Consider the following 57,671-nt stretch of genomic DNA (forward strand, 5'->3'; position numbering starts at 1 on the left):
CACCGCCACGATCCAGCGGGTACGCACTGACCCCGGCACGCGCGCTCTCCCGTCACTCGATCGGACCATTCCCGGTCACGGATCATGCGAGCCTAACGCCCGTAAAACCACTACGGAGGCCGTCGGGAGTAGGAAATTCACCGGGACTTCAGCGGCACGCTCCCGAAAAGGGGAGGATTCAGACGTTTTACTGTGCCTGTTGTGTCTTTTTGGTCCGATAAGTCGGGGTTACGCAAGTGGGTGCCGGTCTGCGGGAGCGTCAGCAGGCTCGGCAGCGGTGTGCCCTGCGATTCCCAGCGTGACCGTGGCCTTCGTGCGGCTTTCCCCGCGCGGTTTCGGTGTTGACGCCTGCGCCTTTCACTCATTCCCGGGTGAAAGGCGCAGGCGCGGGAAAGTCCGCGGTAGGGCTCGGATTCGCGGACGACCTGTTCGGAACCACTCGCTTTCCGTCCAAGCCATCGACGAGCCTTTCCCGTTCTCGAAGGAAACAACTGCCGGGGCGTTTACGGGAAGCGGATCACGGCGATGCCGGCCAGCACGAAGAACACCAGGATCACCAGGGTGCTCGTCTGCCCGCCGGACGAGCGGGTCACGACCTGGTCGACCGTGCCCGTCAGCCGCACTCCGCATTCGGCGACCACCGTGTGCGGGCCGGCCTCGATCCGGGTGAACTGGACCGGTGCGGTGAAGGCGCCGGTGCTGTCGGTGTAGGCGGAGCCGACCTCGGCGCCGTCGGCCATCAGCGTCACCATCCGGCCGGGCTCGCAGCCCCTCCCGGACGCCGACAGCTCGTCGCCCGGCTGGACGCTCGGACGGTCGAGCACCAGCTCGCCCGGCTTCGGCACGGTGCTGGTCGTCGTCGGGGCGCCGGGCGTGGTGGGGGTGGTCGACGTCGGCGGCGTGCTGGTGGTCGTGGGTGGGGTGGTGGTCGTCGTCGACGGCGGGGTCGTGGTCGGGGTCCCGGGCTTCGAGGGCTTGGTCGTCACGGGCGGCGGCGTGACCGGTGTCGTGGTCGGCGGTGGCGGCGGGGTCGTGGTCGTCGTGCCGGTCACGGTGAACCGGCTGCCCGCGCTCAGCGGCCCGCCGGTGCGGGCGTTGGTGCACGTGCCGGTGACGGGGTAGGTGCCGGGCTGCGCGCCGCCGGGCACCTTGGCCGCGACCGTGCCGCTCGTGGTCTGCAGGGTGGCCGGGGTCGACCACATCGGCGTGCCGTTCCAGGAAAAGGTGACCGCGCCTTTGCAGGGGTAGAAACTCCAGGAAATGGTGAACGAGCTTCCGGCCGGTCCGCTCGACGGTTTCAAACCAACCGAAGAAGTGTATTGTGCGTTGGCGTTGGACGCGAACACGACCAGGAGCAACGCTCCGGTCACCGCGCCGAAAAACAACCGAACCACGTAACGCATCGGAACGTCCTCCCCAGGTGTGTGCTCGCTGTAGCATCCCGGACCAACTGGATTACGCAAGTAGGGGATGCCCAATGGGACGTGTCATCGCGGCGGGGGTTGCGTTGGGTTTGTGCGCGGTGCTGCTCGGCGCACCGGCCGCCTCGGCGGAGTCGGGTTCGCTCGGACTGCAGGTGTCGATCGACGATCGGCCGATCGCGGACGCCACCGTGCCGATCGACCCGGCGAGCCAGGTCAAGCTCGAGGTCGTGGCCACCAACACCGGCAACGCGCCGGTGAAGGTCCGCAGCGTGCGGGTGTCCGGCGTCGCCCTCGCGCTCACCTTCTTCGCCTACGACACGACAGCGCCGTTCGAGGTGCCGGCGCGCGGCAGCGCGACGCGGACGTTCGTGCTCGACCTCGGCGATCTGTCCGGGCAGGCGACGGGGCTGCTGCCGTCGTCGGTCGAGCTGCTCGACGCCGGGCGTGTGACGCTCGGCGAGGCGACCACGGTCGCCGACGTCCGGGGCTCGTTCTGGTCGGTCTACGGCGTCTTCGGCCTGGCGATGCTCGTGCTCACGATCCTGGCCTGGCTGACGGCGCTGCTCGCGCTGGCCCGCCACCGCCTGGCCGCCAACCGCTGGCGCCGTGGCCTGCGGTTCCTGCCCGCCGGGTTCGGCACCGGTCTGGTCGCGGTGATCACGCTGTCCGTGCTGCGGCTGGTCCCGCCGGAACCGGCGATCGAGATCCCGGTGGTGCTCGGCGCCGCGGCGATCGCGTTCCTGCTCGGCTACCTGACGCCCAACCCGGTGAAGCCGGCCCCCGAGCCCGAGTACGAGACCGTCGGCGACCAGACCGTCCGGATGCGCGTGCCCGCGACCCGGGACCTCGGCCGATGAGCGCACCGGCGGACCTGATCGCCGCGCTCCCGCAGTACGACATCGGCGCCGAGATCGGCGAAGGCGGCATGGGTGTCGTGTTCGCCGGGACGCACCGGACGCTGGGCCGCAGCGTCGCGATCAAGCAGCTGCCCTGGGACGTGCTCAACCACGCCGCGAGCAGCGAGCTGTTCGACCGTGAGGCCCGCGTGCTGGCCAGCCTGGACCACCCGCACATCGTGCCGGTGTACGACTACGTCCGCACCGGTCGCGAGCACCTGCTGGTGATGGAACGGCTCGACGGCGGCACCGTGCACAGCCGGTTCCACGGCGGTGGCGTCAGCGGCGAGCAGGCGTGCGCGATCGGCCTGGCGATGCTCGCCGGGCTGCACGCGGCGCACCGGGCGGGCGTGCTGCACCTCGACGTCAAGCCGCGGAACCTGCTCTTCAGCACGCAGGGCGTCATGAAAGTGGCCGACTTCGGGATCGCGCGCGTCATCAGCGAAGGCGCCACGCTCGTCACGCACGGCGGCGAGATCCTCGGCACCCCGGCCTACATCGCGCCGGAGCAGGCGATGGGCAACGCGCTGAGCCCGGCGGCCGACGTCTACGCGGCCGGCACGGTGCTCTACGAACTGCTGTCCCGGCAGCTGCCGTTCGACAACACGCGCGGCGCGATCAGCATGATGCGCCAGCACATGTTCACCGACCCGCGGCCGATCGCGGGGGTGCCGATGCCCATCGCGGGCGTGATCATGCGCAGCCTCGCGCGCGAACCCGAGTCGCGTTACCGGGAGGCTGAGGCGTTCGCGGCCGACCTGGCCGGCGCCGCCACCGCCGTCTACGGCCCGGGCTGGCTCGAACGCGCCGGCGTGCCGGTGCTGCACCTGACGCCGCGGGTGATCTCCGGGCTCAACTCGCCGACCGCGCCGGCCCCGCCGGTCGACGCCCGGACGCGGCCGGTCCAGCGGCCCGCGCCGGACCCGACGTTGTCCGCCACGCGCATTCCGCAGCAGCAGCCCGTGCCCGAAGAAGCGACGCCGTCGTCGGCGGCGACGCTGTGGTTCCGGCTCGCCGCGGCCGCCGCGCTCATCGCGCTGGTCGTGCTCGCCCTGCTCACCCCGGAACGGCTGCCGCACCAGGCGTCGCCCACGCTGAAACTGGGGGACGCGCCCGTGTCGGCGCCGGTCGAGGTGGACCTGAGCAAGCCGCTGACGGTGACCGGCCCCGGCAACCCCGGCCGGATCGCGCTCGACCTGACCGCCGCCGGGATCCCGCTCGGTTCCGCCGAGACGACGGCGAAGGCCGCCGGCAACGGCTTCACCGCCCAGCTCGAGCTGCCGGGCCTGGCGCGGTGGATCGTCGGCGGCGCGGTCACCGCGACCATCCAGACCGGGACCGTCACCCAGACGTTCACCCTGCTCACCTCGCAGCACCCGCTGGCCAGCGCCATGGGCGCGGGCAGCCTCATCCTGGCGCTGTTCGCGCTCGCCTACCTGGAGTCGGTGCTGCGGAACATCCGCAACGGCCACCGCGGGCGGGGCGCGCTGGTCGCCGGGCCGGTGCTCGGCGTGCTGTTCGGCGCCGCGGTGTGGCTGTGCGTGTCGGTGCTGCGCGTGCACGAACCGGCTGCGGGCTTCGGCGCCGGGTGCGCGGTGGCGGGCGCCGTCGCGGCCGGGTTCGTCGTCGCGGCGGCCCGGCGCAAGTCCACTGTGGTTAGTCGATCATCCGGACGGTGACGTTCGGGCTGTAGGTCTTGCGCCGGCTCCACCCGAGCTCGGCGCACAGGCTCAGCTGGATCGAGCGGTCGGCGGGCGCCCAGTAGCCGGTGCGGACGAAGTAGCCCTCCATCGTGCTGAGCGCGCCGAGGCTCTTGCGCGCCGAGCACATCTCCCAGCCCCACTGGCGCCCGGACTTCTCGACGCCGTTGCGGCGCACGGACAGGCGCGGGTTGCCGACCGCGCGGATGTCGGCGTCGCCCTGGGCGACGTAGACGACGCCGTCGATCTTGTAGAACCGGTTGTTGTCGAGCAGGGTCACCTGGCCGGAGAGGGTGACTTCGACCCGGCCGCCGTCGTCGCCGGTGAGTGTCCAATCGAGACAGTATTCCTGGAGTGGGAGTTCCAGCGACTGGGTCATGGTGCCTTTCCCCTGTTCTGGCCGTGGCGTCCCTTCCAGAAGATAGGGAATTTCCGGACGCCGGGAAGAGGTGGGGAAGATCTTCACCCGAAGCGGTTCCGGGCCGTCGAATGCCGTGCCACGCATGGGTTTTCAGGCGAGTGGGTGACGGTGGACACGGGACGTGAGAACCGGTCCCACCTCGGAGTGGTGTCGCCCCGCCGCCGGGGTGCCCGGTGCGGACGGTCACCGGCGAAGTCACGGTCCGGAGTCGAAGGTAAAGGAACCATTACCTTCGGCCGGGCGTTGTCAGGGCATGAGCGAGCCCACCGTCATCGAGCTCGGCCCGCGTGACCTGCTCGTCGTCGCCGGGCTGCCCGGCGCGGGCAAGACCACCATGCTCCGCCACGCGGCCGAGGGGCTGCCGGTGCTCGACTCCGACCAGGTCCGGGCGCGGCTGGCGACGGTGCTGCCGGACGCGGTGCCCTACCGCTGGTACCGGCCGCTCGTGCACGCGGGGCACCGGCTGCGGATCGTCGGGCGGGCCCTCTCCGTCGACGGGCCGCTCGTCGTCCACGAGCCCTCGACGCGGGCGTCGACCCGCGCGCTGCTCGCCCTGGTCGGGAGGCTGACCGGACGCTCGATGCGGCTGCTGTTCGTCGACGCCACCGCCGAGCAGGCCCTGGCGGGCCAGCGCAGCCGGGGCCGGATGGTGCGGCCGCGCTCGTTCGACCGGCACGTCCGCCGCACCGGGAAGTGGCGGGCGGAGCTGCTCGCCGATCGGGTGCCGCCCGGCTGGCGCAGCGTCCAGGTGGTCGACCGGGCCGGCGCGAAGCGCACCCGCCTGGTGGCCCGGCTGTTGGTCGCCTGCTGACGAGTTGGTCTGGACATTTCACTCAGTGGTCTAGACAATATGGTTCTCCGCGGTGCTACCGCGTCCCCACTGGAGGACCCGATGAGGCGTTCCAGATTCTCCGCAGCACTCGCCGCCCTCGCGCTGGCGCTCTCCGGCCTGGTGGCCGGCGGAGGCACCGCCGACGCGGTCAACCTGCTCACCAACCCCGGTTTCGAGGCCGGCTCGCTGTCGGGCTGGACGTGCTCGGGTGGCACGGCCGTGGCGACGCCGGTGCACTCCGGCGGCTACGCGCTGGCCGCCACCCCGGCCGGCTCCGACTACGCCCAGTGCGCGCAGACGGTGTCCGTACTGCCGAACACGACCTACACCGTGTCCGCGTGGGTCCGCGGCAACCCGGTCTACCTCGGCATCACCGGCGGCGCGTCGACCTGGTCGGGCAACGCGGGCGCCTACAACCAGCTTTCGCTGTCGTTCACCACGACCGCGGGCCAGACGTCGGCCCAGCTCTACCTGCACGGCTGGTACGGCGCGGGCACCTACTACGCCGACGACGTCGTCCTCGACGGTCCCGGCGGCAGCACTCCGGGCACGCCGGGAGCACCCGGGACGCCGTCCGTCGGCGCCGTCACGACCTCCTCGATCGCCCTGAGCTGGGGCGCGAGCGCGGGCACCGTCACCGGCTACCGCATCTACGAAGGCAGCACGCTCCGTACGACCGTCACCGGAACGAGTGCCACCCTCACGGGGCTGACGGCCTGCTCGACGCACAGCTACACCGTCGCCGCGTACAACACCGCCGGCGAGTCGCCGCGCACCGCCGCGGCCACCGGCAGCACCACCGGCTGCGTCGACACGGGGCTGCCCAAGCACTCCCTGATCGGCTACCTGCACGCGAGCTTCGCGAACGGCTCCGGGTACGTCCGGATGGCCGACGTCCCCGCGGCCTGGGACATCATCGACCTGTCCTTCGGTGAGCCGACGTCGGTGACCTCCGGCGACATCCGCTTCAACCGCTGCTCGGTCGCGGAGTGCCCGAACGTCGAGAGCGACGCCGACTTCATCGCCGCGATCCGCGCGAAGCAGGCGCAGGGCAAGAAGGTCCTGATCTCCATCGGCGGCCAGAACGGCCAGGTCCAGCTGACCACGACCGCCGCGCGCGACACCTTCGTCAGCTCCGTCTCGGCGATCATCGACAAGTACGGCCTCAACGGCCTCGACGTCGACTTCGAAGGCCACTCGCTCTCGCTCAACGCCGGCGACACGGACTTCCACAACCCGACGACGCCGTCGATCGTCAACCTGATCTCCGCGCTGAAGTCGCTGAAAGCCAAGTACGGCGCGGGTTTCGTGCTGACGATGGCGCCGGAGACGTTCTTCGTCCAGGTCGGCTACCAGTTCTACGGCGGCTCGGGCGGCGGTGACGCGCGGACCGGCGCGTACCTGCCGGTGATCAACGCGCTGCGCGACTCGCTGACCGTGCTGCACGTCCAGGACTACAACTCCGGCCCGGTGATGGGCCTGGACAACCAGTACCACAACATGGGCGCCGCGGACTTCCCGATCGCGATGGGCGACATGCTCAAGGCCGGTTTCAGCGTGGCGAACACCGGCCAGTTCTTCCCGGGGCTGCGGCCGGACCAGATCGCGGTCGGGCTGCCGGCGGCGGTCAGCGCCGGCAACGGCTACCTCGCGCCGTCCGTCGTCCAGACGGCGGTGACCTGCCTGGCCAAGGGCACCGGCTGCGGTTCTTACACGCTGCGCGGCGGCGCGTCGCCGGCGTTGCGCGGGCTGATGACGTGGTCGATCAACTGGGACAAGTACTACAACTGGGAGTTCCAGAACAGCCACGAGCCGTTCCTGAACGCCCTGCCGTGACGCGTCGCGGTGTGCCCCGCCTCCGGGTGGGGCACACTGCCTGACGTGGTGAGACCGGCCCACGGCGAGTCCGTGATTTCGCGCGTCGTCCGCGTCTTCGAGACGTTCGGGCCGGACACGCCGGCGCTGCGCGTGTCCGACGTCGCGCGGCGCGCGGGCCTGCACGTCGCGACGGCGTCGCGGCTGATCGACGAGCTCGTCGGGCACGGCTGGCTACGGCGTGACCCCGACCGGCAGGTCCGGGTTGGTGTCCGGTTGTGGGAGCTGGCGTCGCGCGCGTCGCCGACGCTAGGGCTGCGCGAAGCGGCGCTGCCGTTCATGGAGGATCTGCACGCCGTCGTCGGGCACCACACCCAGCTCGCCGTGCTGGAGGACCGCGAGGTGCTGTTCGTCGAGCGGCTTTCGGCGCCCGGCGCGGTCGTCAACGTGACGCGGGTGGCCGGCCGGCTGCCGCTGCACGCGTCGTCGTCCGGGCTCGTGCTGCTCGCCCACGCCCCCGCCGAGCTGCGGGAAGAGGTGCTGGCCGGGCCGCTTCCGGCGTACCGCCGCACCACGCTCACCGAGCCCGCGCGGCTGCGGCGGTTCCTCGCCGACGTCCGGCGCGACGGCTATGCGTACTGCGCGGGCTTCATCGACGAGGAGACGACCGGCATCGCCGTGCCGCTGCGGGGGCCGGCCGGCGACGTCGTCGCGGCGCTGTCGGTGATCGTGCCCACCGGCCGGAACGCCCGGATGCAGATCCCGGCCCTGCTCGCCGCGGCGCGCGGTATTTCGCGGACAATCTCTCAATGAATGAGAATGCCCTGGTGTGACGCGCGCTCTCGGCGTCATCCTCGGGGTTCAGCCGTCGAAAGGACGTTCCGCGTGCGCACCCAGGTCGCCATCGTCGGCGCCGGCCCGGCCGGGCTGCTGCTGTCCCACCTGCTCGGCCTCGAGGGCATCGACTCGGTGCTGCTCGAACGGCAGACCGCGGAGTACGTCCAGGCGCGCATCCGCGCGGGCATCCTCGAAGCCGGCACGGTCGAGCTGCTCCGGAACACCGGCTTAGGCGACCGGCTCGACGCCGAGGGCATGGAGCACCGCGGGATCCACCTCCAGTGGCCGGGTAACCGGCACCACCTGGACTTCGTCGACCTCACCGGCCGGTCGGTGACGGTCTACGGCCAGACCGAGGTGACCAAGGACCTGATGGCGGCGCGGGAAAAGGCCGGGCGGCCGGCGTTCTACTCCGTCTCCGACGTCGAGCTGCACGACGTCACCGGCGCGCCGTCGGTGTCCTTTGTGGATGGTGACGGGCGCGCGCAGCGGATCGACGCGGACGTCGTCGTCGGCTGCGACGGTTTTCACGGGCCCAGCCGGGAGTTCATGCCGCAGCAGAAGGTCTGGGAGCGGACGTACCCGTTCGCGTGGCTGGGGGTGCTGGCCGACGTCGCGCCGTCGACCGACGAGCTGATCTACGCGTGGCACCCGGACGGGTTCGCCATGCACAGCATGCGCTCGCCGCACGTCAGCCGGTTCTACCTGCAGGTGACGCCGGACGAGGACATCGCGCGGTGGAGCGACGACCGGATCTGGACGGCGCTGTCGGAACGGCTGGGCGTCCCGGGCTGGACGTTGCGGACGGGACCGATCACGGAGAAGAGCGTGCTGCCGATGCGCAGCTTCGTGACGACCCCGATGCGGCACGGAAACCTTTACCTGGCCGGGGATGCGGCCCACATCGTCCCGCCGACGGGCGCCAAGGGCCTGAACCTCGCGGTGGCCGACGTCGCGCTGCTTTCCACGGCACTCACGGCTTCGTTCCGGGGCGACGGCAGTCTCGTCGACGCCTACTCGGAGACGGCGTTGCAACGGGTCTGGCGTTGCACGCACTTCTCGTGGTGGATGACGTCGATGCTGCACCGTCACGGCGACGACTTCGACGCGCAGCTCCAGCTGTCCCAGCTCCAGCGCACGGTGACGTCGGAAGCCGCGGCCACCGAGCTGGCCAACAACTACGCGGGCCTGCCGCTCTAGCTCTCTGCCGCAGCCGGTCGTGAGTGTTTAGGGCGGTTCTAACCGCCCTAACCACTCACGACAAGCCGCGGCAGACCACGCACTCTTGACTTCAGGCCTGTCCCTCGCGCACCATACGCCGGTAGTAATTCGTATTACTCCGGCAGTGTGGCGAGATGCGGGAAGGCTCATGAGGGAACTGGACACGGAGATTCTGGTGGTCGGCGGCGGGCTCGGCGGGGTCGCCGCCGCGCTGGCGGCGGCCAAGGCCGGACGGCGCGTGGTGCTCACCGAGGCGACCGACTGGCTCGGCGGGCAGCTGACCGCGCAGGCCGTGCCGCCCGACGAGAACCCGTGGATCGAACGGTTCGGGTCCACCCGCACCTACCGTGAGCTGCGCGAAGGCATCCGCGGCTACTACCGGCGCCACTACCCGCTGCGGGCCGAGGCCGCCGCCCTGGCCGAGCTGAACCCCGGCGCCGGGAAGGTGAGCAAGCTCTGCCACGAACCGCGCGTCGCGCTCGCCGTCGTCGAGAGCCTGCTCGCGCCGCACCGCAGCGCCGGGCGGATCCGCGTGCTCCTCGAACACCGGCCGGTCGACGCCGTGACCAGCGGCGATCGCGTCGACGCTGTCACCCTCGAAGGCCGCGACGGGGAGCGCGTCACCGTGAAAGCGCGGTACGTCCTCGACGCCACCGAGGACGGCGACCTCCTGCCGCTCACCGGCACCGAGCACGTCACCGGGGCCGAAGCGCAATCCGAGCACGACGAACCCCACGCCCCGGCGGACGCCGATCCCGCCAACCTGCAGGGGATCACCTACTGCTTCGCCGTTTCGCACCACGAGGGCGAGCACCACGTCATCGACCGCCCCGGGATGTACGGCTTCTGGCGCGACTACCAGCCCGACTTCTGGCCCGGCCCGCTGCTCGGCTTCGTCGCCCCCGACCCCCGGACGCTCGAGCCCGTGAAACGCACCTTCGTGCCGAACCCGGCCGGCGACCCCCTCGCCGTCAGCGCCGACCAGAGCGCCGACGCGGGGGACAAGGAACTCTGGGCGTTCCGGCGCATCCTCGCCCGCGGCCTGCACGCCGACGGCGCCTTCGACTCCGACATCACCCTGGTCAACTGGCCGCTCAACGACTACTGGCTCAAGCCCGCGCTCACCATCCCTGGACACGCGGACGAGACCGTCGTCAAGGAAGCGCACCACGAAGCCAAGCAGCTGAGCCTGTCCGTCCTGTACTGGCTGCAGACCGAAGCGCCCCGCGCGGACGGTGGCACCGGCTTCCCCGGCCTCAAGCTGCGTCACGACGTCACCGGCACCGACGACGGCCTCGCGAAGTCCGCGTACGTCCGGGAGGCGCGGCGCATCAAGGCCGTCACCACCGTCACCGAGCACGACGTCTCGGCGGAGATCCTCGGCGTCGACGGCCGGGTGCGGCGCGCGGACGCCGTCGGGGTCGGGAGCTACCGGATCGACCTGCACCCGTCGACCGGCGGGGACAACTACGTCGACGTCGCGAGCGTGCCGTACGAGATCCCGCTCGGTGCGCTGGTGCCCGTCCGGGTGCGCAACCTGCTGCCCGCGGGCAAGAACGCCGGCACCACGCACATCACCAACGGCTGCTTCCGGCTGCACCCGGTCGAGTGGAACATCGGCGAGGTCGCCGGGCTGCTCGCCGCGTTCGCCGTCCGCGAGGGCGTCGAGCCGCGGGCCGTGCAGGCCGACGGCCGGCTCTTCGAGGAGTTCGCGCGCGAGCTGGACGCCGCCGGGGTGGAGCGCCGGTGGCCGGAAGTGCGGGGGTACTGAAAGTGCCGCCTGTACTGTGCCGATTGTCCGCGGCAGTCGCGCTGGAGGGAGTCATCGATGACGGCGGGTTCGGGCCGGGTCACGCAGGCCCAGGTGGCACGCCTGGCCGGCGTCTCGCAGGCCGTCGTCTCGATGGTCCTGAACGGCTCCGACAGCCTGCGCATCACCCCCGAGACCCGCGAACGCGTGCAGCAGGTGCTCCGCGAGACCGGGTACACCGTGGACATCATGGGCCGGCGGCTGCGCGGCAAGTCCAACCAGATCCTCGGCGTGTTCACCTACGAGTCGGTGTTCCCGTCCGGCGTGGCCGACTTCTACCGGCCGTTCCTGCTCGGCATCGAGGAGGAGGCCGAGGCGCAGGGCTTCGACCTGCTGCTGTTCACCAGCGGTGGCCGCCGCGACGGGCGCCGCCGCATCTACGACCAGGGCACGAACCGGCTGCGCATCGCCGACGGCTCGGTCCTGCTCGGCCGGCACAACGACCCGCAGGAGCTCGCGCAGCTCGTCGAGGAGCAGTTCCCGTTCGTGTTCGTCGGCCGCCGCGAGTCGCCGACCGGGCCGATCAGCTACGTCGGCGCCGACTACGTCGCGGCCACCCGTGAGGTGCACGAGTGGCTGTGGCAGCTCGGGCACCGCAAGATCGGCCTGCTGAGCGTCACCGAGGAGAACGAGCCGACGCTCGACCGGCGCACCGGCTACGACGCCGCGGCGCGCAAGCACCGCCGGCCGCCGCTGGTGTTCCTCGCCGACGACCCGGCGCTCGCGCTGCGGCAGGCGCTCGACGAGGGCGTCACCGCGCTGCTCGTCGAGAGCTCGGCGATGGCCGACGGCATCCTGGCGTGCGCGCACGACCTCGGCCTGGCCGTGCCCGACGACCTTTCCCTCGTCGTGCTGGGCGACGCCGACCCGTCGCAGCAGCCGGCGGCGCACGCGGTGCCGAGCACGGCCACGGACTGGTCGATGTTCCGCATCCCGCGGCACGAGATGGGCGCGCACGCGGTGCGCGTCCTGGTCGAGCTGCTCGCGGACCCGAAGCCCCGGCAGCTGCTGCTGCCGTGCACGTTCCACGAGGGTGCCACCGCGGCGGCACCCTCCACAGTGCACACTCAGAACTAGGCGCACTGGCTGTTGACAGCCTACGAACGAGACGTTTACCGTCGCTGCTAATTCGAATAACCAGGAGGCATTGTGGCCTACCCGAGAACCCGGCTGCTCATCGCCGCGGCGTTGTCCGCCGTCGCACTGGCTTCGACCGCCTGCTCGGGCGGCGCCGGCGACGACACGAACGTCGCTCTGCGCATGACGGTCTGGACGACGGACAAGAACCAGCTCGCCCTCTTCGACTCCATCGCCGCCGAGTACCGCAAGGCCCACCCCGAGGTCGCGTCGGTGAAGTTCGACGTCGTCCCGGGCGACACGAGCGCGTACTCGGCCGCGCTGACGACGCAGATGTCCGGCGGCAACCCGCCCGACCTCGCGTGGATCCTCGAGCGCGACGCCCCGGACTTCGTCCAGTCCGGCGCGCTCACCGACCTGAAGCCGACGCTGACCGCGACCGCGGGGTACAACGTCGGCGAGCTCGTCCCGTCCGCCACGAAACTGTGGACCAAGGACGACAGCCTCTTCGCCTACCCGTTCTCGACGTCGCCGTTCGGCATGTTCTACAACAAGAACCTGCTCACCCAGGCCGGGATCACCGAGACGCCGGACCAGCTGCTCGCGAGTGGCAAGTGGACCTGGGACGCCGCCAAGCAGATCGCCACCCAGGTCGCCGCGCGCGACACCGGCAAGGCCGGCCTGGTCGTGCGCGAGTTCGAGTACAAGCAGTGGGTGCTGCTCGCCTCGGTCTGGCGCGGCTTCGGCGCCGACGCCTGGGGTCCGGACGGCAAGACCTGCGGGTTCGCGACGCCGGAGATGACGTCCGCGATGACCTTCCTGCACCAGGCGATCTTCACCGACAAGGCGCTGCCCGGCCCGGGCACGACGGCGGACTTCTTCGCCGGTGAAGCGGGCCTGACCATCGCGCAGATCAGCCGCGCCGGGCTGCTGAAGGCCAAGCCGTTCGACTGGGGCATCGTCCCGCTGCCGGCCGGGCCGAAGGCGAACGCGCAGGTCATCGGCCAGGCCGGGATCGGCGTGCCGGTGAAGGGCAAGCACGCCAAGGCCGCGGCGGACTTCCTGGCGTTCTTCACCGACCCGGCCAACTCGGCGAAGCTCGGGCAGTACTTCCCGCCGGCGCGCGACAGCCTGATCAACGCGGCCACCCTGGCGAAGGCGAACCCGTTGTTCAGCCAGGAACAGCTGCAGAACGTCGTGGTGAACGGGATCAAGAACGGTGCGGTGCTGCCGTCGCACACCGGCAGCGCGCGGATCGCGTCACTCGTCCAGTCCGCGTTGGACCCGATGTGGAAGCCGGACGCGAACGTGCCCGCCGCGCTGGCCGGGGTGTGCCAAGCCATCGACCCGGTGCTGAGCCGGTGACTCTCACGTCGAAGAAGCGCGAAGAGCTCGCGGGGTGGATCTTCATCGCCCCGCAGGCTCTCGGCTTCCTCGCCTTTGTCGTGGCGCCGCTGGCCGCCGTGGTCTGGTACAGCTTCCAGGACGTCAACCTGCTGGCCGGGACGTCGTCGTTCGCCGGGGCGGACAACTACGCGAAGCTCTTCGACGACCCGACCGCGCCCAAGGTCGCCCGCGCGACGGCGATCTTCTGCGTCGGCCTGGTCGTGCTGAACCTCGCACTGGCGCTCTCGCTCGCGTTGCTGCTCAACCTGAAGCTGCGCGGCACCACGGTGTTCCGGACGATCTTCTTCTCGCCGGTGGTCATCACGCTCGTGGCGTGGACGATCGTGTGGAACTTCCTGCTGCAGGACAACGGCGGGATCAACTCGCTGCTGCAGACGATCGGGGTCGACGGGCCGAACTGGCTGCGTGGCAACGGCAGCGCGATGGTGTCGGTGATCGTGGTGCAGGTTTTGAAGAACGTCGGGCTCAACATGGTCCTGTTCCTGGCCGCACTGCAGGGGATCCCGGCGTCCATCATGGAGGCGTCCCAACTGGACGGTGCCGGGCCGTGGCGCCGGTTCCGCTCGGTGATCCTGCCGATGATCAGCCCGACCACGCTGCTCACCGCGATCATCACGGTCGCCGGCGCGCTGCAGGTGTTCGCGCAGATCCAGGTGCTGACCCTCGGCGGGCCCGCGGACAGCACCAACGTCCTCGTCTTCTACTTCTACCAGCAGGCCTTCGCCAACCACGACCTCGGCTACGGCGCCGCGCTCGCCGTCGTGCTGTTCCTGGTGATCCTGGTGCTGACGCTGCTGCAGTGGCGGATGCGGAGGCGGTGGGTGTTCCATGAGTCGTAGGGCGAAGATCACCTGCTACGTGGTGATGGTCGTGCTGGCGGTGCCGTTCGTCTTCCCCACCTGGTGGATGATCACGGCGTCGCTGCTGCCGGCCAACGAAGTGCTCGCGTACCCGCCGAAGCTCTTCCCGAAGCAGCCGCAGTGGGAGAACTACAAGGCCGCGTTCACCGACTTCCCGTTGGCGCAGCAGTACTTCAACAGCCTGTACATCGCGGTGCTGGTCACGCTGGGCACGATGTTCTTCTCCTCGCTGGCCGGCTACGCGTTCGCGCGCATCCGGTTCCGCGGTGAGAAGTTCTTCGGGCTGATCCTCGTCGGGCTGATGGTGCCGAGCGAGGTCACGATCATCCCGCTGTTCCGGCTGGTCGACGACCTCGGGCTGACGAACACGCACTGGCCGCTGATCATCGTGCCGATCTTCGGTGCGCCCAGCGTGCTCGCGACGTTCGTGATGCGGCAGTTCTTCATCACGATCCCGGGCGAGCTGGAGGAGGCGGGCCGGCTCGACGGCCTATCGCGCTTCGGGCTCTACCGGCGTGTCGCCATGCCGATCGCGAAGCCCGCGCTGGCGGCCGTCGCGATCTTCACGTTCCTCAACACGTGGAACTTCTTCCTGGAACCGCTGGTCTACCTGACCGACAAGGACATGTACACGCTGCCGGTGGCGCTGACGCAGTACGTCGACGTCTACGGCGGGCACCTCTGGAACGTCCAGCTCGCCGCCGCGACCACGACGGTCGTGCCGGTGCTGCTCGTGTTCATCGTCGCGCAGCGTCAGTTCGTCGAAGGCCTCGCCCAGAGCGGCCTCAAGGGTTAGCTTTCGGCAGCCGGACGGTGAACGTCGACCCGGCGTCCACTTCGGACTCGACGTCGATGGTGCCGTCGTGGGCCTGCACGAGGTGGCGCACGATGGCGAGGCCGAGCCCGCTGCCGCCGGTCTGGCGGCTGCGGGACTTCTCGGCCCGCCAGAACCGGTCGAACACGTGCGGCCGGTCCTCGGCGGCGATGCCGGTGCCGGTGTCCGCGACCGCGAGCACCACTTCGTCCACAGTGGACGAGACGTGGATCGTGACGCGGCCGCCGGGCGGGGTGTGCCGGATGGCGTTGGTCACCAGGTTGCCGGCGACCTGGCGCAGGCGCACCGGGTCGGCCGTCAGCCGGGCTTCGCCGGCGGCCTCGACGCTCAGCGTGACGCCGGCCGCGGCGGCCCGGTCGGCGTGCGCGGCCGCGACCTGAGCGGCCAGCTCGGCCGCGTCCACGGCCTCCGGGAACAGCCGCAGGTGCCCGGCGTCGGCCGCGGCCAGGTCCTGCAGGTCCTCGACGATGTGCTGCAGCAGCACGGTTTCCTCGAGCAGCGACGCGGACAGCGCGTGGTCGAACGGCAGGTGCCCGTCTTCGGCGGCCTCCAGCCGGCCGCGGATGACGTTCAGCGGGTTGCGCAGCTCGTGCGCGATGTCGCTGACCATCGCCTTGCGCTGCTCCTCGATGCGCTCGCGGCGTGCGGTGAGGTCGTTGAACGCGGTCGCGAGGTAGCCCACCTCGTCGCGGGACTTCACCGGCGCCGGCCGGTCCTGCTCCGCCGCCTCGGTCAGCGCCCGCAGCGGCCGGGACAGCCGCGTCGAGACCAGCACGGTGACCGCCACGGCCAGCGCCAGCACCCCGCCGGTCACCGCGAGGATCCGCGTCAGGTTCTCCCGCGACAGCGTGAACGTCGGCAGCGGCGAGTCGCCGGGCCCGAGCGTGAACAGCAGCGCGGGCGGCGCGACGTACGGGGCGAGCTGCGCCCGCCGGGCCGTGTCGACGCAGGTCTGGGTGGGGCCCTGGTCGGGGGCGCCGAGCGCCTCGAAGTCGAGGCTGAGCTTCACCTGTTCCCCGCCTTGGTGGGCGAGGCAGGCGTTCACGGCGTCGTCGAGACTGCCGAGCGCGGCCTGCTCGGTCGGCGTGGGCGCCGTGAGCTCGTAGATCCCGCACTTGGCCGCGAAGTAGCGGACGGTGACGGCGTCGGGTGAGCTGATCTGCGGCCGGCCGCTCGGCGACTGCCGCACGTCGCTGCGCAGGCCCATGTCGCCCAGGCAGGCGACGACCTTCTCGGCCATGGCGGCGACGTCGTCCCGTTCGCGGGGCGGCAGCCGGAACGGCCCGACCGCGCGCGGGTCGATGCCGCTGGTCCCGGCGCCCGGCAGCAGCACCGGGTCGACGTGCAGCGGGTCCACCGACGCGCTCGCCTTCACCGGCAGCGTGACCGGCGCGCCGCCGGAGTCGGCGAGCACCCGCCGGTCGATCGTGGTCACGACGATCCGGCGGCCGGTCTCCCCGGCCAGCGCCCGCAGTTTCGGGGCGGCCTGGTCCCAGGTGTGGTTCGCCGCGGCGAAACCGAGCAGCTCGGTGTAGATCGTCGCGTCGTCGGAGAGGGCCTGGCCCTGCTCCTGCTGGATCGCGCGGGTGGTGGTCTGCACGGCGAGCCACGCCGTCGCGGCGATCGAGCCGAGCGCGATGAGCAGCGAGACGGCCGACAGCCGCAGGACCAGGCTGCGGCGCCGCGGGAAGCGGCGCCGGCGACCTTCAGTCGCCATTCTCGGCGGCCAGCTTGTAACCGACGCCGAACACCGTCAGCAGGTACTGCGGCTTCGCCGGGTCCGGCTCGAGCTTCTTGCGCAGGTTGAGCACGTGGACGTCGATGATCCGGGTGCTGACGAACCGGTCGTCGCCGCGGGTCAGCTCCAGCAGCTGCCGCCGGGTGAACACCCGGCCCGGCTGCTTGATCAGCGTCTCCAGCAGCAGGAACTCACCCGGCGTCGTCTCCACCGGCCGGCCGGCGACCGACACCTCGTGCCGCACCGGGTCGAGCCGCAGCCCGCCCGCGCGCAACGTCGTGTCGGGCGGTTCGCGCCGGGCGGCGGTCCGCCGCAGCAGCGTGCGGACGCGCGCCATCAGCTCGCGCGGGCTGTACGGCTTGGTCAGGTAATCGTCGGCGCCGAGGTCCAGGCCGAGCAGCAGGTCGTCCTCGGTGGCCCGGGCGGTGAGCATCAGCACGGCGACGTCGGACTCGCCGCGCAGGATCCGGCAGACGTCCAGGCCGTCGACCTTGGGCATCATCACGTCGAGGACGAGCAGGTCGGGACGGTCGCGGCGGGCCTCGTCGAGAGCGGCCCGGCCGTCCGGGGCCAGCACGACGGTGTGGCCTTCGCTCTCGAGGTAGAGCCGGAGGACTTCGGCCTGCTTCTCGTCGTCCTCGGCGACCAGTACACGTGCGCACACGGCGTAGACAGTAGGCGTCCTGACACGGTGAGGACCCGATCCTGACCGGATCTTCATACCTCGGGGGAACGGGTCAAGTCTTTGTCAAAGTGTTGACCGCGCCCCCGGCGGCACGCAAAGGTCGGATGTCCAGGGCAGTTTTGTCTGAGCGGCCGCGGGAGGCATCGGTGCGAGTCAGATTCATGGCGGCGATCGTCGCGACGGCGGTGATCGGGATTCCGGCTGTCGCTTCGGCGACGCCGACAACGATGTCACCAGGAACTCCGCTGGTCAGCGACCCGTCGGTGTACGTCGACCCGCTGATCGGGACGGGTAGCGGCGGCAGTTCGGTGGGGGAGATCAACAACTTCCCCGGCCCGGCGACGCCGTTCGGGATGATGCAGTTCTCGCCGGACACCCAAGGCGCGTACGCCGGCTACCAGTACCACAGTGATCAGATCCGAGGTTTCAGCCTCGACCACGCCTCGGTCGGCTGCAACGCGTTCGGCGACGTGCCGATCCTGCCGATCACCGGCGACGTCGGCAGCGCGCCCTGGGACCGCACGGAGCACTTCACCCACGACGACGAGAAGGCCGAGCCGGGCTACTACGCCGTGACGCTCGCCGACTCGAAGGTCCGGGCCGAGCTGACCGCGACCACGCGCACCGGGCTCGCCGCGTTCACCTTCCCGGCCGGCGCGAACGCGCAGGTGCTCGTCAAGGGCGGCGCCAGCCTCGCCGGGAACTCGCACGCCGACCTGAAGATCACCGGCGACCGCGAGGTCAGCGGCTCGGCCACCACCGGCAACTTCTGCGGCAAGCCGAACAAGTACACGGTCTACTACGACATCACCTTCGACCAGCCGTTCACCGCGCACGGCACCTGGGACGGCTCGAGCGTCAAGCCGGACACCGACAGCGTCGACTCGCCGAAGGCGGGCGCGTACCTGACCTTCGGTGCCCAGAGTCTGGTGCACGCCAAGGTGTCGATGTCCTACGTGGGCGTCGACGGCGCGAAGGCCAACGCGGCCGCGGAAGTCCCGGGCTTCGACTTCGCCGCCGTCCGCAAGGCCACGAGGGACAAGTGGACGCAGGCGCTGGGCAAGATCCGGGTGGCGGGTCGCGATGCGGCTCAGCTCAAGACGTTCTACACCTTCCTGTACCACTCGCTGATGCACCCGAACACGTTCGACGACGCCGACGGGCGCTACATCGGCTTCGACGACCAGATCCGGACGTTGCCGAAGGGGCGGCACCAGTACGCGAACTTCTCCGACTGGGACACCTACCGCTCGCTCGCGCCGCTGCAGGCGATGCTGTTCCCGAAGGAAGCCAGCGACATGGCGCAGTCGCTGACCAACGACGCCGTGCAGGGCGGCTGGTGGCCGCGCTGGCCGATGGCGAACGACTACACCGGCCAGATGACCGGCGACAGCTCGGTCGCGCTGATCTCCAACCTCTACGCGTTCGGCGCGCGGGACTTCGACGTCAAGACGGCGCTGAAGTACCTGGTCAAGGGCGCGACGTCGGTCGACGACACGCCTGGCGCGTACCAGGAACGCAAGGGCATCGCGGACTACGTCGCCCGCGGGTACATGCCGAACAACGACGCCTCGCGCGGCGACCACGCCCGCGTCGGCGCGTCGATCACCCTGGAGTGGGCGATCGACGACTTCGCCATCGCGCAGTTCGCGCAGGGCATCGGCGACCGGGACGTCGCGCGCGAGTTCACCCAGCGCGGCCAGAACTGGCAGAACATCTTCAACCCGCTCACCGGCTACCTGCAGCCGCGCGGGCAGGACGGCCGCTTCCCGGACGGCCCGGCCTACGTCCCGCCGCCGCCCGGCAAGTTCGGTCAGGACGGCTTCGACGAGGGCAACGCCGCGCAGTACACCTGGCTGGTCCCGCAGGACCCGGCCGGCCTGGTGACGGCGATGGGCGGGCCGGCCGCGGTTTCACAGCGGCTGGACACCTTCTTCCAGAAGCTCAACGTCGGCCCGAACGAGCCGAACATGTGGGCCGGCAACGAACCCGACTTCGGCGTGCCGTGGCTGTACAACCACGTCGGGCAGCCGTGGAAGACGCAGCAGGTGGTCCGCGAGATCGCCACGACGCTGTTCAGCGCGACGCCGGACGGCGAACCGGGCAACGACGACCTCGGCGCGCAGTCGTCGTGGTACGTCTGGGCCGCGCTCGGCATCTACCCGGCCACGCCGGGCACGCCGGACCTGGTCGTGCACAGCCCGCTGTTCGAGCGCGCGGTGCTGTCCCTCCCGAATGGACGGACGATCGACATCCGCGCACCGAAGGCGTCTTCGGGCACCCCGTACGTCCACGACCTGTCGTTGAACGGCCGCGACTGGGACCGCACGTACCTGCCCGCGAACACGGTCCGCGACGGCGCCCGGCTGGACTTCTCCCTGCAGTCCACTCCGGACAAGCGGTGGGCGGCGAACTCGGCGCCACCGTCCTACCAGGACAACGAGAAGCCGTTCCTGGCGTCGGCGACCAACCAGGTCGTCGTCGAACCGGGCAGCACGGGCGAGGCCACGGTCAGTGCGCAACGGCTCGGCGGGCACGACCGCACGCTGGACGTCACGACGAAGGCGCCGGCCGGCCTGAAGGTCGCGGGGCCGCGGCAGCTCCGGCTCGACGACCGGACCGGCGGCGGCACCGCGAAGCTGACGGTTTCGGTGGCCGCCGGGACACCCGAGGGTTACTACCAGGTCCCGGTGACCGTCCGGGGCGGCTCGACGTCGGTGCCCGGCTCGGTGATCGTGCTGGTCGCGCCGAAGGGCGGGCTCACGGCCGCGTATTCGAACGTCGGCATCTCGGACGACGGCGACGTCGGCTCGGCGGACATCGACGGCGCCGGGAACAGCCTGTCCCGGGAGGCGCTGGCCGCGGCGGGCCTGGTCGGCGGCAAGACGTCGCAGGCCGTGGGCACGTCGTTCGTGTGGCCGGCCGCGCCGGCCGGACGTCCGGACAACGTCGTCCCGGCCGGGCAGACGGTCCGGCTGTCGGGGACGCGGCTGTCGTTCATCGGCACGGCGTCGAACGGCGACCACCAGGCCAAGGCCACGGTCACCTTCACCGACGGCACCACCGGGCAGGCCGACCTGTCCTTCGGTGACTGGGTGTTCCCGGGCGGCGGCACCGATCCGGTGTTCGGCAACACGCTCGTCGCGCGCGCCGACCACCGCAACCAGCCGGGCGGCCCGGGCGGCGGCGCGTCGGTCTACGCGACGGCGCCGTTCGACGCCCCGGCGGGCAAGCAGATCGCGTCGGTCACGCTGCCGACCGACGCGAACCTGCACGTCTTCGCCATCGGCCTCGGCTAACCGGTCGTGAGTGTTTAGGGCGGTTCTAACCGCCCTGAACACTCACGACCCCCAGCGCCAGCGGAAGGCGTAGGCGTCCAGGGCCGTGGCGAGCGGCGCCGAGGGCGGCGCGGCGATGACCACCACGGGTTCGTCGCGGTCCAGCTCGACTGTCACCTTGGCGTCGAGGTCCAGGGCGGCGACCTCGGCCTCGGCCACCCGGCGCAGGGTGTCCTGGCGCAGGGCCGGTTTGTACTGCTTGCCCACTGCCGTCAGCGGGATCTCCGGGACGACGTGGACGGCCTTCGGGACGGCCGCGCGCTCGGGGACCCGCGTGGCCGCCCACTCCAGCAACTCGGCGGAGGGTGTCGGGGCGTGCAGGGTTACGTAGACCACCGGGACCTCGCCCGAGTGCCGGTCGGGGCGTCCGATGGCGGCCGCGGCCGACACCGCCGGGTGCGTCAGCAGCGCCTCCTCGATCGTCGCGGGGTCGATGTTGTGGCCGCCGCGGATGATCAGGTCCTTCGCGCGGCCGGCCAGCCGGATGAACCCCTCGGCGTCGACGCTGCCCAGGTCACCCGTGTCGAGCCAGCCGTCGACGACCTTGCCCGCCGGGTCCGGCTCGCCGTCGCGCAGGTAGCCGGGGAAGACGTTCGGGCCGCGGATCACGAGCACGCCCGTCTCGCCGGGGAGCAGGTCGGTCCAGCCGTCGCCGTCGATCCGGACGGCCTTGACCTCCTGGTACGGCATCCGCTGCCCGACCGTGCCGGGCCGCGACACTCCGGGGCTGTGACATTCCAAGAAACCGCGGGCGGACGCGCAGGTGCCCTCGGTCAGGCCGTAGCCCTCGACCAGTTCGGTGCCGGTGCGCTCGCGCCACTGCCGTCGTACCGCCGCGGGCAGCGGCGCCGCGCCGACGATCGGGAACGTGAGACTGGAGATGTCCGCGTCGACCGGCAGGTGCGCGAGCACGGCGTAGACCGTCGGCACCGCGGACATCGCGCCGATCCGGTAGCGCTCGACGATCCGCCAGAACACCGGGTACAGCGCCGGGTCGCGGTAACCGAGCGGGCCCGCCCAGACGACGTGCTGGCCCTTGAACAGCGGCGCCAGCCCGGTCACGAGCAGCGCGTTGACGTGGAACAGGGGGAGCGCGGCGAGCAGCACGAGGTCGTCGTCGCCGGTCGACGCGGCGAGCGTCCAGGCCATGGCGACCTCGCCGGCCTGGGTGTGCACGGCGATCTTCGGCGTGCCGGTGGAACCGCCGGTGTGGAAGTAGCCCGCGAAGTCTGTACCCCGAGGCGGCTCGGCGTGCAGCCGGACCGGATCGGCGGCGTCGGCGCGTGCCGCCAGCTCCGTGAGCGAGAGGACCGGGCGGCCGACGTCCAGGTCCGGGTCGGCCGCGATGACCAGGCGCGCGCCGGACGTCTCGAGCAGCTCCCGCACCTGGTGCGGCGCGAGGCCGGGGTTGACCGGCGCGGCGATGCCGACGGCCTGGGCCGCCAGCGTCGCCGCAAAGACGTCGCCGCTGTTGGGCGCGAGCAGCGCGACCGCGTCCCGCCGGGTGACGCCCAGGTCGGTGAGCACGTTCGCGATCCGGTGGACGCGCGCGAGCAGGTCGCCGTACGTCCAGGTCTCCGCGTGCTCCCACGCCTCACCCGACGGCAGGAGCGTCAGCGCCGGACGCTCGGCGAACCGGCTCCCGGCCTGCCGGAGCAGCTCGTACGTGCTCTCCGGCAGGCCGCGATCCTCGAGCGGGACGGCCTCGATCGCCGCGAGGTCCCCGGGGCCGTCGTAGCGGGGCCAGGTCATCCGGGCGAGCCCACCGCGCAGATCCGGATCGGCGCGGCGTGCGCCGGGTCGAGCGCGTTGCGGACCAGGTGCCAGACGTTGAGGTCGTAGGCCTCGCCGATGTGCCCGACCGGGTCGAACGGGCAGGAGTCCTGGACGTAGCGGTTGTGCACGCCGGGCTCGCGGATGAACGACGTCTCGGTCGGGGTGACCAGCTCGTCGTAGCGCGAGGTGATGATCGTGTAGTCGATGCCGGGCTGGGCGACCGGCCCGGTGTTGAGCGCGACGATCGCGGCGCCGCCGTCCAGCTCGTCGGCGAAGATCGGCAGGCCGATCGTCTTGACGACGTTGTCCCACGTGCTCTTGCCGAGCAGCGTGTAGGCCAGCGTCAGCAGCCCGGACGCGTTGGCGCCGTGGGTCGGCGGCGCGATCGCGACGACCTTGCCGATCTCGCTCTGGATGCCCTGCATCTTGGCCAGGTAGATCGACTGGAGGCCGCCTTCGGAGTGCCCGACGACGTCGACCTTGGCCGCGCCGGTGGCCGCGCGGACCTTCTCGACGTAGTTCTTGATCTCTGCCGACGACTCCGCGACCGGCTTGAGGCCGCCCACGAACGGGAACTGCGGGTAGGCGCCGTAGGTCAGCGAGAACGTGCAGTAGCCGCGGGCGGCCAGGTCGGCCTGCAGGAAGTTGAGGTCCTCGTAGTAGGTGGCGAAGGTGCCGTGGAGCAGCACGACCGGGTTCGGGTGCGCGGCGCTCGGACGGCAGCCGAAGTCGTTGTTGCCGCCGCTCGCGGCCTGGGCCGGTGCCGCCAAGCCCAGGGCGAGCAGGCTCGCGATCCCGAGCCCGGCCAGCCATCGTTTTGTTCCCCGCGCCATTGCGAAGTCCCTTCAGTCTGGTTGCTCTGCACAGAATGCGGCACAAGATCAGGGCTGTCTGCTGGCAGAACGCGCAGAAAGTTGCCGTGGCCGTTTGTGCATGGTGACAATGTGGCATGGATTCCGTGGCCGAGCTGTTCCCTCGATCGGGTGAGATCGCCAGCGCGATGATCACTCGCTGCGCGGCCGAGATCCCCGAATACCGGCTGCTGCCCGCGAGTGTGCTGGCGGGTGACCTGGTCGCCAACGCGACCGCGGTGTTCGAGCTGTTCCTGACCACCGTCGCCGAAGGCCGGCGCCCGACCGACGACGAGCTGGCCCTGCCGATCGCCTGGGGCGCCGAGCGGGCCCGCGACGGCCTGCCGCTCGAAGCCGTCCTGAAGATCTACCCGCTCGCCGCGAGCGTCGCGTGGGAACGGCTGACCGGCGACCGGGCGCTGCTCGGCGCGCGGATGCTCGATTTCCTCGGCGAGGTGATGCCGCGCGTCGCCGAGGCGTACCTGCGCGAGCGCGAAGACCTCGACTGGGAACAGCGCGAGGACCGGCAGAACCTCGCGTCGAGCCTGCTCGCCGGCCGTCCGGTGCGCCACCGCGAGCTGCCGCCGGGCTACGACGTCGTCGTGTTCCACCTGCCCGCGCTGCCCGCTTCGGCCGGTTCCCGGGCGGCGACGGACCTCTTCCGCGCGGTCCGGTCCGATGTGGACAGTGCGGTCCTGGTGACCTTCAAGGGTGACGGCGGGGTGCTGCTCGTGCCGGACGGCGTCCCGGTGGACGCCGTCGCCGCGCGGGTCGACCGGATCTGCGGCCGGCCCTGCACCGCCGCCGCGGCGCGGGCGGAGACCCACGCCGGCATCCCGGCCGCGCACGCCGAAGCCGTGGAAGTGCTGGCCCTGGCGGAAAACCTGCGCCGGCCCGCGCGGCTCTACCGGCTGGCCGACCTCGCCATCGAGTACCAGCTCGCCCGCCCGGGCCCGGCGCGCGACGCCCTCGCGCGGGTGCTGGACCCGCTCGAAGACCACCCGCACCTGATCGACGCCCTGCGCGCGTTCGTCGTCTCGGGCTACAACCGAGGCGAAGCGGCGAGCGCGTTGAGCATCCACCGCAACACGCTCACCTACCGCCTCGGCCGGATCCAGCTGATCACCGGGTTCGACGCGACGCGAGCCGCCGACGCGCGGCACCTGGCCGCCGCGATGACGGCCTACGACATCACGCGGCAGAACGTCTGAATCCAACGGGATAACGCTTGGGTCGCGTTCTCCGGAAACTGTTGCAGAATTCCGCGGGCGGCCGATTCCTGGGGTGGCGAACACGGAAGAAGCTGATTTCCCATGAAACCCACCGGAATTCTCGTCGGCGCCCTGCTCCTGATCGGTGCCGCGGCCTGCGGCGTGCCCGTGGCGGGCGTGCCGGTCCCGGTCGCGGTGACCCCGCAGGCGGCGACGACCAGCGTCATTGCTGTGCCCGCACCGCAAACGGTCTACGTCCAGCAGCCGCCGGTCTACGTCGCGCCGGTGGACCCGTCGGCGGCCCAGACGGTGATCTCCTACTACGACGCGCTGAACCGCCGTGATTTCACCACGGCGTGGTCGCTCGGTGGCAGCCGCATCGCCGGGAGCGGCGGGTACACCAAGTACGTCAACGGTTTCTCGACGACGTCGTGGGACACGCTGACCGTCACCGACGTCCGCGGGAACACCGTGTACGTCGTGCTTTCCGCGATTCAGGCCGACGGCAGCACCCGCGTATTTTCCGGTTCCTACACCGTTTCCGGCGGCGTTCTCACCGGCAGTCACATGACCCGGACGAAATGAGCAGGACCATGCGTATTCTCCGCGCCGTGACGGCGCTTTCCGCGGTGCTCGCCCTGGCCGCGTGCGGGCTTCCCGGGCGCACGCTCGCCGGCAGCCCGGCCCAGGCCCCGGCCGTGACGGCGACCGTCACGGCCCCCAGCACCCCGACGGTCACCGCGCCCGTGCCCCAGACGGTCGTCGTGCCGGCGCCGCAGACCGTCTACGTCCAGCCGAAGAGCCCGGGCGTCGCGGTGACGAGCCAGTGGTACGCCCAGCCGAGCTGGTACAACGCCCAGCCGTGGATCTCCATCACCAACTCGGGCAGCCAGACGCCGTGCCAGTGGCTGTACTCCCGCGGCTACACCTACGCCCAGGCCTACGCGGCGTGGGCGCAGAACGGCTACCCGGCGAGCTGGTCGGCCACCGGCGACGGCTACCCGTGCCAGAAGTCCTACGGCGCGCAGCACTGATCAGGCGGAGGCGACCCAGGCGCGGACGACGTCGTCCAGCACCTTCAGCGGCACCGGCCCGCTGCCGAGCACGACCCCGTGGAACTCCTTGATGTCGAAGGCGTCCCCGAGCGTCTCCTCGGCGAACCGGCGCAGGCGGACGATCTCCAGCCGGCCGGTCATGTAGGCCAGCGCCTGCCCGGGGCACTCGATGTACCGGTCGGTCTCGGACTGCACCTCGACCTCGCTGAGCACCGTGTGCGTGCGGAGGAAGTCAACGCACTGCTCGCGTGTCCAGCGCAGCGCGTGCAGGCCGGTGTCGACCACCAGCCGCGCGGCGCGGACGGAGTCCTCGGCCACCATGCCGAGGCGCATGACGTCGCCGGAGAACAAGCCCATCTCGTCGGCCAGCCGCTCGGTGTAGAGCCCCCAGCCCTCGCTGTAGGCGGTCACCGGCGCGATCCGGCGCAGCTGCGGGAGCCCGGTCAGCTCCTGCGCCAGCGAGACCTCGAAGTGGTGCCCCGGCACGGCTTCGTGGAACGCGACGGTCTCGGCGATGAACCGGTCCCGCGTGCGCACCTCGTGGGTGTTGGTGAAGTAGGCGCCGGGCCGCGAGCCGTCGGGCGCGCCCGGCAGGTAGTACGCGGGGGCGGCGACGGGCGCGTCCGCGTCCGGGACGGCGCGCACGACGCACTCGGCGGCCGGCATCCGCGGGAACCAGCCCGGCGCCGCGGCGGTCGCGCGGGCGACGGCGGCGCGGGCGGTGTCGAGCATCTCCTCGGCGTCGCGCCAGCGGAGGCTCTCGTCGGTCCGCAGCCGGCGGCGCACCTCGGCCGGCTCGGTCAGCCCGAAGACGCGCTCGCCGAGCTCGGCGTACTCGGCATCGAGCCCCGCCAGGACGTCCAGGCCGAGCTGGTGCAGCTCCGCGGGCGTGTGGTCGGTGGTCGTGTGCATCCGGGCCAGGGCCGCGTACGTCGCTTCGCCGTCTTCGAGCCAGCAGAGCCCGGGCCGCTCGTCTGGCCGGCCGTGCCCGGCGATCTCGGTCGTGAGCACCTCGCGGTAGCGCGTCAGCGCGGGCCGCACGACGTCGGCGACGAGCTGCTCGTGGCCCGGGAACGGCGTCTCCTGCGCGAGGAAGCGATCGAGGAACGCGACGGCGTTGCCGACCATCCGCTCGACCGGCGTCCGGCCGGCCTCCAGGCCGTCGCGGTGCCGCTGGGCGAGAGCTTCGTAGAGCGCGGGCAGGGCGGCCAGCCGGGCCCGGAAGTCGGCCGCGCCCTGCTCGCCCGACGGCGTGAGCTGGGGCAGGAAGGAGAGGTGGCTGATGCCGACGGCGAACATCGGATCGGCCAGGGTGAACTCCACGACCCGCGCGTCGAGCTGGGTGAGAATGGCCTCGGCCTGCTGGACGACGACGCCCAGCGTGACGCGATCGTCGTCTTCCGAGGCTCGCGCCCGGGCCAGGACGTCCGCGGCCCGTGCTCGCAGCCGTGCGTGGGCGGCTTCGCCGGGATCGGTCAGCTCGGCGTCGTGGCCTTCGATGCCGACGAAGGTCGCTTCGAGCGGCATGTAGGTGCCCAGGACGTCGAGGAGTTCGTCGGCGAGCGCGATCGCGTCGGTGGTCATCACTTCATCGTGGCGGAAACGGGCCGGGCCGGGAGCGGATTCCGCTCCCGGCCCGGCCGGTCGTCAGGTCAAGCTCGAACAAGGTCTCGCATCGGGATCCTTGGCCCCGTTGGGGACCCACCGCACGTTCGCGAACGACGCCTGGAACGCGGCGTCGGTGTAGACCAGGAACGGGGTGTTGATGTGCTCGAAGTCGAGCCCGTTGTTGAAGCAGGACAACGGGATCTTGACCGTCGTCTTCGCGCCGCCCGCCAGGTCGGTGAACAGCTTCGTCGCGTTCACCTCGGAGAAGCACGGGTAGACGCAGTGCATGCTGATCACCGTCCGGTTGACCGGTGCCTGCTGCACGACGGTGTCGAACTCCAGCGCCCCGTCCGCGTTCAGGTAGCTGCGCAGGTCGTCCGTGCCCGCCGGGTTCTGGAGGTAGAGCTGGGCGGCACCCGTGCCGGTCCAGGTCGTCTTCAGGCCGTCACCCTGCACGTTGACGTCCGTCGGGACGGTGTTGATCTCGCTGTGCGCGGCGGTGCCGTCCGGGCCGATCTCGGTGCCGCCCCAGTTCTCCGCCGAGCCGATGAAGCTCTTGTACGGGGCGACGTCGGTCCGGTCGAAGATCGACAGGTCCTCGGTCGCCGTCCCGCCGCCACCGGTGGACCCGCAGGTCGCCGGGCCGGGGGTCTCGTCCAGCTGGCCGATGGTGACGCGCTGGCCGGTCTTGAGGCCGTAGCCCAGCTTGAACAGCGGGTCGTAGTCCGGGGACCACGGGTTGAGCGGCGACTGGCACGCGCTCTTCGGCCACGAGTAGGACAGCGTGCCCTGGTAGCCGGTGCCGTCCTTGCCCTTGACGAGCATGTCGGCGACGCCGCCGCCCTCGGTGCCGGGCAGCCAGGCCGCGACGAACGCGTCCGAGCGGTTGATCTCGTGGTTCATGTAGAGCGGACGTCCGCCGACGTAGACGGTGACGACCGGGGTGCCCTTGCCGCTGACCTTGTCCAGCACGGCCGCGTCCTCGGGGTAGAGCTTCGAGGCCTCGAGGGTCTTGCGGGTCAGGTCGCCGACACCCTCGGCGTACGGCGTCTCACCGATCACGGCGATGACGGCGTCGTAGCCCTTCGGGTCCACCGTGCCGGTGGCGTCGAAGGTGACGTTGGCGTCGCCGAGGTCCTGCTTGATGCCGGTGAGGATCGAGGTGGCGTTGGGGAAGTCGGCGTTGGTGTTGCCGGTGCCCTGCCAGCTCAGCGTCCAGCCGCCGGTCTGGTTCGAGATGTTGTCGGCGCTCTTGCCGACCACCAGGACCTTGGACTTCGGCTTGAGGGGCAGCACGTTGCCGTTGTTCTTCAGCAGCGTCTGCGACTCGCGGGCCGCGTCGCGGGCCAGCCAGTTGTCCTTCAGCGCCTCGTCCGAGTTGGCGTAGGAGCGGTCGGACGGCTTCTGCGACTCGAAGATGCCGTCACGGATCTTGACGCGCAGGATGCGGGTCACGGCGTCGTCGATGCGCGACATCGGGATCTGGCCGCTCTGCACCTGGGCGACGGTGTTGGTGATGAACGCCTTCCAGTCCGCGGGCACCATCACGACGTCGATGCCGGCGTTGATGGCCTGCGGGCAGGAGGAGTTCGTGCAGCCGGGGACCTGACCGATGGCGTTCCAGTCGGACACGACCAGGCCGTCGAAGCCGATCTTGCCCTTCAGGATCTCGTTCATCGCCTTGCTGCTGCCGGTCAGCTTGCCCTCGTTGATGCCGAGGTCCGGGTTGGTCCAGCTGTTGAACGACACCATCACGGTCTGGGAGCCGGCGGCGAGCGCGCCGTAGTAGCCCTGGCCGTGGAGGTTGATCATGTCGGCCTCGGACGACGGGTTGACGCCCTGGTCCTGACCCTTGGCCGTGCCGCCGTCACCGATGAAGTGCTTGGCGGTGGCGATCACGCCGTTGTAGCCGATGCGGCTGGTGGCGCCGTCCTGGAGGCCGTTGATGTCCTCGTAGCCGTAGGAGCGCGTGATCCGCGGGTCCTCGGAGAAGCCCTCGTAGGTGCGGCCCCAGCGGTCGTCCTGGACGACGGCCAGCGTCGGCGAGAACGCCCAGTCCTGGCCGGTCGAGCGGACCTGGCGGGCGGTGGCGCCGGCGACGTCGCGGACCAGGCACGGGTCGTGCGCCGCGCCGAGGCCGATGTTGTGCGGGAAGACGGTGGCGCCGTAGACGTTGTTGTTGCCGTGCACGGCGTCGATGCCCCAGATGACGGGGATCTTCGTGCGGCTGGTCTTGGAGGCGTTCCAGTAGGAGTCGGCGAGGTTCAGCCAGTCCTGCTGGGTGGCGTGCTTGTTGGCGCCGGGCCACGCGCCGCCGCCGTTGAGGACGGTGCCGATGGCGTACTGGCGGACCTCGTCGGGGGTGATCGAGGTGATCTCGGGCTGCGTCATCTGCCCGACCTTCTCCTCGAGGGTCATCCCCGAGAGGATCTGGGCGATGCGGGCCTCGTCACCGGCCTTACCCTTGAGCTGGCTGTCGACCTTGGGCCAGTCCGCGAGGGTCGGCAGGGTCTTCTCGATCTTGGCGCAGCCGTCCTTGTCGAGGGCGGGCTTGCCGATGACGGGCTGTGCCGGTGCGGCCTGGGCCTGCAGCGGTGCCGCCTGCGCGACCCCGCCGAGCAGGCTCAGGCTCATCAGCGTGACGAGCGAACTTCGACGCGCACGCGACCACGCGCGTGATCTTCCGGCCATGGTCTGGTCCATTCTGCGAGGGCGGCGGACCGGCCGATCCTCACCGGGCAAAGGGGACGGCGTCAATAGTTTCCGGCCGGTACGCTCTTCGTTAATTCTCGCCATAAAATAAGAGTCGTCCGGTGGGCGGCACCCCATTACCGCGCAGGTCGGGCCGGGTCAAGGGTGCGCGGGGGCAGCCGTTCTGCCCGCGGAGGCTCAGCTGTTTGCCAGGATGGCCGGATGGACATCCGCCGCATCACGACGGCCGAGCCGGCGCTGGCCGCCGCCGACCTCTTCGACGACCCGCCGGTTTCGGCGGCTCTTGAGCGATCCTCGCGTCGGAGGGTCACCACCTGCTGATCGCGTACGTCGACGACGTCCCGGTGGGCATGGTGACCGGCGTCGAGATGACGCACCCGGACAAGGGGACGGAGATGTTCCTGTACGAGCTGGGTGTCTCCCCGTCGTTCCAGGGTCGCGGCCTCGGCTCGGCCTTGGTGACGGAGCTGGCCGCGCTGGCCCGTTCGCGGGGGTGTTACGACATGTGGGTGGTGACGGAGGAGGACAACGCCGCGGCCCAGGCGACGTACCGCCGCGCCGGCGGAGCGGGGACGGGCCGCCAGGTGGTCCTGGAGTGGGACTTCACGTAGCCGACCCTCCAGGTACGCGAGCCGACTGTCCGGGTGCGCGAGCCGACCCTCCGTGATCGGACTCCGGCTCAGGGTGCAGCAGTTGCTCGGCGATGGCCTGGACGTGGATGAGCGTGACCGGGCAGTTCTCCAAGTCGATCGCTATGGCGGCGATCTTACGGATGGTGACCGTATCGGCCGATCGAACGGAATTTTCCGTGCTCGCCGGGAAGAGTGCGACCCTGGAACGATGGGGGATCTCCAAGGAGGAAACCGGATCCTGTCGAATCGGACGATCGCGTTTTCCGCGGTCGTGCTACTGCTGATCGCGGCCGCGGCGTGCTGGTTGTTGTTGTCGCTCTACGGTCAAGGAACCGATGCCGACAAGGCGCGTCTGGAGAGTGTCCGAACCGTCGGCACGATCGTGCTGGGCGCCGGCGGGATGATCGCGCTGTTGCTCGGCGCGCGACGGCAGCAAACTGCGGAACAAGACGCGGCGACGAAACGCCATGACCTCGTCCTGCGCGAACAGTCCAACGCGGATGTCCGCCACGACGCAGAAGAACGGCGGATCAGCGATCTCTACCTCAAGGCCGTCGAGCAGCTCGGCTCGGACAAAGCGCCAGTGCGCCTGGCCGGGCTTTACGCCCTGGAGCGGCTGGCTCAGGACAACCCCGCCCAGCGGCAGACCATCGCCAACGTGATCAGCGCTTATCTGCGCATGCCTTACGACCCTCCGGAGGACCTTCCGGTCGACGACGCTCACGGCGCGGAATATCGCGCATGTCTGCAGGAGCGGGAAGTCAGGATGACCGCCCAGCAGATCCTCACCGGCCACCTCGCGCCCGGTGATGGTGACGGGAGCCGGTTCTGGGCGGGGCTCGACCTCGACCTCAGCGGCGCCGTGCTGATGGACCTGAAACTGCACGACTGCTCGTTGCGGAACGCGAACTTCGCGCGGGCGCGGTTCGTCGGGCAGACCTCACTGCTGGGCATCAAGTTCCGGAGTAGCACTCGGTTCGACAACGCCGTGTTCGCCGGCGAAGCCTGGTTTGCCGAGGCGGAGTTCTCGGACAGCACCCGGTTTGACAACGTCGCTTTCCTCGCCGACGCGCGCTTCGACGAAGCCGCGTTCTTCGGCGCGACGGTGTTCCGCCGTGCCCGGTTCCAGGGCGCGGCACGCTTCGACAAGACGAAGTTCGCCGGGAAGGTCATCCTCAGCGAGGCTGTCTTCGAAGGTGGTGCGGACTTCGCGCAGGCGGAATTCGCGGACGAGGTGTACCTGCCCGGCGTTGATTTCGGGCGTGACGCGCGGTTCGTCGAGGTGACTTTCGCCCGCGACGGGTGGTTCATCAACGTCGAGTTCAGCGGCAATACCGACTTCGAGGACGTCACGTTCAGTGAGGACGTCCGGTTCGTCGGATGCACGCTGGATGGTGTCGCCTACGCCCCGGATGAGTGGAAACCGCGACCGGACGAGTACGACTTCGACTGAACCCGCAGGTCAGGCCAGGACTGAGCCGGGGAGTTCCTCGAAGATCAGCCACGTCCTCGTCGAGCGGACGCCGTCCAGGGCCTGGAGGCGCTCCAGGACCACGTCGCGCAACGTCGTGTTGTCCGGGGTCCGGACCAGCAGCAGGATGTCGAAGTCGCCGCCTACCAGGGTGACGTGGTCGACGTACGGGATCTCGTGCAGGTCCGTGGCCATCGTGCGCCAGGACGTCTGCTCCACCGTCACCATGATGTACGCCGACGTGCCCAGGCCCGCGCGGCGCGGGTCGATGCGGGCGCCGAAGCCCGTGATGACGCCCTCCGCCATGAGGCGCTCCAGCCGCGCGTACGCGTTCGTGCGCGAGATGTGCAGGCGCTCCGCCAGCGCCCGGACCGCCAAGCGGCCGTCGGCCGACAGCTCCGCCAGCATCGCGCGGTCGATGTCGTCCAGCGGCGCGACCGTCCGTCCCGGGTGAGCGCCCTGCGCCGGATCCGGAAAAGACGTTTGGTCACCGTAGGCGCCCAGAAAAGACTGTTTGTCGCTCATTTCGCGCAACCCTTGTACACAACACCGCCGAGAACCACCATCTGAGCATCATATGTCTGCGAGAGGTGGTGTGCGTCATGGCGACGGAAACCCTGCTGCCGTCCGCGTCGCCGGTGCGGTTCGTCGCCGAGGACGGGACGCGTGCCGACCAGGAAGGCGGCTACCGCGAGCCGGCCGAAGCGCGGCTCAAGGAGGCCTACCGGCTGATGGTCCTGGGCCGCCGGTTCGACGTCCAGGCGACCGCGCTCACCAAGCAGGGCCGCCTCGCCGTCTACCCCTCCAGCGCCGGCCAGGAGGCCTGCCAGGTCGCCGCCGCGCTCACCCTGAGCAAGCAGGACTGGCTCTTCCCGACCTACCGCGACTCCGTCGCCCTCATCGCGCGCGGCCTGAAGCCCGGCGAAGTCCTGACGCTGCTTCGCGGCGACGCGCACTGCGGCTACAACCCCGCCGAGACGCGCGTCGCGCCCCAGTGCACTCCGCTCGCGACGCAGACCCTGCACGCCACCGGCCTCGCGCACGCGATGCGGCGACGCGGTGAGGACGGCGTCGCGCTCGCGCTCATCGGCGACGGCGCCACCAGTGAAGGCGACTTCCACGAGGCGCTCAACTTCGCCGCCGTCTTCAAGGCGCCCGTGGTGTTCTTCGTGCAGAACAACCGCTACGCGATCTCCGTGCCGTTCGAGAAGCAGAGCGCCGCGCCCGCGCTGGCGTACAAGGGGATCGGCTACGGCATGCGCTCGGAGCAGGTCGACGGCAACGACGCCGTCGCGGTGCTGAGCGTCCTCGACGACGCCGTCCGGCACGCCCGCGAAGGCCGCGGCCCGGTCCTCGTCGAGGCCCACACCTACCGCATCGACGCCCACACCAACGCCGACGACGCCACCCGCTACCGCGACGCCGCCGAAGTCGCGAAGTGGCGCGAAGCCGACCCGGTCACCAGGCTCGAGACCTACCTCAAGGCGCGGAACGCCCTGCAGGACAACGAGATCGAGCAGATCCGCACGGACGCCGAGGACTTCGCCCAGACCGTCCGCGACACGCTCAACGCCGAGCCCGAGCTGGACCCGCTGTCGCTGTTCGACCACGTCTACGCCGAGCCGACCCGCCACCTCGAGATGCAGCGGGCTGCCCTCAAAGCCGAGCTGGAGGCCTGATGACGACCACGATGGCGCAGGCGCTCAACGCCGCCCTGCGGGACGCGCTCAAGGACGACGACAACGTGGTCGTGTTCGGCGAGGACGTCGGCGCGCTCGGCGGCGTCTTCCGGGTCACCGACGGCATCACCGCCGACTTCGGCGAGGACCGCTGCTTCGACACCCCGCTCGCCGAGGCCGGCATCGTCGGGTTCGCCGTCGGGATGGCCATGGGCGGCTTCCGCCCGGTCGTCGAGATGCAGTTCGACGCCTTCGCCTACCCCGCGTTCGAGCAGATCACCTCGCACGTCGCGAAGCTGCGCAACCGCACCCGCGGCGCGCTTTCGCTGCCGATGGTCATCCGCATCCCCTACGCCGGCGGGATCGGCGGCGTCGAGCACCACTGCGACTCCAGCGAGGCCTACTACACGCACACGCCGGGCCTGCGCGTCGTCACGCCGGGCACCGCGCAGGACGCCTACGACCTGCTCCGCGACGCCATCGACTCGCCGGACCCGGTCGTCTTCCTCGAGCCGAAGTGCCGCTACTGGTCGAGCGAAGAGGTGAGCTTCACGCGCAGCGGTCCCGGCATGGACAAGGCCGTGGTCCGCCGGAGCGGCAAGGACGTCACGCTCATCGCGTACGGCCCGATGGTCGCCACCGCGCTGGAGACCGCCGAAGCCGCGAAGGACGAGGGCTGGGACGTCGAGGTCGTCGACCTGCGGTCGCTGAGCCCGTTCGACGACGAGACCGTGACGGCTTCGGTGCGCCGCACCGGCCGCGCCGTCGTGGTGCACGAGGCCGCCGGCTTCGGCGGTTACGGCGCCGAGGTCGTCGCTCGCGTCACGGAGCAGTGCTTCCACCAGCTGCACGCGCCGGTGCTGCGCGTGACCGGCCTCGACATCCCGTTCCCGGCGCCGAAGCTGGAGCGTCACCAGCTGCCGGACGTCGACCGGATCCTCGACACGATCGCCCGGCTGCAGTGGGCCGACACGCCGGTGGTGGCCGGTGCCTGACTTCCTGCTGCCGGACCTCGGCGAGGGCCTGACCGAGGCGGCGATCCTGAACTGGCACGTCAAGATCGGGGACACGGTCAAGATCGACCAGATCGTCGTCGAGGTCGAGACGGCGAAGGCCGCGGTCGAGGTGCCCGTGCCGTTCGCCGGTGTCGTGTCCGCGCTGCACGGCGAACCCGGGCAGCTGCTGCCGGTCGGCGCGCCGCTGCTGAGCGTCGGCGGGTTCGCCGAGCCCGGCGTCACAGTGTCGACCACGTCATCGGGCAGCGGCAACGTCCTCATCGGCTACGGCACCGCGCCGACGACCCGCCGCAAGCGCGCCCGGCGTGGGGAAGCGCCCGTCGTGAAGGCCGTCGTGAAAGCCAAGGCGCCCGGCGTGATCTCGCCGTTCGTCCGGAAGATGGCCGCGGACAACGGGATCGACCTCGCGAAGGTCACCGCCACCGGCCCGGACGGGATCATCCGCCGCGCCGACGTCGAAGCGCTGCTGAACAAGCCCGCGCAGCAAGACGGCGAGCGCCGGATCCCGCTCACCGGCGTCCGCAAGGTCGTCGCCGACAAGCTCACGGCGTCGCGGCGCGAGATCCCCGAGGCCACGGTCTGGGTGGACGTCGACGCGACCGAGCTGGTCGCCGCGCGGGTGGCCCTGAACGCCAAGACGGACCGTCCCGTCAGCCTGCTCGGGCTGATCGCGCGGTTCGCCGTGGCGGGCCTGAAGAAGTACCCGGAGCTGAACTCGCGCGTCGAGGGCGACGAGATCGTGCTGCTGCGCGGCATCCACCTCGGGTTCGCCGCGCAGACCGGGCGCGGGCTCATGGTGCCGGTCGTGCGCGATGCCGGTGAGCTGTCGACGCGGGACCTGTCGGCGGCGATCGGCGACCGCGCCCGCACCGCGCGCGACGGCAAGCTCGCGCCGGCCGACCTGACCGGCGGCACGTTCACGGTCAACAACTACGGCGTCTTCGGCGTCGACGGTTCGGCGGCGATCATCAACCACCCCGAGGCCGCGATCCTCGGCATCGGCCGGATCATCGACCGGCCGTGGGTGGTCGGCGGCGAGCTGGCCGTGCGGAAGGTCTGCGAGCTGACGCTGGCGTTCGACCACCGCGTCTGCGACGGCGGCACGGCGGGCGGGTTCCTGCGGTTCGTCGCGGACTGCGTCGAGTCGCCGGTCACGGCCCTGGGCGACCTGTGAGACTCACCGGCCGCATTGGCCGGATGTGACGGTGGTGGCACTTAAAGTGTTCGCGTGACGACTCCAGCCCAGCACGACCGGGACCAGGCGGCGGCGCGCGTGGGCCGGCTCAAGCAGGACCTGGCGGGCCGGCTCGACACGGCGCCGGAGCCCGGTGCCGAGGACGCCGAGCCGATGGACCGGCTCGTGGCGGCGGCCGTCCGGCTGCTGGACGCCGAGGCGGACCACGACGAGGCCGTCCACCGGCTGGTGGCGGCGGAACTCGGCGCCCGCCACGCGGCGACGCAGCGCGCGGTCGTGTTCTTCGCGGCCGGCCCGGTGCTCGCCGGGCTGGTCTCGGCCGCGCTCGTGCTGTTCGGCGTGCTGTCGCCCGGGTGGCTGCCGTTGCTGGTCCCGCTGTTCGCGGCCGGGATGTGGGTCGGGTTCGCGCCCGTCCGGAAGGTGCCGGCGGTGCTGCGCGAGCGGACGCGGGCGGCCTGGGCGGGCACGCTGGCCGCGGTGTTCCTGGTGGTGGCGTTGCTGCCGTGGCCGTCGAGCACGGCGAACGTGGTGAGCACGATCCTGGCGGCGCTCGGGACGGCGGGCGCGATCGCGGGCCTGGTCCGGGAAAGCCGGATCCCGTGACGCGCGGCTACGCCACCTACGGCGACGACCCCGACTTCGAGGCGGAGTACGCCGACTACGCCGAGCCGGCCGACGACACGCGCCGCGACCTCGACGAGCTGTTCGCGGCCGTCGACGGGCTGCGCACCGCCGTCCAGGACGTCGACGCCCGGGACGCCGGGCTGCGCCAGGAGTTCGCGGACCTGGCCGACCGCCTCGGTCCCGGAGCGCCCCAGGAGCACCGGATCGACCAGCTCGGCCGGCAGCTCGAACGCCTGCACCAGCAGGTGCAGGCCTTGGAGCGCGCGGTGCGCGTGTCCGACGGCGTGCCGCAGGCGAACCTCGACGACGTCGGTGCGGAGACGCGCGCGCTGGCGGCGCAGGCCGCGCGCTGGGACGACCTGCACAAGGAGCTGGTGACGAAGGAGCAGCGCGCCCGCCACGAGCAGGAGATCGCGCGGCTGGGGGACGTGCGCGAAGCGGGCGCGCGTTGCGACGCCGACTTGCTGGACGTCATCCGCCGCCTCGCCACGACGGACCGCGGGTCCCGCGCTCGCGGGGACGCCGAGTCGTCGCTGCGCGCGTTGAGCACCCGGCGCCGCACGCTGCTGGACGAGGAGATCCCCGCGGCCTTCGACGCCGCGGAGCAGGCCCGGCTCGCGTTGCGGGAGGCCGACGCGGTCGACGCGCGCGTGGTCCCGCAGCTGGAGCGGGCCGAGCGCGCGTGGCAGGACCTGCAGGTCCGCCTGCGGACCCGGATCACCGACGCGCTCGGCTCCAACGCGCTGCTCCCGATGTGGTTCAGCCACGCTCTCGGCGTCGCCCCGCCGTCGGGAACTTCGGGTGACGCCTGGATCCGCACGGCGGCTTCGGTGCTCGCGTACCGGGTGACGTTCGGGATCAAGGACCCGGCCCTGCCGCTGGGCCCGCCGTCGACGGATGGGGCCGACACGACCGAGCGCCGCTGGACCTGGCGGGCCCGGCTGGAGTCCGATCTGGACGAACTGTCCCGCTAGGGCGGCGCGGCGTTCCGGCGGAGTGCGCGCGGGGCGTGGTGGGTGATGTAGTCGGACAGGACCGCGTCGCTCGCCCGCGGTTTCGCCCGGCGCAGCAGCATGCGCAGGCCGATCAGGAAGACCACCCGGTCGGCGATCCGCGCGACGCCGTAGATCAGCACGGGCAGGCCGGAACCACCGGCGATCGCGGCCACGGCGGCGGGGTCCAAACTCATCACCTCCGGACGGCGGGTCTTGTCATCATCGCCGATCGGCCGTAATAATTGCCATACCTTCTGACGAATTCGGACGGTTTCGGTCCGACGCAGGCGAGGAGGTGGCCGTGGCCGTCATCGGCAGGCCGGACGTCCCCGAAGGGGCGCACCGGCGGCTCGTCGACGCACTCCACGAGGTGTACCTGCGCGCCGGAGCGCCGGGCGTGCGGACGATCGCGCAGCGCGGCGGCGTCAGCCGGGACACCGCGCACCGCGTGCTGACGAATCCGGCCCTGCCGACCTGGCCGGCGCTGGAAGCCGTAGTGGCCGCGCTCGGCGGGGACATCGGACGGTTCCGTGCGCTCTGGGTCGCCGCGCGACAGCCGGACGCGGTGGTCGCCGAGCCGCCAGCCGAGCCGGTCGCCGGTGCGGGGCCTTCGGTGCGGGTGCTGATCGTCGAAGACCATCCGCTCTACCGGCAGGCGCTGGTCCAGGCCGTGGGCGCGTTCGGGCACGTGGTCGTGGGCACGGCCGCGAACGGGGAAGACGCGGTATCACTCGCGCTGGAGACCCGGCCCGAGGTGATCCTGATGGACCACTTCCTGCCCGGCCTGCTGGGCATCGACGCGACGGCGCGGATCCGGTCGGCGGATCCGGCCATCCGGGTGCTGATCATCAGCGCCGGCGCGACCGGGGAGCTGACGTTGGCCGCGTTGCGCTCGGGGGCGCACGGCGTGCTGAGCAAGGACGTCGAAGCCGACGGGATCGACCGCGCGATCCGGGCCGTGGCACGCGGGGAGGTCCACGTGCCCGCCGGGGCCGCCGCGCCGCCCGAGGTCGCCGAGCCGCGCGAAGCCGGCGAACAGGAACTGAAGCCGCGTGAGCGGCGGGTCCTCCAGCTGGTGGCGGAAGGCTACACGGACGTGCAGATCGCCGAGCGGCTCGCGGTCTCGGTCCGCACGGTGCGGAGCTACCTCGACCGCGTCCGCGACAAGACCGGTGAGCGGCGCCGTGCGGGACTGGTGCGCGTCGCGCTCGAGAGCGGTTTGGTCAGACCGCGGCCGGGCGGCGCAACGCCTGACGCCTCAAGCGGTTGAAGAGCTTCGGATTGTTCAGCGCGAACACCCCGACCGTCACGCCGTCACGCTGGTAGGTCGCCACGAACGACTCGTCCGCCGGGCCGCCCTCGACGAAGGTGAGTGCGTCGTCCGGGCGCGGGTGCCCGGCCAGCTGCAGCGTGCCCGCGTATTGGTCCGACCAGACGTACCCGCTCGGCGTGTACGTGCGTTCGGTCCGTCCGGCGAGGAGGTTGCCCACCGCGACCGGGGCCTGCTCGGACGCGTTCGTCCAGTGCTCGTGGCGCCGTCCGACACCGTCGGCGTGGTAGCGGGCGACGTCGCCGATCGCCACCACCTGGGGCAGGTCCGTCACCAGGCCCGCGTCCGTGTGGACGCCGTTGCCGGTCGTCAGGCCGGAGCCCGCCAGCCAGTCCGTGGCCGGGGTCATGCCGACGCCCACCACGACCACGTCCGCCGGTACCAGGGAACCGTCGGCCAGGTGGACGCCGGACTCGGACAGGCTCGCGACCGCGACGCCGCAGCGCAGGTCCGTGCCGTGGTCGGCGTGCAGCCGGGTGCAGACCGCCGCCAGCTCCGGGCCCAGCACCGGGGCCAAAGGCGCGTTCAGAGCTTCCAAGACGACCACGTCGAGACCCAGGGAACGGCACGTCGAGGCCACCTCGGCGCCGATGAACCCGGCCCCGACGATCGCCACGCGCACCCCGGGGACCAGCGCGGCCCGCAGTGCCAGCGCGTCGTCGATGGTCCGCAGCGTGTGGGCGCCCTCGAAGCCCGGCAGCGTGCGCGCGCGGCCGCCGGTGGCGATGACGACGCCGTCCGCGTGCACCGAGCTGCCGTCCGAGAGGTGCACCCGGCGGGCGGCCGGGTCCAGGGACGTCGCCCGGACGCCCAGGCGGAAGTCCAGGGCCAGCGACGCGAGGTCGCCGGCGTCGAGCAGCTCCAGCGCGGCGCGGGAGGTCGTCCCGGCCAGGAAACCCTTGGACAGCGGCGGCCGGTCGTACGGCAGGTGCGCTTCCTCGCCGATCAGCACCACGCCGCCGTCGTAGCCCTGCGCGCGCAGCTCCTGCGCGGCGCGGACCCCGGCCAGCGAAGCGCCGACGACCGCGACGCGCTTCACGCGGCGTCCTCGCGGGCCACGCCCTGGACGTGGATGACGCCGTCGTCGACCAGCACGGTGTACGTCCGCACCGGGGCCTTCGCCGGCAGGCAGCTCGGCACGCCCGTGCGCAGGTCGAACAGCGCCGCGTGCAGCGGGCACTCGACGAAGCAGCCTTCGAGCCAGCCGTCGGCCAGCGAGGCGTCCTGGTGGGTGCACGTGTCGTCGATGGCGTACAGCTCGCCGTCCTCGGTGTGGAACACCGCGATGGCGGGAGACCCCGGGATCCGGACGGACTCACCCGGGGGCAGCTCGTCGACGGTGCATGCGCGAATCATGACGCCTCCGCTAACTGTTGCGCATTGAGGAACATCGACTGTGATCCGCAACAAGTGTGAATTCGCCGGAGGGCGTCGTCAAGGGGGTACGCCCCGGTAGTTTCCGTTACCCGGTAACGGAGAACCCGGGCAGCACGACGCGCCCGTACCGGGGATGGCGGTACGGGCGCGTCGACGTCCGGTGCTAGTGCGCCGCGGCCTCGCCGTGGCGGTAGAACGGCTGCTTGAGCGGGGCCAGCGGGGTGTTGCCGAGGATCAGGTCCGCGGCCTTCTCCGCGGTCATCATCACCGGCGCGTAGATGTTGCCGTTGGGGATGTAGGGCATGACCGACGCGTCGACGACGCGCAGGCCCTCGGTGCCGTGCACCCGCATCGTCTGCGGGTCGACGACGGCCCCCTCGTCCACGCCCATCTTGGCCGTGCACGACGGGTGCAGCGCCGTCTCGGCGTCCTTCGCGACCCAGTCCAGGATCTCTTCGTCGGTCTCCACGGACGGTCCCGGCGAGATCTCCCCGCCGTTGTACCGGCCCATCGCGGACTGGTTGAGGATCTTCCGCGCCACTCGTACGGCTTCGACCCACTCCTTGCGATCGTTCTCCGTGGACAGGTAGTTGAACTTGATCGCCGGGTGCTGCCGCGGGTCGGTCGAGGTGAGCTTCACCGAGCCGCGGGTGTCGGCGTACATCGGGCCGACGTGCACCTGGTAGCCGTGGCCTTCCGTGGGCGCCGACCCGTCGTAGCGGATCGCCACCGGCAGGAAGTGGAACATCAGGTTCGGGTACTTCACCTCGTCGTTCGACCGGACGAACCCGCCGCCCTCGAAGTGGTTCGTCGCGGCCGGGCCGTTCCGCAGGAACAGCCACTGCGCGCCGATGTAGGGCCGCTTCCACTTGGCCAGCGACGGCTGCATCGACACCGGTTCCTTGCAGGCGTACTGGATGTACACCTCCAGGTGATCCTGCAGGTTCTCGCCGACGCCCGGCAGGTCCTTCACGACGTCGATGGCGAGCTTCTCCAGGTCGGCCGCGTTGCCGACGCCGGAGAGCTGCAGCAGCTGCGGGCTGTTGATCGCGCCGCCGCAGAGGATGATCTCCTTGCCGTACACCTCGGCCGGCACGCCCCGGCCTTCGCTGTACTCGACGCCGATCGCGCGGGTGCCGTCGAAGAGGATCTGCGAGACGAACGCGTGCGTCTTCACCGTGAGGTTGGCCCGGTGCTCGACCGGGTGCAGGTAGGCGCCGGCCGCGGAGAGCCGCCGTCCTTTGCGGACGTTGCGGTCGAACGCCGCGAAGCCCTCCTGCCGGTAGCCGTTGACGTCGTCGGTGCGCGGGTAGCCCGCTTCCTCGGCGGCGTCGAAGAAGGCCTGGAACAACGGGTTGGTCGCCGGGCCGCGTTCGAGTTCGAGTGGCCCGTCGTGGCCGCGCCACTGCCCGTCCGGCGCGTCGGCGAGGCAGTTCTCCATGCGCTGGAAGTACGGCAGGCAGTGCGCGTAGTCCCATGTGGACATGCCCGGGTCGCCGGCCCAGCGCTCGTAGTCCAGCGGGTTGCCGCGCTGGAAGATCATCCCGTTGATGCTCGACGAGCCGCCGAGCACCTTGCCGCGGGCGTGGTAGATGCGGCGCCGGTTCATGTGCGGCTCGGGCTCGCTGCGGTAGCCCCAGTCGTAGAACTTCGACCCGATCGGGAACGTCAGCGCGGCCGGCATGTGGATGAAGACGTCCCACTTGTAGTCGGACCGGCCGGCTTCCAGGACGAGGACCTTGTTCGACGGGTTCGCCGACAGCCGGTTCGCCAGCGCGCAGCCCGCCGAGCCACCGCCGACGATGACGAAGTCGTAGTTTTCACTCATGCGTCCTCCTCAGCCGGGCAGGGTGTCCGGGGCGTTGTCGGGCATGTGCTCGGGGCTCGTGTGCGACGAACCCCAGGTACCGCGCCGGATGTAGAGCATGATCGCACCGACGAGGACGATCAGCCCGGTGACGATCACCGCGCCCCACTGGAAGTACCAGTGGTCGTCGCCGTAGACCTCGGCGCGCGGCCAGATCAGGTTGACCGTCATCGCGGCGCCGTAGACGACCGCGACCAGGTTCACCAGCGTGCCCCAGCGGCCGAGCTTGAAGTACGGCCCGTGGCCCGGGCGCGGCCAGCCACCGCGCAGGCGGCGGATCAGCATCGGGCCGGTGACCATCAGGTAGGGGATGTAGAACAGGATGATCGCCGTCGAGGTCAGGATGAAGAACGCCCGCTGGTTGCCCAGGTTGATCAGCAGCACCACGATCGTGAGGCCACCGGTGAGCAGCGCGGGCACGACCGGCGTCTTCGAGCGCGGCGACACCTTGGCCATCGCCTTGCTGAACGGCAGCCGGCCGTCGCGGGACATCGCCCACGTCATCCGGATCGCCGCGGTCTGCACGGCCAGGCAGCACACCGTGATCGCGATCGCCGAGCAGATCAGGAAGGCGTCGCCGAGGCCCTCGCCGAGGGTGCTCTTCAGCAGGTACGGCATGCCGGACGTGCTCAGCTCCTTGGCGTTGAGGTCGCCGACGGCCATCATGCCCACGAGCATCATCAGCCCGCCGACGATGAACGCGGCGGTGATCGCCCGCAGGATCGCGCGGGGCGCGTGCCGCCGCGGCTGCGTCGTCTCCTCGGCCAGCGAACCGGCGGTGTCGAAGCCGTAGAAGACGTACGCGCTCATGAGCGACGCCACCAGGAAGGCCCCGAGGTACCCGAATGTGTGACCCTCACCGGTGCCGTGGGTGTCGAAGACGATGCCCGGGCCGCGCTTGATGTGGATGGCGAGGGCGATCACGAGCAGCACGCTCGCGCCGAGCTCCACCGCGACGCCGAAGTTGTTGATCTTCGCCATCAGCCTGACGCCGATGAGGTTCACGACCGTGGCGAACACGACCAGGATGAGCGCCAGGATGATGGCGTTCTGCGCACCACCCGGTGTCGACGTCAGGCCGGCGTCGTCGTCGCTGCCGACGATCTGGAACGCGGTCGACACCTGCGGCAGGATGATCTGGTAGGCCACCGCGACGGCCGCGGCCGTGACGATCGCGCCGATGATCATGATCCAGCCGGCCAGCCAGGACGTCGCGGGCTTCGCGATCTGCTTCGCCCACTGGTACACCGAGCCGGCGAGCGGGAACTGCCCGGCGAGCTCGGCGAAGCAGAGGGCGACGGCGGCCTGGCCGATGAAGACCAGGGGCCACGTCCAGATGAAGGCCGGCCCGCCCGAGCCGAAGCCGAAGAAGAACAGCTGGAACACGCCGGTCAGGATGGAGATGTAGCTGAACCCGGCGGCGAAGCTGGAGAACGAGCCGAGCGAGCGCTCGAGCTCCTGGCGGTAGCCGAACTTCTCGAGCTCGGAGCTGTCGTCCGGGGCAGGCCCCCCGCCCGCCTTCTGCGAATCGATGGTCATCGTCGGTCCTCACGTGGTGGGGTGGGGGAGTGATCAGCCCTTGAACCAGTGCTGCGGAACGGGATCGATGTTCTGGTAGACGTGCTTGCTCTCCTGGTACTCCGCCAGCCCGGACGGTCCGAGCTCGCGGCCGATGCCGGACCGGCCGAACCCGCCCCACTCCGCCTGCGGCAGGTAGGGGTGGTAGTCGTTGATCCACACGGTGCCGTGGCGCAGGGCCCCGGCGACCCGCTGGGCGCGGGACGCGTCCGACGTCCACACGGCTCCGGCGAGCCCGTACTCAGTGTCGTTGGCCAGCGCGATCGCGTCGGCCTCTTCTCGGAAGCGTTCGACGGTGACGACCGGGCCGAAGACCTCTTCCCGGACCACCGCCATGTCCCTGGTGCAGCCGGAGAACACCGTCGGGCGCAGGAAGAAACCGCTTTCGTACTGGGCGCCTTCGGGTCGCTTGCCGCCCGCCCGTAGTGTCGCGCCCTCCCGGAGAGCGCTTTCGATGTAGCCCTCGACCTTGGCGCGGTGCTGCGCCGAGACGAGCGGGCCCGTCTCGGTGGCGGGATCGAGGCCGTCGCCGACCCGGATCGCGTCGGCGCGCGCGGCGAGGTCCGCCACGAACCGGTCATGGATGCCATCCTGGACGATCAAGCGCGCGCCCGCCGAGCACACCTGTCCCGAATGGACGAACGCGGCCATCAGCGCGTAGTCGAGGGCGGTGTCGTACGCGGCGTCGTCGAACACCACGTTCGGGTTCTTGCCGCCGAGCTCCAGGGCGACCCGGCGGACGCCCTTCGCGGCGGCCGTCATGATCTTCTCGCCGGTCGCGTAGCCGCCGGTGAACGAGACGAGGTCCACGGCCGGGTGCTCGACCATCGCGGCGCCGACGGGACCGGGGCCGAGCAGGAGGTTGACGACGCCCGGCGGCACGCCGGCCTCGTCGAGCAGCGCGACCAGCTTGATCGTGGTCAGCGGCGTCACCTCGCTGGGCTTGAGCACCATCGTGTTGCCCGCGGCGAGTGCCGGGGCGACCTTCCAGGACATCTGCAGCAGCGGGTAGTTCCACGGCGCGATCAGCGCGCAGACGCCGACGGGCTCGTGCACGATCCGGCTGACGACGGTCGCGCTGCCGGCGTCGACCATCCGGCCGGCGTCTTTGCCGGCGAGGTCGGCGTAGTAGCGGAAGACGTTCGTCACGTCGTCGATGTCGATCCCGCCCTCGCCCAGCGTCTTGCCGGTGTCGAGGCTCTCGGTGCGGGCCAGGTCCTCGCGGTCGCGGACCAGCAGGCCGGCCACGCGGCGGAGCAGTTCGCCGCGCTCGGTGGCGGTGGTCGTGCGCCACGGACCGGCGTCGAAGGCCCGCCGCGCGGCTTCGACGGCGGCGTCGACCTCCGCGGGCCCGGCCTCGGCGACCTTCTCGATCACCTGGCCGGTGGCGGGGTTGAGCACGTCGGAGGCGGTGCCGCCGGCGGCGTCCGTCCAGCCTCCGTCGATGTACAGGTCCTTCATGCGGCCCCTTCCGATTCGGTAGTGGCTGCCTGGTCGCGCTTGAGTGCGTACATTTGTACGCGAGACGTGTACAGATGTCCACAAGTAGGGTCCGTCAGGTCGGCGTGCGACGATCTGTCCGTCGCGCCGGAGACGCACGAAGGGGGCTGCTCGACACCGATGTCGAAGACCGAATCCACCACGGCGTCCACGGCCGGCCGGCGGCGTGGTCCCAACGACCCCGACCGGCGCGCGCGGATCGCCAAGGCGGCGATCGAGGTCGTCGCCCAGCGGGGCATCGACGGCCTCACCCACCGCGCGGTCGCCGCCGCCGCGGGCGTGCCGCTGGGCTCGACGACCTACCACTTCGCGACCCTGGACGACCTGCTCGAGGTGGCGCTGCACGAGGCCGCCGAGAAGAACGTCCACGCGCTGAAGGAGTGGGAAGCGGCGCTGCCGCCGGACGCCGACTTCGCCGCGGCGCTCGCCGACCTGGTCATGGGCTACATCAACGAGCAGTACCGCGACACGGTCGTCGAGTACGACCTGTACGTCGCGGCCCTGCACCGCCCCCGCCTCCGCGCGGCGAGCGCGGCCTGGGACGACGCCCTCACCGAGTTGTACGGCATCCGCACCGACCCGCTCACCGGCCGGCTCCTGGCCGGCCTGTTCTGCGGCCTCCTCATGCAGGCCGCCCTGGCCGACCCCCGCCCGACCCGCGAGGAGATCGAAACCCTCTTCCGCCGGGCCATCCACGGCCCGGCCCTGTGATCAGAACGTCGGCACGCGTGATTGAAGGGTCGACACGGCGGGCTGGGGTGCGTTGGGCCGTGTTGACCCTCCAATCACGCGAGTTGACCCTGTAATCACGCGTGTCGGCTGAAACGTGCCGGAAATCTTGGGCGGGCGTTGAAAAACTCGGGTTGACAGCGGTCGTCGGCGGCAGTCACTCTGTTCCGGAGTGAGCAACAAGACGCGTTCTGCGCAACTACTCCCGTACTGACCGCGGAGAGGACCCCCGACGGTGACCACTACCGATCTCCCGCCGAGCCTGCTCGCCACGCTGCCCGGCTCCTACTACACCGATCCGGCGATCTTCGCGCTGGAGCAGGCGAAGATCTTCGAGGCCGACTGGTTCTGCGCCGTGCGCAGCGCGGACCTCGCCGGGCCCGGGGCGTTCGAGACGGTCCGGATCGGCAAGGAGAGCGTCCTGGTCTCGCGGGGGCGTGACGGGAAGCTGAACGCGTTCCTCAACGTCTGCCGCCACCGCGGCGCGCGGCTGTGCACCGCCGACTCGGGCACCGTGAAGCGCGCGTTCCAGTGCCCGTACCACGCCTGGACGTACGGCCTCGACGGCAAGCTGATCGCCGCGCCCAACCTCACCGGCATGCCGGACGTCGACCGCACGACGTTCGGGCTCACCCGCGTCCACCTGCGCGAATGGCTCGGCTACGTGTGGGTCTGCCTGGCCGCCGAGCCGCCGCCGTTCGAGGGCAGCGTGGTCGCCGCGGTCACCGAACGGCTCGGCGGCGAGCGTGCGATCGAGGCGTACGGCGTCGACGGCCTCGCGCTCGGCAAGCGCATCGAGTACGACGTGAAGGCGAACTGGAAACAGATCATCGAGAACTTCATGGAGTGCTACCACTGCGCGACGATCCACCCGGAGCTCACCGAGGTGCTGCCGGAGTTCGCCGACGGCTACGCGGCGCAGTACTACGTCGGCCACGGCGCGGAGTTCGGCGGCGAGGTCCAGGGCTTCACCGTCGACGGCAGCGCGGGCGTCGAGCGGCTGCCCGGCGTCACCGAGGACCAGGACCGCAAGTACTACGCCGTCACCATCCGGCCGCAGGTGTTCGTCAACCTGGTGCCCGACCACGTGATCCTCCACCGGATGTTCCCGCTGGCCCCGGACCGCACGCTGGTGCGCTGCGACTGGCTCTACCTGCCCGGCGTCGTCGAGTCCGGGCGTGACCTGACGCGCTCGGTCGAGCTGTTCCACCGCGTCAACCTGCAGGACTTCGAGGCGTGTGAACGCTGCCAGGTCGCGATGGACTCGCGCGCCTACGCCGGCGGCGGGGTGCTCGTGCCCAGCGAGCACCACATCGGCGAGTTCCACGACTGGGTCCGTGGTCGCCTCTCGTGAGTGTTTAGGGCGGTTAGAACCGCCCTAAACACTCACGAGGCTTCAGATGAGCGCGCGGATGGCGGCCTCGAAACCGGTGACGTGCTCCAGCGTGAGCGCGGCGGCCTTCTCAGCGTCGCCTTCGATGATCGCGGTGAGGAGCGGGACGTGCTCGTCGACGTGGCCGGCCATCCCGGGCAGCCGGGGGACGAACACGCACCAGATCCGCGTCGCGAGGTTGTCGTACCGGATGAGCGTGTCCTCGAGGAACGGGTTGTGCACGCACCGGTAGATCGCCCGGTGCAGGGCGAGGTCGGTGCGCAGCAGCTCGGCGTTGTCCCCGGCCGGGACGCCGGCGTCGAGCCGCCCGCGCAGCTCGGTGAGCGTGGCCCGGTCGGCCTCGGTCGCGCGCCCGGCCGCGGCGGCGGTGGCCATCGGCTCCAGCGTGCGCCGGACCTCGGAGATGTGCGCGAGGTCGGAGATGTTGACGTCGGTGGCGAACGTGCCCCGCCGCGGGTAGGCGACGACCAGCCGCTCGGACTCGAGGCGTTTGAGCGCCTCGCGGATCGGCGTGCGGCCCATGCCGAGGGTGGTGCCGAGCCACTCCTCGTTGATCGGGTCGCCCGGCCGGATGTCGAGCATGACCAGGCGATCACGGACGAAGAGGTACGCCTGCTCCGCCAGCGATGGGGGATTGACCTGTGGGTTCACGCCGCTTAGCCTACATCGACAATTGATATATCAGAAGTCGACCAGGAGGATACGGATGCCTCGCACCCCCGGCGCGGACCTGCCGGACCACCCTGACTTCCTCTGGAACGACCCCGACCCGAAGCCGGCTTACGACGTCGTCGTGGTGGGCGGCGGCGGGCACGGCCTCGCCACCGCCTACTACCTGGCGAAGGTGCACGGCATCACGAACGTCGCCGTGCTGGAGAAGGGCTGGCTCGCGGGCGGCAACATGGCCCGCAACACCACGATCATCCGCTCCAACTACCTCTGGGACGAGAGTTCCGGCATCTACGAGCACTCCCTCAAGCTGTGGGAAGGCCTCGAAGAAGACCTCGGCTACCCGATCCTGTTCAGCCAGCGCGGGGTGCTCAACCTCGCGCACAGCCTGCAGGACGTCCGTGACAGCGTCCGCCGCGTCGAGGCCAACAAGCTCAACGGCATCGACGCCGAGTGGGTGGACGCCGACGGCGTCAAAGAGCTGTGCCCGATCGTCAACACCTCGCCGGACGTCCGCTACCCGGTGCTCGGCGCGACCTACCAGCCGCGCGCGGGCATCGCGAAGCACGACTACGTGGCCTGGGGCTTCGCCCGCGCGGCGCACGCGATGGGTGTCGACCTCATCCAGAACTGCGAGGTCACCGGCATCTCCACGGTGAACGGCCGGGTCACCGCGGTCGAGACGTCGCGGGGCCGGATCGCCGCGGGCAAGGTCGCGTTGTGCGCCGCCGGGCACTCGTCGGTGCTGGCGAAGATGGTCGGCCTCGACCTGCCGCTGGTGTCACACCCGTTGCAGGCCCTGGTGTCCGAGCTGCTGGAGCCGATCCACCCGACGGTCGTCATGTCGAACGCCGTGCACGTCTACGTTTCCCAGGCGCACAAGGGCGAACTCGTCATGGGCGCCGGCATCGACAGCTACAACGGCTACGGCCAGCGCGGCTCGTTCCACGTCATCGAGCAGCAGATGGCTGCCGCGCTGGAGCTGTTCCCGGTGTTCGCGCGGGCGCACCTGCTGCGGACGTGGGCGGGCATCGTCGACGTCAGCCCGGACGCGTCGCCGATCGTCGGCCTGACGCCGGTCGAGAACCTGTTCCTCAACTGCGGCTGGGGCACCGGCGGTTTCAAGGCCACGCCGGGGGTCGGCGACGTCTTCGCGGCGACCATCGCGCGCGGCAAGCCGCACGAGTACGCCGAACCGTTCACCTTGGACCGGTTCACCACCGGTGCCCTCGTCGACGAGCACGGCGCCGCCGCCGTCGCGCACTAGGAGTCTTTGATGCAGCTCATTCCCTGCCCGTGGTGCGGCCCGCGTGAAGAGGCCGAGTTCCACTACGGCGGCCAGGCCCACGTCGCCTACCCCGAGGACCCGGCCGCACTGTCCGATGAGGACTGGGCGAAGTTCGTGTTCTTCCGCGCCAACCCGAGCGGGCCGTTCGCCGAGCGCTGGAGCCACTCCGCGGGCTGCCGCCGCTGGTTCAACGCCGTCCGCGACACCCGCACCCACGACCTCCTGGCGGTCTACCGCCTCGACGAGCCCAAGCCGGTGATCTCATGACCCGGCTGTCCGGCGTTCCGCTCAAGTTCACCTTCGACGGCCGCGAGCTGACCGGTTTCCTCGGCGACACCTTGGCTTCCGCGTTGCTGGCCAACGGTATCCACCAGGTCGCGACCAGCATCAAGTACGGCCGGCCGCGCGGCATCGTCGCGGCCGGTGTCGAGGACTCGAACGCCCTGGTGCAGATCGAAGCGCCGTTCCCGGAGCCGATGCTGAGCGCCACCACCGTCGAGCTGTACGACGGCCTGGTCGCGCGCGGCCTGTCCGGTCAAGGTCGCCTGGCCGCCGAGCCCGACCCGGCCCGGTACGACGCCAAGCACGTCCACTGTGACGTCCTGGTCGTCGGCGCCGGACCCGCCGGCCTCGCCGCCGCCCGCGCCGCCTCTGGTCGTGTCCTGCTGGTGGACGACCAGCCCGATGGTGAGGCTCCCGAGGGAGTCCAGTTCCTCTCGCGGACCACGGCGTTCGGCGTCTACGACGACGGGTTCGTGCTGGCCCTGGAACGCCGTGGCGAGCCGACGGCACCCGAACGGATCTCGCGGCAGCGGGTGTGGCGGATCCGGGCGAAGCGGATCGTCATCGCCACCGGCGCGCACGAGCGGCCGATCGTGTTCCCGGACAACGACCGCCCGGGCATCATGCTCGCCGGTGCCGCGCGCACGTACCTGAACCGCTACGGCGTCCTGGCCGGGCAGCGGGTAGTTGTGTTCACCACCAACGATTCCGCATACGACGCCGCCTCCGAACTGGCGGAGGCCGGGGCCGAGATCGTGCGGATCGTCGACGCTCGCGAGGGCTACGGCGTCATCGGCACCGACGGCGACGCCCACATCACCGCCGCCCACGTGGCGAAACTGGGCGAGATGCGGGGCGAGCGGGTCGAGTGCGACCTGCTGCTCGTGTCCGGCGGCTGGAACCCGGCCGTGCACCTGTACAGCCAGGCCCGCGGTGCCCTGCGCTACGACCCCCGGCTGGGCGCGTACGTCCCGGCCGGCGACCTCCCGAACGTGAGCGTCGTGGGCGCCGCGGCGGGAGAGGGGCTGCCGGAGGCCATGACGCTCTGGCAGGTGCCCGCACCGGAGTCCGAAGTGGACACCCGGTTCGTGGACCAGCAGCGGGACGCGACCGTCTCGGACGTCCTGCGCGCCACCGGCGCCGGGCTGCGCTCGCTGGAGCACATCAAGCGCTACACCACCATCGGCACCGCGCACGACCAGGGCAAGACGTCCGGCCTCCTCGCCGCGGGCATCACCGCCGAAGCGCTCGATGTCGACCTGTCGACGCAGCGGCCGACGACGTTCCGGCCGCCGTACACGCCCGTGTCGTTCGCCGCGCTGGCCGGGCGGCACCGCGGTGACCTGCACGATCCCGTGCGCGTCACCATGATCCACCCGTGGCACGTCGAGCACGGCGCCGAGTTCGAGAACGTCGGCCAGTGGAAACGGCCGTGGTACTACCCGCGACCCGGCGAAACGATGCACGACGCCGTCCAGCGCGAATGCCGCGCGGCGCGCACCGACGTCGCCGTGATGGACGGGTCCACCCTGGGCAAGATCGACGTCCAGGGTCCGGACGCCGCCGCGTTCCTCGACATGCTCTACACGAACATGATGAGCAACCTGCGCGTCGGCCGCATCCGTTACGGCGTGATGTGCGGCGTCGACGGCATGGTCATCGACGACGGCACGGTCATCCGCGTCGCCGAGGACCGCTTCCTCGTCACCACCACGACCGGCAACGCGGCCATGGTCCTCGAGTGGATGGAGGAGTGGCTGCAGACGGAATGGCCGCACCTCGACGTCTTCGCGACGTCGGTCACCGAACACTGGGCCACGCTCCCGCTGGTCGGCCCCCGCTCCCGGGAAGTCCTGGGCCGGTTGGCGCCGGACCTCGACGTCTCCAACGACGCCTTCGGGTTCATGACCTGGCAGGACGCCGAGGTCGCCGGGCTCAAGGCGCGGGTCTGCCGGATCAGCTTCTCCGGCGAGCTGGCCTACGAGATCAACGTCCCGTCCTGGTACGGCCGCGCGCTGTGGGAGTCCATAGTGGACGAAGGGGCCACGCCGTACGGCACCGAGACCATGCACGTCCTGCGCGCCGAGAAGGGTTACCCGATCATCGGCCAGGACACCGACGGCACGGTGACTCCCCAGGATCTCGGGATGTCCTGGGCGGTCTCCAAGAAGAAGGCCGATTTCCTCGGCAAGCGCTCGTTCGCCCGGACGGAGAACAACCGGCCCGATCGCAAGCAGCTCGTCGGCCTGCTGCCCGTCGATCCGTCGGTGCTGCTGCCGGAGGGTTCGCAGATCATCGAGTCCGAAACCGTGCCCGAACCGCCGGTGCGGATGCTCGGCCACGTCACCTCCAGCTACCACAGCGCCGCGCTCGAACGGACCTTCGCGCTGGCCCTGGTGCGCTCCGGGCGCGAGCGCGTCGGCGAAACGCTGTACGTCCCGGTCGGTGACCAGGTGGTGCCGGTGACCGTGACCGAGTCCGTGCTCTTCGACAAGGAAGGAGCCCGCCGTGACGGCTGAAGCGGTCGAAGAACCGTTCCGCACGCAGCTCACCGTGCGCCTGCGGGACGGACACACGCTGCTCGGCGTCGACCTGCCCGGGCCGTGCACCTTTACCAGCGGCAACGGCATCGACGTCCTCTGGATGGGCCCCGACGAGTACCTCGTGCTCGCCGAACCCGGCCGCCAGGCCGAACTGGAAGCGGCACTTTCACGTGAAAGTGCCGTCTTGGCGGTGGTCGACGTGTCGGCGCAGCGCGTGACCGTGCGGCTCACCGGGGCGCACGCGCGGGACGTGCTCGCCCACGGCTGCTCGATCGACCTCGATCCGTCCGTGTCGCCGCCGGGGACCTGCGTGCAGACGTTGTTGGCGCGCACCGGGATCGTGCTCATGGTCCGGGAAGACGGCTTCACGATCCTCGTGCGGCAGTCGTTCGCGAACTACTTCACGGCCTGGCTGGCCGACGCGAGTCCGGAGTACGTCTCGTGACCTTCACCTTGACCCTCAACTGCCCCGAACGCTCGGGCATCGTGCACGCCGTCACGACGTTCCTCGTCGGGCAGGGCTGCGACATCGTTGAGCACCAGCAGTTCGACGACGACGTCCGCGGCTCGCTGTTCCTGCGCACGTCGTTCACCGCACCCGAGCCGACCACAGTGGACGATCTGCGCCGCGACTTCGCCGTGGTGGCCGGGGACTTCGGGATGGAGTTCGGCCTCTCCGACGGGACACCGCCGCGGATCCTGGTGATGGTGTCGAAGTTCGGGCACTGCCTCAACGACCTGCTGTTCCGCTGGCGTGCCGGCGCTCTCGGCGCGGACATCGCCGTGGTCGTGTCCAACCACGAGGACCTGCGGCCGATGGCCGAGGCGGCCGGCGTGCCGTTCGAGCACGTGCCGGTGACGCCGGAGACCAAGCCCGAGGCCGAGCAGCGGCTGCTCGACCTGGTCGGCGAGTACCAGGCCGATCTCGTCGTGCTCGCGCGGTACATGCAGGTGCTGTCCAACGACCTGTGCGTCAAGCTCGAAGGCCGCGCGATCAACATCCACCACTCGTTCCTGCCCGGGTTCAAGGGCGCGAAGCCCTACCACCAGGCCTACGACCGCGGCGTCAAGTACGTCGGCGCGACCGCGCACTACGTCACCCCCGACCTCGACGAGGGCCCGATCATCGAGCAGGAGGTCGCGCGCGTCGACCACACCTACTCGCCGCGCGAGCTGGTGACCGTCGGGCGCGACGCCGAAGCGCTCGCCCTGTCCCGCGCGGTGCGCTGGCACTGCGAACGCCGCGTCCTGCTCAACGGCAACAGCACCGTCGTCTTCCGCTAGAAGGAGTTCCGCCATGACCGCACCGAAAGTCGTGATCATCGGCGCCGGCATCGTCGGCGCGAACCTCGCCGACGAGCTGACCGCCCGCAGCTGGGCCGACATCACCGTGCTCGACCAAGGTCCGCTGCCGCGCACCGGCGGGTCGACGTCGCACGCGCCCGGCCTGGTGTTCCAGACCAACGCGTCCAAGACCATGACGGAGTTCGCGAAGTACACCGTCTCGAAGTTCCTGGAGCTGGGTTGCTTCAACCAGGTCGGCGGCATGGAGGTCGCGACCACCCCGGCGCGCTGGGAGGACCTCAAGCGCAAGCACGGCTGGGCGACGTCGTGGGGCGTGTCGGGCTCCCTCATCGATCCCGAGGAGTGTGTCCGCCGCTGGCCGTTGCTGGACGGCTCGCAGGTCTTCGGCGCGCTGTACGTGCCGACCGACGGACTGGCGCTGGCCGCGAAAGCCGTCGGAGTCCTCGCCGAGCGGGCCACCACGCGGGGCGCCCGGTTCATCGGCTCCACGCGCGTGACCGACGTGCTCCAGGAAGGCGGCCGCGTCACCGGCGTTCGGACCGACCAGGGCGACTTCCCGGCGGACGTCGTCGTTTCGTGCGCCGGGTTCTGGGGGCGCGAGATCGGCGCGATGGTCGGCATGGACGTCCCGCTGCTGCCGCTGGCGCACCAGTACGTCAAGACCGGCCGGATCGACGAACTCGTCGGGCGCAACACCGAAGAGGTCGAAGCGAGCATGCCGATCCTGCGCCACCAGGACCAGGACCTGTACTTCCGCGAGCACGTCGACCGCATCGGCATCGGCTCCTACGCGCACCGCCCGATGCCGGTCGAGGAGTCCACATTGGACCCGTCGGTGACCGACAGCGCCATGCCGTCGATGCTGCCCTTCACCGAGGACGACTTCGCGCCGTCGTGGGAGCAGAGCCAATTGCTGCTCCCCGCGCTGCGGCAGGCGAAGGTCGAGGAAGGTTTCAACGGCATCTTCTCCTTCACCCCGGACGGCCAGTCGCTGGTCGGCGAATCGGCCGACGTCCGCGGCTTCTGGCTCGCCGAAGCCGTCTGGGTGACGCACTCCGCGGGCATCGCCAAAGCCGTCGCGGAGCTGCTGGTCAACGGCCGCTCGGAGACCGACCTGCACGAGGTCGACGTCCACCGCTTCGAGGAGGTGCAGCTCGCGCCGTCGTACGTGCACGAGACGGCGCAGCAGAACTTCGTCGAGGTCTACGACATCCTGCACCCGTTGCAGCCCAAGCTGTCCCCGCGCGACCTGCGCGTGACGCCGTTCCACGTGCGGCAGCGCGAGCTGGGCGCGGTGTTCCTGGAAGCGGGCGGCTGGGAGCGGCCGCACTGGTTCGAGGCCAACGCGCCGCTGCTGAAGAAGCTGCCGCACGACGCGCTGCCGCCCGCGCGTGACGGCTGGTCCGCGCAGTTCCACTCGCCGATCGCGGCGGCCGAGGCCTGGCAGACGCGCAACGCCGTGGCGCTGTACGACATGACGCCGTTGAAGCGCGTCGAGATCAGCGGGCCCGGCGCGCTGGCGTTCCTGCAGTCGCTGACGACCAACCAGCTCGACAAGTCCGTGGGCTCGGTCACCTACACGCTGATGCTGGACGAAGCGGGTGGCGTGCGCAGTGACGTCACGGTGGCGCGGCTCGGACCCGAGGAGTTCCAGGCCGGGATCAACGGCAACATCGACGTCGACCACTTCGTCAAGCACAAGCCGGCCGGTGTGCAGGTCCGCGACACCACCGGCGGCACGTGCTGCGTCGGCGTCTGGGGTCCGCTCGCGCGGGACCTCGTGCAGCCGCTGAGCCCGGACGACTTCTCGCACGCCGGGCTGAAGTACTTCCGGGCGCGCAAAGCCCGGATCGCCGGGGTGCCGGTCGTCGCGATGCGGCTGTCCTACGTGGGTGAACTCGGCTGGGAGATCTACACGAGCGCGGACAACGGCCTGCGGCTGTGGGACGCGCTGTGGGCGGCCGGGCAGCCCCTGGGCGTCATCGCCGGCGGGCGGGCCGCCTTCAACAGCCTGCGGCTGGAGAAGGGCTACCGGCTGTGGGGCACCGACATGACCACCGAGCACGACCCGTACGAGGCCGGCGTCGGCTTCGCGGTGCGCCCGGCGAAGGGCGAGTTCCTCGGGCGTGCCGCCCTCGAGAACCGGACGCCGTCACGGCGGCTGCGGTGCCTGACGATCGACGACGGCCGGACTGTCGTGCTGGGCAAGGAACCGGTGTTCGTCGACGGCGTCCCGGCGGGGTACGTCACGAGCGCCGCCTACGGCTACACGATCGGGAAGCCGATCGCGTACGCGTGGCTGCCGGAGTCGGCGGACGTCGGGAGCGGCGTGGAGATCGAGTACTTCGGCCGCCGGGTGCCGGCGACGGTGGCGGCGGAGCCCCTGTTCGACCCGGCGATGGAGCGGATCCGGCGGTGACCCGCGCGGCACTCAGTCGCTGAAGTCGCCGTTCATCGACTGGGTGCCGGCGCCGTCCCCGCCGCCGCTGCTGCTGGTCTGGAGCAGGCCGTCGACCTTCGCCGTCGCGTTCACCGAGCCGTCCGCGTACTGCATGACGACCTGGTACTCGTGCTTGCCGGTGTGCGGCGGGAAGCTGAACGTGCGGCTCCAGGGCAGCTTCACGTTCTTCTCTTCCGTCGGCTTGCCGTCGATCGTGCAGGTCAGGGTGGTGACGACGGCCGAGCCCGAGACGTCGAACACCAGCCGGTGCGGCTCGCCGGCCGCGGCGGAGGTCGCCTGCGGGGCGGGTGACGGTGTCCCGGCGGTCGTGCCGCTGCACCCGGCGAGCAGGAAGGCGGCCGCGAGCAGGACGGCGGTGCGCTTCATACCCGGAAGGGTAACGTCGATCACACGGGACCGGTCCCGGCGTTCGGGTGGGTACATCCACAGCAACTCCATGGAACCGGACAAGGAAATTCTCAGGAACGCGGCGTTTGCTGGAACGGCGAAGGCGTGCCGAGGGCTGGGAGCAAGGGCATGAGCGAGTACGACCAACGGCCACAGGGCGGCGGCGACTACCCCCACGGCCAGGATCCGTATGGCCAGGATCCGTACGGCCATGGCCAGGGTGAGTACTCGCAGGGCTACTACCAGTCCGGTTACTACCAGCCCCAGCAGCAGCCGCGTGACCAGTGGGGCCGCCCGTACCCGCCGCAGCCCTACCCCCAGCAGTCCTATGGCCGTGAGGGGCACCCTCAGGGCTTTTACGGCCATGAGGGTGCCCCTCAGGACTTCTACGGTCGTGAAGGTGCCCCTCACGGCTCTTATGGCCGTGAAGGTGCCCTTCACGGCTTTTACGGCCAGGAAGGCGGCGGCTACGGCTATCCGCCACCGCCACCGGCGTACCAGCCGTCGCCCGCGTACCAGCCGCCGCCGCGCAAGCGGCATCCGCTGCGGACGCTGACCGTCACCGTTGTCGCGGTGGCGCTGGCCGTGGTGGCCGGGCTCGGCATCGGGCACCTGATCTCGGTGAACAGCCCCACCGCCTCCGGCAACCAGGACTTCGGCTTCTCCGGGCAGCCCAGCGCGTCGGCCACGGTGCTCGACGCCGACGCCGTGGCCGCGAAGGTCAACCCGGCGATCGTCAACGTCAACACCGAGCTGGGGCTGCAGGGCGCGGCCGCCGCGGGCACCGGCATCGTGCTGACCCCGGACGGCGAGGTGCTGACGAACAACCACGTCGTCGCCGGCGCGACCAGCATCAAGGTCACCAGCATCGGCACCGGCGACACGTTCACCGCGCACGTCGTGGGCTACGACCGCAGCGAGGACATCGCGGTGATCCAGCTCGAAGACGCGTCCGGGTTGCCGACGGCGGCTATCGGCGACTCCTCGACGGTCAAGGTCGGTGACCAGATCCTCGGCCTCGGCAACGCGGGCGGCCGCGGCGGCGACCCGGTGCCGGCACCGGGCACGGTCACCGCGCTGGACCAGTCGATCACCGCGTCGGACGAGTCCAGCGGGTCGTCCGAGCAGCTCACCGGGCTGATCCAGGTCCAGGCCGACATCGAGTCGGGCGACTCCGGCGGTCCGCTGGTCAACGCGAACGCGCAGGTCATCGGCGTCGACACCGCGGCGTCCACCGGTTA

The 57,671-nt window shown here is 70.8% G+C and carries 50 protein-coding genes (2 of these 50 running past the window's edge); 32 read left to right on the forward strand and 18 right to left on the reverse strand.

What is annotated here, in order from left to right:
- Positions 1 to 9 carry the start of an EfeM/EfeO family lipoprotein gene (locus tag OG570_RS20540; RefSeq protein WP_442788287.1) on the reverse strand. 1,131 nt of this gene lie to the left of the window's left edge, so 9 of the gene's 1,140 nt are visible here — the first part of the coding sequence; it begins with the start codon at positions 7 to 9; the stop codon falls past the left edge of the window.
- Between the two features lie 494 nt (positions 10 to 503).
- Complete coding sequence (locus OG570_RS20545; RefSeq protein ID WP_326958449.1) at positions 504 to 1,202, reverse strand: hypothetical protein; 699 nt, start codon at positions 1,200 to 1,202, stop codon at positions 504 to 506.
- Between the two features lie 275 nt (positions 1,203 to 1,477).
- On the opposite strand from OG570_RS20545, the gene OG570_RS20550 reads away from it, so the two are divergent.
- Together OG570_RS20550 and OG570_RS20555 are read left to right on the forward strand one after the other, a co-directional pair.
- Positions 1,478 to 2,281, forward strand: coding sequence for a hypothetical protein (locus OG570_RS20550; RefSeq protein WP_247056774.1), 804 nt, complete (start codon positions 1,478 to 1,480; stop codon positions 2,279 to 2,281).
- Positions 2,278 to 3,999: a serine/threonine-protein kinase gene (locus OG570_RS20555; protein WP_326958451.1), complete on the forward strand. Its 1,722-nt coding sequence runs from the start codon at positions 2,278 to 2,280 to the stop codon at positions 3,997 to 3,999. Before OG570_RS20550 ends, OG570_RS20555 begins: the two co-directional genes overlap by 4 nt.
- Here the strand turns inward: OG570_RS20555 and OG570_RS20560 are convergent.
- A complete protein-coding gene (locus OG570_RS20560; protein ID WP_326943983.1) occupies positions 3,977 to 4,399 on the reverse strand; it encodes a hypothetical protein in 423 nt (140 codons plus the stop codon). The two genes, OG570_RS20555 and OG570_RS20560, sit on opposite strands and share 23 nt — an antisense overlap.
- A gap of 295 nt (positions 4,400 to 4,694) precedes the next feature.
- Here OG570_RS20560 and OG570_RS20565 point away from each other — a divergent pair, with 295 nt between their 5' ends.
- From OG570_RS20565 to OG570_RS20605, 9 genes are all read left to right on the forward strand, one after another.
- Positions 4,695 to 5,252 carry an AAA family ATPase gene (locus OG570_RS20565; RefSeq protein ID WP_326958453.1) on the forward strand — a complete coding sequence of 186 codons (558 nt, stop codon included), beginning with the start codon at positions 4,695 to 4,697 and terminating at the stop codon, positions 5,250 to 5,252.
- Between the two features lie 81 nt (positions 5,253 to 5,333).
- On the forward strand, positions 5,334 to 7,109 hold the full coding sequence (locus OG570_RS20570; protein ID WP_326958455.1) for a chitinase: 1,776 nt from the start codon (positions 5,334 to 5,336) through the stop codon (positions 7,107 to 7,109).
- Between the two features lie 48 nt (positions 7,110 to 7,157).
- Positions 7,158 to 7,901, forward strand: coding sequence for an IclR family transcriptional regulator (locus OG570_RS20575; protein ID WP_326951640.1), 744 nt, complete (start codon positions 7,158 to 7,160; stop codon positions 7,899 to 7,901).
- Positions 7,902 to 7,973: 72 nt separating this feature from the next.
- Positions 7,974 to 9,125: a 4-hydroxybenzoate 3-monooxygenase gene (locus tag OG570_RS20580; RefSeq protein ID WP_326958457.1), complete on the forward strand. Its 1,152-nt coding sequence runs from the start codon at positions 7,974 to 7,976 to the stop codon at positions 9,123 to 9,125.
- 169 nt (positions 9,126 to 9,294) lie between these two features.
- Positions 9,295 to 10,917 (forward strand): FAD-dependent oxidoreductase, encoded by a 1,623-nt coding sequence (locus OG570_RS20585; RefSeq protein ID WP_326958459.1) that lies wholly within the window; start codon positions 9,295 to 9,297, stop codon positions 10,915 to 10,917.
- Positions 10,918 to 10,974: 57 nt separating this feature from the next.
- Entirely contained in the window at positions 10,975 to 12,033 is a 1,059-nt protein-coding gene (locus tag OG570_RS20590) for a LacI family DNA-binding transcriptional regulator (RefSeq protein ID WP_326943978.1), read from the forward strand.
- A gap of 72 nt (positions 12,034 to 12,105) precedes the next feature.
- Positions 12,106 to 13,398, forward strand: coding sequence for an ABC transporter substrate-binding protein (locus OG570_RS20595; protein ID WP_326958461.1), 1,293 nt, complete (start codon positions 12,106 to 12,108; stop codon positions 13,396 to 13,398).
- Complete coding sequence (locus OG570_RS20600) at positions 13,395 to 14,279, forward strand: carbohydrate ABC transporter permease (RefSeq protein WP_326958463.1); 885 nt, start codon at positions 13,395 to 13,397, stop codon at positions 14,277 to 14,279. The genes OG570_RS20595 and OG570_RS20600 overlap by 4 nt, the downstream gene beginning before the upstream one ends.
- On the forward strand, positions 14,269 to 15,096 hold the full coding sequence (locus OG570_RS20605) for a carbohydrate ABC transporter permease (RefSeq protein ID WP_326958465.1): 828 nt from the start codon (positions 14,269 to 14,271) through the stop codon (positions 15,094 to 15,096). Before OG570_RS20600 ends, OG570_RS20605 begins: the two co-directional genes overlap by 11 nt.
- On the opposite strand, the gene OG570_RS20610 is transcribed toward OG570_RS20605, so the two are convergent.
- Positions 15,086 to 16,852 (reverse strand): sensor histidine kinase, encoded by a 1,767-nt coding sequence (locus OG570_RS20610; RefSeq protein WP_326958467.1) that lies wholly within the window; start codon positions 16,850 to 16,852, stop codon positions 15,086 to 15,088. The genes OG570_RS20605 and OG570_RS20610 overlap by 11 nt on opposite strands.
- Positions 16,842 to 17,537 carry a response regulator transcription factor gene (locus OG570_RS20615; RefSeq protein ID WP_326958469.1) on the reverse strand — a complete coding sequence of 232 codons (696 nt, stop codon included), beginning with the start codon at positions 17,535 to 17,537 and terminating at the stop codon, positions 16,842 to 16,844. Before OG570_RS20615 ends, OG570_RS20610 begins: the two co-directional genes overlap by 11 nt.
- A 167-nt stretch (positions 17,538 to 17,704) precedes the next feature.
- Between OG570_RS20615 and OG570_RS20620 the strand changes: the two genes are divergently transcribed.
- On the forward strand, positions 17,705 to 20,857 hold the full coding sequence (locus OG570_RS20620; RefSeq protein ID WP_326958471.1) for a GH92 family glycosyl hydrolase: 3,153 nt from the start codon (positions 17,705 to 17,707) through the stop codon (positions 20,855 to 20,857).
- Positions 20,858 to 20,899: 42 nt separating this feature from the next.
- On the opposite strand, the gene OG570_RS20625 is transcribed toward OG570_RS20620, so the two are convergent.
- Positions 20,900 to 22,648, reverse strand: a complete 1,749-nt coding sequence (locus tag OG570_RS20625) for an AMP-binding protein (RefSeq protein ID WP_326958473.1) — start codon at positions 22,646 to 22,648, stop codon at positions 20,900 to 20,902.
- A complete protein-coding gene (locus OG570_RS20630; RefSeq protein ID WP_326943971.1) occupies positions 22,645 to 23,505 on the reverse strand; it encodes an esterase/lipase family protein in 861 nt (286 codons plus the stop codon). The genes OG570_RS20625 and OG570_RS20630 overlap by 4 nt, the downstream gene beginning before the upstream one ends.
- Positions 23,506 to 23,621: 116 nt before the next feature.
- Here OG570_RS20630 and OG570_RS20635 point away from each other — a divergent pair, with 116 nt between their 5' ends.
- The 3 genes from OG570_RS20635 to OG570_RS20645 all read left to right on the forward strand — a co-directional run bounded on the left by OG570_RS20635 (position 23,622) and on the right by OG570_RS20645 (position 25,768).
- Positions 23,622 to 24,734 (forward strand): PucR family transcriptional regulator, encoded by a 1,113-nt coding sequence (locus OG570_RS20635; protein ID WP_326958475.1) that lies wholly within the window; start codon positions 23,622 to 23,624, stop codon positions 24,732 to 24,734.
- Between the two features lie 102 nt (positions 24,735 to 24,836).
- Complete coding sequence (locus OG570_RS20640; protein WP_326958477.1) at positions 24,837 to 25,319, forward strand: hypothetical protein; 483 nt, start codon at positions 24,837 to 24,839, stop codon at positions 25,317 to 25,319.
- Positions 25,320 to 25,345: 26 nt separating this feature from the next.
- The gene (locus tag OG570_RS20645; protein WP_326943968.1) at positions 25,346 to 25,768 is read left to right on the forward strand and encodes a hypothetical protein; all 423 of its coding nucleotides are present in this window, start codon (positions 25,346 to 25,348) and stop codon (positions 25,766 to 25,768) included.
- Here the strand turns inward: OG570_RS20645 and OG570_RS20650 are convergent, their stop codons facing one another.
- Both OG570_RS20650 and OG570_RS20655 read right to left on the reverse strand, forming a co-directional pair.
- Positions 25,769 to 27,373 carry a DUF885 domain-containing protein gene (locus OG570_RS20650; protein ID WP_326958479.1) on the reverse strand — a complete coding sequence of 535 codons (1,605 nt, stop codon included), beginning with the start codon at positions 27,371 to 27,373 and terminating at the stop codon, positions 25,769 to 25,771.
- Positions 27,374 to 27,436: 63 nt separating this feature from the next.
- Complete coding sequence (locus OG570_RS20655) at positions 27,437 to 30,031, reverse strand: glycoside hydrolase family 3 protein (protein ID WP_326951639.1); 2,595 nt, start codon at positions 30,029 to 30,031, stop codon at positions 27,437 to 27,439.
- 428 nt (positions 30,032 to 30,459) lie between these two features.
- On the opposite strand from OG570_RS20655, the gene OG570_RS20660 reads away from it, so the two are divergent.
- Entirely contained in the window at positions 30,460 to 30,720 is a 261-nt protein-coding gene (locus OG570_RS20660) for a GNAT family N-acetyltransferase (RefSeq protein WP_326960102.1), read from the forward strand.
- 52 nt (positions 30,721 to 30,772) lie between these two features.
- Positions 30,773 to 32,194: a pentapeptide repeat-containing protein gene (locus tag OG570_RS20665; protein WP_326958481.1), complete on the forward strand. Its 1,422-nt coding sequence runs from the start codon at positions 30,773 to 30,775 to the stop codon at positions 32,192 to 32,194.
- 9 nt (positions 32,195 to 32,203) lie between these two features.
- On the opposite strand, the gene OG570_RS20670 is transcribed toward OG570_RS20665, so the two are convergent.
- Positions 32,204 to 32,737, reverse strand: a complete 534-nt coding sequence (locus OG570_RS20670; protein ID WP_326943965.1) for an Lrp/AsnC family transcriptional regulator — start codon at positions 32,735 to 32,737, stop codon at positions 32,204 to 32,206.
- Between the two features lie 77 nt (positions 32,738 to 32,814).
- Here OG570_RS20670 and pdhA point away from each other — a divergent pair, with 77 nt between their 5' ends.
- From pdhA to OG570_RS20695, 5 genes are read left to right on the forward strand one after another with little or no spacing between them, the layout of a single operon-like run.
- Entirely contained in the window at positions 32,815 to 33,891 is a 1,077-nt protein-coding gene (gene pdhA, locus OG570_RS20675; protein WP_326958483.1) for a pyruvate dehydrogenase (acetyl-transferring) E1 component subunit alpha, read from the forward strand.
- Complete coding sequence (locus tag OG570_RS20680; RefSeq protein ID WP_326958485.1) at positions 33,891 to 34,886, forward strand: alpha-ketoacid dehydrogenase subunit beta; 996 nt, start codon at positions 33,891 to 33,893, stop codon at positions 34,884 to 34,886. Before pdhA ends, OG570_RS20680 begins: the two co-directional genes overlap by 1 nt.
- Positions 34,879 to 36,081: a dihydrolipoamide acetyltransferase family protein gene (locus tag OG570_RS20685; protein ID WP_326958487.1), complete on the forward strand. Its 1,203-nt coding sequence runs from the start codon at positions 34,879 to 34,881 to the stop codon at positions 36,079 to 36,081. The genes OG570_RS20680 and OG570_RS20685 overlap by 8 nt, the downstream gene beginning before the upstream one ends.
- 54 nt (positions 36,082 to 36,135) lie before the next feature.
- Positions 36,136 to 36,705, forward strand: a complete 570-nt coding sequence (locus tag OG570_RS20690) for a hypothetical protein (RefSeq protein WP_326958489.1) — start codon at positions 36,136 to 36,138, stop codon at positions 36,703 to 36,705.
- Complete coding sequence (locus tag OG570_RS20695) at positions 36,702 to 37,700, forward strand: hypothetical protein (RefSeq protein WP_326958491.1); 999 nt, start codon at positions 36,702 to 36,704, stop codon at positions 37,698 to 37,700. Before OG570_RS20690 ends, OG570_RS20695 begins: the two co-directional genes overlap by 4 nt.
- Here the strand turns inward: OG570_RS20695 and OG570_RS20700 are convergent.
- Positions 37,697 to 37,915, reverse strand: coding sequence for a hypothetical protein (locus tag OG570_RS20700; protein WP_326958493.1), 219 nt, complete (start codon positions 37,913 to 37,915; stop codon positions 37,697 to 37,699). The genes OG570_RS20695 and OG570_RS20700 overlap by 4 nt on opposite strands.
- Positions 37,916 to 38,022: 107 nt before the next feature.
- On the opposite strand from OG570_RS20700, the gene OG570_RS20705 reads away from it, so the two are divergent.
- Positions 38,023 to 38,991: a response regulator transcription factor gene (locus OG570_RS20705; RefSeq protein ID WP_326958494.1), complete on the forward strand. Its 969-nt coding sequence runs from the start codon at positions 38,023 to 38,025 to the stop codon at positions 38,989 to 38,991.
- Here the strand turns inward: OG570_RS20705 and OG570_RS20710 are convergent.
- From OG570_RS20710 to OG570_RS20730, 5 genes are all read right to left on the reverse strand, one after another.
- Complete coding sequence (locus tag OG570_RS20710; RefSeq protein WP_326958496.1) at positions 38,945 to 40,090, reverse strand: NAD(P)/FAD-dependent oxidoreductase; 1,146 nt, start codon at positions 40,088 to 40,090, stop codon at positions 38,945 to 38,947. The two genes, OG570_RS20705 and OG570_RS20710, sit on opposite strands and share 47 nt — an antisense overlap.
- A complete protein-coding gene (locus tag OG570_RS20715; RefSeq protein ID WP_326943956.1) occupies positions 40,087 to 40,407 on the reverse strand; it encodes a bifunctional 3-phenylpropionate/cinnamic acid dioxygenase ferredoxin subunit in 321 nt (106 codons plus the stop codon). The genes OG570_RS20710 and OG570_RS20715 overlap by 4 nt, the downstream gene beginning before the upstream one ends.
- A 184-nt stretch (positions 40,408 to 40,591) precedes the next feature.
- Positions 40,592 to 42,256: a choline dehydrogenase gene (betA, locus tag OG570_RS20720; RefSeq protein WP_326958499.1), complete on the reverse strand. Its 1,665-nt coding sequence runs from the start codon at positions 42,254 to 42,256 to the stop codon at positions 40,592 to 40,594.
- A gap of 9 nt (positions 42,257 to 42,265) precedes the next feature.
- A complete protein-coding gene (locus tag OG570_RS20725; protein WP_326943954.1) occupies positions 42,266 to 43,834 on the reverse strand; it encodes an amino acid permease in 1,569 nt (522 codons plus the stop codon).
- 33 nt (positions 43,835 to 43,867) lie between these two features.
- A complete protein-coding gene (locus tag OG570_RS20730; RefSeq protein WP_326958500.1) occupies positions 43,868 to 45,334 on the reverse strand; it encodes an aldehyde dehydrogenase family protein in 1,467 nt (488 codons plus the stop codon).
- 159 nt (positions 45,335 to 45,493) lie between these two features.
- Here OG570_RS20730 and OG570_RS20735 point away from each other — a divergent pair, with 159 nt between their 5' ends.
- Positions 45,494 to 46,084 carry a TetR/AcrR family transcriptional regulator gene (locus OG570_RS20735; protein ID WP_326943952.1) on the forward strand — a complete coding sequence of 197 codons (591 nt, stop codon included), beginning with the start codon at positions 45,494 to 45,496 and terminating at the stop codon, positions 46,082 to 46,084.
- Between the two features lie 253 nt (positions 46,085 to 46,337).
- The gene (locus tag OG570_RS20740; RefSeq protein ID WP_326958502.1) at positions 46,338 to 47,456 is read left to right on the forward strand and encodes an aromatic ring-hydroxylating oxygenase subunit alpha; all 1,119 of its coding nucleotides are present in this window, start codon (positions 46,338 to 46,340) and stop codon (positions 47,454 to 47,456) included.
- A gap of 42 nt (positions 47,457 to 47,498) precedes the next feature.
- On the opposite strand, the gene OG570_RS20745 is transcribed toward OG570_RS20740, so the two are convergent.
- Complete coding sequence (locus OG570_RS20745; protein WP_326958505.1) at positions 47,499 to 48,146, reverse strand: GntR family transcriptional regulator; 648 nt, start codon at positions 48,144 to 48,146, stop codon at positions 47,499 to 47,501.
- A 55-nt stretch (positions 48,147 to 48,201) separates the two neighbouring features.
- On the opposite strand from OG570_RS20745, the gene OG570_RS20750 reads away from it, so the two are divergent.
- From OG570_RS20750 to OG570_RS20775, 6 genes are read left to right on the forward strand one after another with little or no spacing between them, the layout of a single operon-like run.
- Complete coding sequence (locus OG570_RS20750) at positions 48,202 to 49,431, forward strand: sarcosine oxidase subunit beta family protein (RefSeq protein WP_326958507.1); 1,230 nt, start codon at positions 48,202 to 48,204, stop codon at positions 49,429 to 49,431.
- Between the two features lie 9 nt (positions 49,432 to 49,440).
- The gene (locus tag OG570_RS20755; protein WP_326958508.1) at positions 49,441 to 49,719 is read left to right on the forward strand and encodes a sarcosine oxidase subunit delta; all 279 of its coding nucleotides are present in this window, start codon (positions 49,441 to 49,443) and stop codon (positions 49,717 to 49,719) included.
- Complete coding sequence (locus OG570_RS20760; RefSeq protein WP_326958510.1) at positions 49,716 to 52,253, forward strand: 2Fe-2S iron-sulfur cluster-binding protein; 2,538 nt, start codon at positions 49,716 to 49,718, stop codon at positions 52,251 to 52,253. Before OG570_RS20755 ends, OG570_RS20760 begins: the two co-directional genes overlap by 4 nt.
- Positions 52,243 to 52,722: a sarcosine oxidase subunit gamma gene (locus tag OG570_RS20765; protein WP_326958512.1), complete on the forward strand. Its 480-nt coding sequence runs from the start codon at positions 52,243 to 52,245 to the stop codon at positions 52,720 to 52,722. Before OG570_RS20760 ends, OG570_RS20765 begins: the two co-directional genes overlap by 11 nt.
- Positions 52,719 to 53,561, forward strand: coding sequence for a formyltetrahydrofolate deformylase (gene purU / locus OG570_RS20770; protein WP_326958514.1), 843 nt, complete (start codon positions 52,719 to 52,721; stop codon positions 53,559 to 53,561). Before OG570_RS20765 ends, purU begins: the two co-directional genes overlap by 4 nt.
- 13 nt (positions 53,562 to 53,574) lie before the next feature.
- On the forward strand, positions 53,575 to 56,001 hold the full coding sequence (locus tag OG570_RS20775) for a GcvT family protein (protein ID WP_326958516.1): 2,427 nt from the start codon (positions 53,575 to 53,577) through the stop codon (positions 55,999 to 56,001).
- Positions 56,002 to 56,013: 12 nt separating this feature from the next.
- On the opposite strand, the gene OG570_RS20780 is transcribed toward OG570_RS20775, so the two are convergent.
- Positions 56,014 to 56,409: a hypothetical protein gene (locus tag OG570_RS20780; protein WP_247056686.1), complete on the reverse strand. Its 396-nt coding sequence runs from the start codon at positions 56,407 to 56,409 to the stop codon at positions 56,014 to 56,016.
- Between the two features lie 150 nt (positions 56,410 to 56,559).
- Between OG570_RS20780 and OG570_RS20785 the strand changes: the two genes are divergently transcribed.
- Positions 56,560 to 57,671, forward strand: the 5' portion of a protein-coding gene (locus tag OG570_RS20785) for a S1C family serine protease (protein ID WP_326958519.1). The gene runs 394 nt beyond the window's last position; only the first 1,112 of its 1,506 coding nucleotides appear in the window; the start codon lies at positions 56,560 to 56,562; its stop codon lies beyond the right edge, outside the window.

The organism is Amycolatopsis sp. NBC_01286, from assembly GCF_035982555.1.
Classification (GTDB): Bacteria; Actinomycetota; Actinomycetes; order Mycobacteriales; family Pseudonocardiaceae; genus Amycolatopsis.

Coding starts and splice junctions, on each gene's coding strand:
- OG570_RS20735 (WP_326943952.1), top strand. CDS start 45,494: ATGTCGAAGACCGAATCCACCACGGCGTCCACGGCCGGCCGGCGGCGT.
- OG570_RS20635 (WP_326958475.1), top strand. CDS start 23,622: ATGGATTCCGTGGCCGAGCTGTTCCCTCGATCGGGTGAGATCGCCAGC.
- OG570_RS20565 (WP_326958453.1), top strand. CDS start 4,695: ATGAGCGAGCCCACCGTCATCGAGCTCGGCCCGCGTGACCTGCTCGTC.
- OG570_RS20560 (WP_326943983.1), bottom strand. CDS start 4,399: ATGACCCAGTCGCTGGAACTCCCACTCCAGGAATACTGTCTCGATTGG.
- OG570_RS20555 (WP_326958451.1), top strand. CDS start 2,278: ATGAGCGCACCGGCGGACCTGATCGCCGCGCTCCCGCAGTACGACATC.
- OG570_RS20760 (WP_326958510.1), top strand. CDS start 49,716: ATGACCCGGCTGTCCGGCGTTCCGCTCAAGTTCACCTTCGACGGCCGC.
- OG570_RS20680 (WP_326958485.1), top strand. CDS start 33,891: ATGACGACCACGATGGCGCAGGCGCTCAACGCCGCCCTGCGGGACGCG.
- OG570_RS20780 (WP_247056686.1), bottom strand. CDS start 56,409: ATGAAGCGCACCGCCGTCCTGCTCGCGGCCGCCTTCCTGCTCGCCGGG.
- OG570_RS20725 (WP_326943954.1), bottom strand. CDS start 43,834: ATGACCATCGATTCGCAGAAGGCGGGCGGGGGGCCTGCCCCGGACGAC.
- pdhA (WP_326958483.1), top strand. CDS start 32,815: ATGGCGACGGAAACCCTGCTGCCGTCCGCGTCGCCGGTGCGGTTCGTC.
- OG570_RS20700 (WP_326958493.1), bottom strand. CDS start 37,915: ATGAGTTTGGACCCCGCCGCCGTGGCCGCGATCGCCGGTGGTTCCGGC.
- OG570_RS20715 (WP_326943956.1), bottom strand. CDS start 40,407: ATGATTCGCGCATGCACCGTCGACGAGCTGCCCCCGGGTGAGTCCGTC.
- OG570_RS20655 (WP_326951639.1), bottom strand. CDS start 30,031: ATGAGCCTGAGCCTGCTCGGCGGGGTCGCGCAGGCGGCACCGCTGCAG.
- OG570_RS20730 (WP_326958500.1), bottom strand. CDS start 45,334: ATGAAGGACCTGTACATCGACGGAGGCTGGACGGACGCCGCCGGCGGC.
- OG570_RS20755 (WP_326958508.1), top strand. CDS start 49,441: ATGCAGCTCATTCCCTGCCCGTGGTGCGGCCCGCGTGAAGAGGCCGAG.
- OG570_RS20625 (WP_326958473.1), bottom strand. CDS start 22,648: ATGACCTGGCCCCGCTACGACGGCCCCGGGGACCTCGCGGCGATCGAG.
- betA (WP_326958499.1), bottom strand. CDS start 42,256: ATGAGTGAAAACTACGACTTCGTCATCGTCGGCGGTGGCTCGGCGGGC.
- OG570_RS20775 (WP_326958516.1), top strand. CDS start 53,575: ATGACCGCACCGAAAGTCGTGATCATCGGCGCCGGCATCGTCGGCGCG.
- OG570_RS20570 (WP_326958455.1), top strand. CDS start 5,334: ATGAGGCGTTCCAGATTCTCCGCAGCACTCGCCGCCCTCGCGCTGGCG.
- OG570_RS20605 (WP_326958465.1), top strand. CDS start 14,269: ATGAGTCGTAGGGCGAAGATCACCTGCTACGTGGTGATGGTCGTGCTG.
- OG570_RS20650 (WP_326958479.1), bottom strand. CDS start 27,373: ATGACCACCGACGCGATCGCGCTCGCCGACGAACTCCTCGACGTCCTG.
- OG570_RS20590 (WP_326943978.1), top strand. CDS start 10,975: ATGACGGCGGGTTCGGGCCGGGTCACGCAGGCCCAGGTGGCACGCCTG.
- OG570_RS20750 (WP_326958507.1), top strand. CDS start 48,202: ATGCCTCGCACCCCCGGCGCGGACCTGCCGGACCACCCTGACTTCCTC.
- OG570_RS20660 (WP_326960102.1), top strand. CDS start 30,460: ATGGTGACCGGCGTCGAGATGACGCACCCGGACAAGGGGACGGAGATG.
- OG570_RS20610 (WP_326958467.1), bottom strand. CDS start 16,852: ATGGCGACTGAAGGTCGCCGGCGCCGCTTCCCGCGGCGCCGCAGCCTG.
- OG570_RS20585 (WP_326958459.1), top strand. CDS start 9,295: ATGAGGGAACTGGACACGGAGATTCTGGTGGTCGGCGGCGGGCTCGGC.
- OG570_RS20545 (WP_326958449.1), bottom strand. CDS start 1,202: ATGTGGTCGACCCCGGCCACCCTGCAGACCACGAGCGGCACGGTCGCG.
- OG570_RS20630 (WP_326943971.1), bottom strand. CDS start 23,505: ATGGCGCGGGGAACAAAACGATGGCTGGCCGGGCTCGGGATCGCGAGC.
- OG570_RS20640 (WP_326958477.1), top strand. CDS start 24,837: ATGAAACCCACCGGAATTCTCGTCGGCGCCCTGCTCCTGATCGGTGCC.
- OG570_RS20670 (WP_326943965.1), bottom strand. CDS start 32,737: ATGAGCGACAAACAGTCTTTTCTGGGCGCCTACGGTGACCAAACGTCT.
- OG570_RS20550 (WP_247056774.1), top strand. CDS start 1,478: ATGGGACGTGTCATCGCGGCGGGGGTTGCGTTGGGTTTGTGCGCGGTG.